55 protein-coding genes and 2 tRNA genes (1 of these 57 running past the window's edge) are annotated in these 57671 nt (G+C 42.6%); 46 read left to right on the plus strand and 11 right to left on the minus strand.

Features of this window, described 5'->3' with window-relative positions:
• Positions 1-148 precede the first annotated feature (148 nt).
• From H8B17_RS06385 to H8B17_RS06435, 11 genes are all read left to right on the plus strand, one after another.
• Positions 149-967 carry a hypothetical protein gene (locus H8B17_RS06385; protein ID WP_190308384.1) on the plus strand — a complete coding sequence of 273 codons (819 nt, stop codon included), beginning with the start codon at positions 149-151 and terminating at the stop codon, positions 965-967.
• A 60-nt stretch (positions 968-1027) separates the two neighbouring features.
• Positions 1028-2134 carry a LytS family sensor histidine kinase gene (locus H8B17_RS06390; RefSeq protein ID WP_190308385.1) on the plus strand — a complete coding sequence of 369 codons (1107 nt, stop codon included), beginning with the start codon at positions 1028-1030 and terminating at the stop codon, positions 2132-2134.
• Positions 2106-2834: a LytR/AlgR family response regulator transcription factor gene (locus H8B17_RS06395; protein ID WP_190308386.1), complete on the plus strand. Its 729-nt coding sequence runs from the start codon at positions 2106-2108 to the stop codon at positions 2832-2834. Before H8B17_RS06390 ends, H8B17_RS06395 begins: the two co-directional genes overlap by 29 nt.
• A gap of 48 nt (positions 2835-2882) precedes the next feature.
• Positions 2883-3233: a MerR family transcriptional regulator gene (locus tag H8B17_RS06400; protein WP_190308387.1), complete on the plus strand. Its 351-nt coding sequence runs from the start codon at positions 2883-2885 to the stop codon at positions 3231-3233.
• A 402-nt stretch (positions 3234-3635) separates the two neighbouring features.
• Positions 3636-4280 (plus strand): DUF6266 family protein, encoded by a 645-nt coding sequence (locus H8B17_RS06405; protein WP_190308388.1) that lies wholly within the window; start codon positions 3636-3638, stop codon positions 4278-4280.
• Positions 4281-4352: 72 nt separating this feature from the next.
• The gene (locus tag H8B17_RS06410; RefSeq protein WP_190308389.1) at positions 4353-4907 is read left to right on the plus strand and encodes a DUF6266 family protein; all 555 of its coding nucleotides are present in this window, start codon (positions 4353-4355) and stop codon (positions 4905-4907) included.
• 19 nt (positions 4908-4926) lie between these two features.
• Positions 4927-5313: a hypothetical protein gene (locus tag H8B17_RS06415; RefSeq protein ID WP_190308390.1), complete on the plus strand. Its 387-nt coding sequence runs from the start codon at positions 4927-4929 to the stop codon at positions 5311-5313.
• Entirely contained in the window at positions 5232-5771 is a 540-nt protein-coding gene (locus H8B17_RS06420) for a CHAP domain-containing protein (RefSeq protein WP_190308391.1), read from the plus strand. Before H8B17_RS06415 ends, H8B17_RS06420 begins: the two co-directional genes overlap by 82 nt.
• A complete protein-coding gene (locus H8B17_RS06425; RefSeq protein WP_190308392.1) occupies positions 5768-6175 on the plus strand; it encodes a hypothetical protein in 408 nt (135 codons plus the stop codon). Before H8B17_RS06420 ends, H8B17_RS06425 begins: the two co-directional genes overlap by 4 nt.
• Position 6176: 1 nt before the next feature.
• Positions 6177-6338, plus strand: coding sequence for a hypothetical protein (locus H8B17_RS06430; RefSeq protein ID WP_190308393.1), 162 nt, complete (start codon positions 6177-6179; stop codon positions 6336-6338).
• 34 nt (positions 6339-6372) lie between these two features.
• Positions 6373-6741 (plus strand): nuclear transport factor 2 family protein, encoded by a 369-nt coding sequence (locus H8B17_RS06435; protein WP_190308394.1) that lies wholly within the window; start codon positions 6373-6375, stop codon positions 6739-6741.
• 3 nt (positions 6742-6744) lie between these two features.
• Here the strand turns inward: H8B17_RS06435 and H8B17_RS06440 are convergent, their stop codons facing one another.
• Positions 6745-8004 carry an RNA polymerase sigma factor gene (locus H8B17_RS06440; protein WP_317170995.1) on the minus strand — a complete coding sequence of 420 codons (1260 nt, stop codon included), beginning with the start codon at positions 8002-8004 and terminating at the stop codon, positions 6745-6747.
• Entirely contained in the window at positions 7997-8341 is a 345-nt protein-coding gene (locus H8B17_RS06445) for a YciI family protein (protein WP_105718358.1), read from the minus strand. Before H8B17_RS06445 ends, H8B17_RS06440 begins: the two co-directional genes overlap by 8 nt.
• 138 nt (positions 8342-8479) lie before the next feature.
• Between H8B17_RS06445 and H8B17_RS06450 the strand changes: the two genes are divergently transcribed.
• Together H8B17_RS06450 and H8B17_RS06455 are read left to right on the plus strand one after the other, a co-directional pair.
• Entirely contained in the window at positions 8480-9997 is a 1518-nt protein-coding gene (locus H8B17_RS06450) for a PAS domain S-box protein (protein ID WP_190308395.1), read from the plus strand.
• 133 nt (positions 9998-10130) lie between these two features.
• A complete protein-coding gene (locus H8B17_RS06455) occupies positions 10131-11645 on the plus strand; it encodes an NAD(P)H-dependent oxidoreductase (RefSeq protein WP_223816408.1) in 1515 nt (504 codons plus the stop codon).
• Positions 11646-11656: 11 nt separating this feature from the next.
• On the opposite strand, the gene H8B17_RS06460 is transcribed toward H8B17_RS06455, so the two are convergent.
• Positions 11657-12316: a Crp/Fnr family transcriptional regulator gene (locus tag H8B17_RS06460; RefSeq protein WP_190308397.1), complete on the minus strand. Its 660-nt coding sequence runs from the start codon at positions 12314-12316 to the stop codon at positions 11657-11659.
• A 131-nt stretch (positions 12317-12447) separates the two neighbouring features.
• Between H8B17_RS06460 and H8B17_RS06465 the strand changes: the two genes are divergently transcribed.
• The 15 genes from H8B17_RS06465 to H8B17_RS06535 all read left to right on the plus strand — a co-directional run bounded on the left by H8B17_RS06465 (position 12448) and on the right by H8B17_RS06535 (position 32466).
• On the plus strand, positions 12448-13470 hold the full coding sequence (locus tag H8B17_RS06465) for a c-type cytochrome (protein WP_190308398.1): 1023 nt from the start codon (positions 12448-12450) through the stop codon (positions 13468-13470).
• 30 nt (positions 13471-13500) lie between these two features.
• Positions 13501-13968, plus strand: a complete 468-nt coding sequence (locus tag H8B17_RS06470; RefSeq protein WP_190308399.1) for a DsrE family protein — start codon at positions 13501-13503, stop codon at positions 13966-13968.
• A gap of 13 nt (positions 13969-13981) precedes the next feature.
• Positions 13982-14908, plus strand: a complete 927-nt coding sequence (locus H8B17_RS06475; protein ID WP_190308400.1) for a substrate-binding domain-containing protein — start codon at positions 13982-13984, stop codon at positions 14906-14908.
• A 31-nt stretch (positions 14909-14939) separates the two neighbouring features.
• Positions 14940-15875, plus strand: coding sequence for a LysR family transcriptional regulator (locus tag H8B17_RS06480; protein WP_223816516.1), 936 nt, complete (start codon positions 14940-14942; stop codon positions 15873-15875).
• Between the two features lie 114 nt (positions 15876-15989).
• On the plus strand, positions 15990-16607 hold the full coding sequence (yihA, locus tag H8B17_RS06485) for a ribosome biogenesis GTP-binding protein YihA/YsxC (protein WP_190308402.1): 618 nt from the start codon (positions 15990-15992) through the stop codon (positions 16605-16607).
• A gap of 5 nt (positions 16608-16612) precedes the next feature.
• The gene (locus H8B17_RS06490) at positions 16613-17461 is read left to right on the plus strand and encodes a 4-hydroxybenzoate octaprenyltransferase (protein WP_190308403.1); all 849 of its coding nucleotides are present in this window, start codon (positions 16613-16615) and stop codon (positions 17459-17461) included.
• 68 nt (positions 17462-17529) lie between these two features.
• Positions 17530-18543, plus strand: coding sequence for a LacI family DNA-binding transcriptional regulator (locus H8B17_RS06495; RefSeq protein WP_190308404.1), 1014 nt, complete (start codon positions 17530-17532; stop codon positions 18541-18543).
• A gap of 207 nt (positions 18544-18750) precedes the next feature.
• Positions 18751-20637, plus strand: coding sequence for an alpha-amylase family glycosyl hydrolase (locus tag H8B17_RS06500; protein ID WP_190308405.1), 1887 nt, complete (start codon positions 18751-18753; stop codon positions 20635-20637).
• A gap of 16 nt (positions 20638-20653) precedes the next feature.
• The gene (locus H8B17_RS06505) at positions 20654-23635 is read left to right on the plus strand and encodes a SusC/RagA family TonB-linked outer membrane protein (protein ID WP_190308406.1); all 2982 of its coding nucleotides are present in this window, start codon (positions 20654-20656) and stop codon (positions 23633-23635) included.
• Between the two features lie 17 nt (positions 23636-23652).
• Positions 23653-25233, plus strand: a complete 1581-nt coding sequence (locus H8B17_RS06510; RefSeq protein ID WP_190308407.1) for a RagB/SusD family nutrient uptake outer membrane protein — start codon at positions 23653-23655, stop codon at positions 25231-25233.
• Between the two features lie 27 nt (positions 25234-25260).
• Positions 25261-26286 carry a SusE domain-containing protein gene (locus tag H8B17_RS06515; protein ID WP_190308408.1) on the plus strand — a complete coding sequence of 342 codons (1026 nt, stop codon included), beginning with the start codon at positions 25261-25263 and terminating at the stop codon, positions 26284-26286.
• A gap of 28 nt (positions 26287-26314) precedes the next feature.
• Complete coding sequence (locus H8B17_RS06520; protein ID WP_190308409.1) at positions 26315-28156, plus strand: glycoside hydrolase family 13 protein; 1842 nt, start codon at positions 26315-26317, stop codon at positions 28154-28156.
• A gap of 3 nt (positions 28157-28159) precedes the next feature.
• Complete coding sequence (gene pgmB / locus H8B17_RS06525) at positions 28160-28819, plus strand: beta-phosphoglucomutase (RefSeq protein WP_190308410.1); 660 nt, start codon at positions 28160-28162, stop codon at positions 28817-28819.
• Between the two features lie 8 nt (positions 28820-28827).
• The gene (locus H8B17_RS06530) at positions 28828-31116 is read left to right on the plus strand and encodes a family 65 glycosyl hydrolase domain-containing protein (protein WP_190308411.1); all 2289 of its coding nucleotides are present in this window, start codon (positions 28828-28830) and stop codon (positions 31114-31116) included.
• Between the two features lie 9 nt (positions 31117-31125).
• Complete coding sequence (locus H8B17_RS06535; RefSeq protein WP_190308412.1) at positions 31126-32466, plus strand: MFS transporter; 1341 nt, start codon at positions 31126-31128, stop codon at positions 32464-32466.
• A gap of 10 nt (positions 32467-32476) precedes the next feature.
• On the opposite strand, the gene clpB is transcribed toward H8B17_RS06535, so the two are convergent.
• Positions 32477-35083 (minus strand): ATP-dependent chaperone ClpB, encoded by a 2607-nt coding sequence (gene clpB / locus H8B17_RS06540; RefSeq protein ID WP_190308413.1) that lies wholly within the window; start codon positions 35081-35083, stop codon positions 32477-32479.
• 364 nt (positions 35084-35447) lie between these two features.
• Here clpB and H8B17_RS06545 point away from each other — a divergent pair.
• From H8B17_RS06545 to obgE, 4 genes are all read left to right on the plus strand, one after another.
• A tRNA-Thr gene (locus H8B17_RS06545) sits at positions 35448-35520 on the plus strand.
• Between the two features lie 48 nt (positions 35521-35568).
• A tRNA-Arg gene (locus H8B17_RS06550) sits at positions 35569-35642 on the plus strand.
• A gap of 59 nt (positions 35643-35701) precedes the next feature.
• The gene (locus H8B17_RS06555; RefSeq protein WP_190308414.1) at positions 35702-36271 is read left to right on the plus strand and encodes an adenylate kinase; all 570 of its coding nucleotides are present in this window, start codon (positions 35702-35704) and stop codon (positions 36269-36271) included.
• A gap of 33 nt (positions 36272-36304) precedes the next feature.
• Entirely contained in the window at positions 36305-37303 is a 999-nt protein-coding gene (obgE, locus tag H8B17_RS06560; protein ID WP_190308415.1) for a GTPase ObgE, read from the plus strand.
• A gap of 12 nt (positions 37304-37315) precedes the next feature.
• Here obgE and H8B17_RS06565 read toward each other — a convergent pair whose 3' ends face one another.
• Together H8B17_RS06565 and panB are read right to left on the minus strand one after the other, a co-directional pair.
• The gene (locus H8B17_RS06565) at positions 37316-37930 is read right to left on the minus strand and encodes a hypothetical protein (RefSeq protein WP_190308416.1); all 615 of its coding nucleotides are present in this window, start codon (positions 37928-37930) and stop codon (positions 37316-37318) included.
• A 36-nt stretch (positions 37931-37966) separates the two neighbouring features.
• Positions 37967-38782: a 3-methyl-2-oxobutanoate hydroxymethyltransferase gene (gene panB, locus H8B17_RS06570; RefSeq protein ID WP_190308417.1), complete on the minus strand. Its 816-nt coding sequence runs from the start codon at positions 38780-38782 to the stop codon at positions 37967-37969.
• Positions 38783-38863: 81 nt separating this feature from the next.
• Here panB and H8B17_RS06575 point away from each other — a divergent pair, with 81 nt between their 5' ends.
• The 5 genes from H8B17_RS06575 (at position 38864) to H8B17_RS06595 (ending at position 42552) form a co-directional block, all read left to right on the plus strand.
• Complete coding sequence (locus tag H8B17_RS06575) at positions 38864-39607, plus strand: RluA family pseudouridine synthase (protein ID WP_190308418.1); 744 nt, start codon at positions 38864-38866, stop codon at positions 39605-39607.
• 86 nt (positions 39608-39693) lie between these two features.
• Complete coding sequence (locus H8B17_RS06580; RefSeq protein ID WP_190308419.1) at positions 39694-40299, plus strand: TlpA family protein disulfide reductase; 606 nt, start codon at positions 39694-39696, stop codon at positions 40297-40299.
• Between the two features lie 2 nt (positions 40300-40301).
• Positions 40302-41144: an orotidine-5'-phosphate decarboxylase gene (pyrF, locus tag H8B17_RS06585; protein ID WP_190308420.1), complete on the plus strand. Its 843-nt coding sequence runs from the start codon at positions 40302-40304 to the stop codon at positions 41142-41144.
• A 33-nt stretch (positions 41145-41177) separates the two neighbouring features.
• Entirely contained in the window at positions 41178-41942 is a 765-nt protein-coding gene (locus H8B17_RS06590; protein WP_190308421.1) for a hypothetical protein, read from the plus strand.
• Between the two features lie 10 nt (positions 41943-41952).
• On the plus strand, positions 41953-42552 hold the full coding sequence (locus H8B17_RS06595; RefSeq protein ID WP_190308422.1) for a hypothetical protein: 600 nt from the start codon (positions 41953-41955) through the stop codon (positions 42550-42552).
• Between the two features lie 182 nt (positions 42553-42734).
• Here H8B17_RS06595 and H8B17_RS06600 read toward each other — a convergent pair whose 3' ends face one another.
• Positions 42735-43871, minus strand: a complete 1137-nt coding sequence (locus H8B17_RS06600) for an acyloxyacyl hydrolase (protein ID WP_223816409.1) — start codon at positions 43869-43871, stop codon at positions 42735-42737.
• A gap of 215 nt (positions 43872-44086) precedes the next feature.
• On the opposite strand from H8B17_RS06600, the gene H8B17_RS06605 reads away from it, so the two are divergent.
• The 9 genes from H8B17_RS06605 (at position 44087) to H8B17_RS06645 (ending at position 53949) form a co-directional block, all read left to right on the plus strand.
• A complete protein-coding gene (locus H8B17_RS06605; RefSeq protein WP_190308424.1) occupies positions 44087-45070 on the plus strand; it encodes a formylglycine-generating enzyme family protein in 984 nt (327 codons plus the stop codon).
• A 28-nt stretch (positions 45071-45098) separates the two neighbouring features.
• The gene (locus tag H8B17_RS06610) at positions 45099-46412 is read left to right on the plus strand and encodes a Gfo/Idh/MocA family oxidoreductase (RefSeq protein WP_190308425.1); all 1314 of its coding nucleotides are present in this window, start codon (positions 45099-45101) and stop codon (positions 46410-46412) included.
• A gap of 2 nt (positions 46413-46414) precedes the next feature.
• Positions 46415-47404: an FAD:protein FMN transferase gene (locus tag H8B17_RS06615; RefSeq protein WP_190308426.1), complete on the plus strand. Its 990-nt coding sequence runs from the start codon at positions 46415-46417 to the stop codon at positions 47402-47404.
• An 18-nt stretch (positions 47405-47422) separates the two neighbouring features.
• A complete protein-coding gene (locus tag H8B17_RS06620) occupies positions 47423-48334 on the plus strand; it encodes a hydroxypyruvate isomerase family protein (protein WP_190308427.1) in 912 nt (303 codons plus the stop codon).
• A gap of 60 nt (positions 48335-48394) precedes the next feature.
• Complete coding sequence (locus tag H8B17_RS06625; protein ID WP_190308428.1) at positions 48395-49639, plus strand: MFS transporter; 1245 nt, start codon at positions 48395-48397, stop codon at positions 49637-49639.
• 25 nt (positions 49640-49664) lie between these two features.
• Positions 49665-51347, plus strand: coding sequence for a GMC oxidoreductase (locus H8B17_RS06630; RefSeq protein ID WP_190308429.1), 1683 nt, complete (start codon positions 49665-49667; stop codon positions 51345-51347).
• A gap of 30 nt (positions 51348-51377) precedes the next feature.
• The gene (locus tag H8B17_RS06635; protein ID WP_190308430.1) at positions 51378-52805 is read left to right on the plus strand and encodes a Gfo/Idh/MocA family protein; all 1428 of its coding nucleotides are present in this window, start codon (positions 51378-51380) and stop codon (positions 52803-52805) included.
• Between the two features lie 16 nt (positions 52806-52821).
• On the plus strand, positions 52822-53448 hold the full coding sequence (locus H8B17_RS06640; protein ID WP_190308431.1) for a gluconate 2-dehydrogenase subunit 3 family protein: 627 nt from the start codon (positions 52822-52824) through the stop codon (positions 53446-53448).
• A gap of 234 nt (positions 53449-53682) precedes the next feature.
• Positions 53683-53949, plus strand: a complete 267-nt coding sequence (locus tag H8B17_RS06645) for a hypothetical protein (protein ID WP_190308432.1) — start codon at positions 53683-53685, stop codon at positions 53947-53949.
• Positions 53950-54221: 272 nt separating this feature from the next.
• On the opposite strand, the gene H8B17_RS06650 is transcribed toward H8B17_RS06645, so the two are convergent.
• From H8B17_RS06650 to cysD, 4 genes are all read right to left on the minus strand, one after another.
• Positions 54222-54467: a hypothetical protein gene (locus H8B17_RS06650; RefSeq protein ID WP_190308433.1), complete on the minus strand. Its 246-nt coding sequence runs from the start codon at positions 54465-54467 to the stop codon at positions 54222-54224.
• Between the two features lie 73 nt (positions 54468-54540).
• Entirely contained in the window at positions 54541-55875 is a 1335-nt protein-coding gene (gdhA, locus tag H8B17_RS06655) for an NADP-specific glutamate dehydrogenase (protein WP_190308434.1), read from the minus strand.
• Positions 55876-56142: 267 nt separating this feature from the next.
• A complete protein-coding gene (locus tag H8B17_RS06660; protein ID WP_190308435.1) occupies positions 56143-57387 on the minus strand; it encodes a sulfate adenylyltransferase subunit 1 in 1245 nt (414 codons plus the stop codon).
• A 19-nt stretch (positions 57388-57406) separates the two neighbouring features.
• Positions 57407-57671: the end of a sulfate adenylyltransferase subunit CysD gene (cysD, locus tag H8B17_RS06665; protein ID WP_190308436.1), read on the minus strand. Its footprint extends 626 nt past the window's final position; only the last 265 of its 891 coding nucleotides appear in the window; the start codon falls outside the window, past its right edge; its stop codon occupies positions 57407-57409.

Below are 57671 nucleotides of genomic sequence, written 5' to 3' on the forward strand. Positions count from 1 at the left end.
GAATGTCTTTTACAAATGATTCCGTGCTCTTCTTCTTTGATGTTCCCATAATTAAATCTAACGTTTTTGATGAAAACACTCCTTAAGTTTTTAAATTATCGTGTCCACTTTTTGCTGACGATTTACAAGTGCGAACCTGCACCGCTATTTGCCCAAGCTTGGCTGGCAAGAGCATAAGACCGTTTATATCAACTGGAAAGATCATCACCAAAAGAAGCCGCTGGCTGAGTTATTAAATCGGAGAGAGGTCGATGCGCAGGTTCTTGAATCTTTTCAGGAACCATCCGTTATTACCTTGTTTCATTTAGGGGATCATTTGGTCTGGCCGGTAATGTTGGCGCAGAAAGACCTCCATTTTAATGTCGTCCTGGATCGAGCGGTTTACTTGGAGGCTAAAGGGCTGTTGGATCAGCTGTTGATAAAGTTAGCAGCATACGGGCACACGCCGGAACTGCTCTTTAGCGATGATCGCGCGTTACTGCTTAAGATAAGATCTAGGATAGCAGACGGCCAACACCTGCTGTGTTTTGCCGATGGAGCATCCGGTTCGGGGGCGATCATAAAAGATGAACGATTACCGATTCGTTTCTTGGATGGAACGCTGTGGCTTAAGAAGGGGATTCCGTTTATCAGCCATTTATTTAGGATGCCGGTGATCTCGCTCATACCAAATAAGATCGGCTCCATCGAACAGTTGCAACTCTATAAAACCATTTTGCCAGCTGAGCACGAGGATCGGGAACGCTATCTGCTTCGATGTCTACAACAACTATATGGAAGCTTGGAAAAAAAAATAAAAAATCATCCGTACCTGTGGGAATGCTGGGCATACATGCACCAGAATGGGATGTTAGATAAACCAATTGATAATCAGAATATTAATTGTAAGGTCGCCACAATTCCGGTATTATGGCAAGATAAAATGGTAGTTTTTGATCGGCTGAATTACACAGTGGGGATGGAATAGTATATTTGTTGTTTTGACATTTATACTGTAAATTGGATTTTAAATCACCTAAATCGGCTAATGAATCCAATTTTCATTACTATATATCGTTCCAACGTGTGGGCTTTTCCGATTTTTGCCATTGTCTTATTCGTGGCTAATTGGCTGATGGGAGCCGAGCCGATTCCGATGAAGCAACTGTTGCTGGTCAGTGCCTTGTTTTTATTGTATTATAGTTGGGTGTATTATATTATTTCGAATTTCTGGGTTAAAAATCTAAAGAAGAGAATGGCTGCTACAGCTGCCACACTGTTGCTCGTATTTACGATTGAACCTACGTTAATATTTTTAATATACCATTATTTTCCGTCACTGGGTGTGCATATGGATCGCTATATGGACGATCCGGGCTATGAACCCGATACGACAGAGCTTAGGCAACGGTATGGATCAGCCATAATATTTCTTTGCGTTTTGGTAGTCATAAGGCTTAGCCATAGAGGCTCAAGGGAGAAAAGTGCAGAAGTAAAAAGATCAAACCAGCGGACGAACGGATTGGAGAAGGAAATTTCGAATCTAAACAGCTTGTTGAAAGCCCGTAATTTGAATCCACATTTTATGGGGAATTTTGCAGCCCTAGCGTTGGGTAGGGAAAGGAAGAAACATAATGAGGAAAATATAAAGATGCTCACGATGTTGATCGCGCTCATGAATTACCAATTGCGCATGGATGGCAACCAACAAACGACCCGCTGGCAAGACGAGTGGGAGCAGATCGAAAGCCTACTGGAAATGGCGTACTATAGGGATCCAAAGTTTGTTTACGAATGGAGTGATAACGATTGCCTGGCAGATTTGGAGATGATTATCCCGCACGGCCTATTGCTTATGCCGCTGGAAAACGCCTTGAAGTATGGTGAAAACACGGCAGAATGGCCGTTACGGATGGGATTTAGTAGAAAGGATGATCGGATACACATTCGTTATACTAATTATTTTGACCCGCTGAAGCGAGACAAAATAGAGTCTACCGGTCAGGGATTTCCCCTCATGGAGGCACGCTTGGCAGGTGGTTCATGGCCTATTGCAATGCGCCGGCAGGAAGAGGGCGACTGTTTCTGTGTGGATATCGAAATAATAGACAGTATCTCAAAAACCTATGATGATGAAAAAAAAGCAAAAGTATAACATTCTAATAGTCGACGATGAGTTGGAATCTGTCGGTCATGTGGAGACAACGTTGGCACAGATACCCTACGTGGAGGTGAAGAAGGAGAGTAATCTTGCTAAGGCTCGGTCGATGCTGGACAACGGTGGTGTGGATATCCTTTTTCTGGATCTGATGATGCCAGAAGCGGACGGCTTTACTTTTTTAGGGTTTTTGAATGACCTTCCAGCTACGGTGATGTGCTCCGGCCGGGAAATACCGGGCACAACAGCTTTTGACAACGATGTGGTCGATTGTATCAGCAAACTCGCCTCCATAAAAAGGGTGCAACGCGCAGTGGATAAGGCGATAAAGAAATTCCACGAGCAGGAAGCTGAAAGGGAATATGTCAAAGCAGTCATCACGCTCAGGCGGGTGCGCGGCAACAAAAGAGTGGAAGTCAACTGGCAAATGATCGAACATGTTTCGATTACGGCTGATATATTGACCGTATATAATATGGACAAAAAGAAAGAACAGTACTATTGTACGCTATTAGCTTTTCTGGAAAAGGTGCCGTCACACGAATTTCTACAGATTCACCGGAATGCTGCCGTGAAGATATCGGCTATACGTAGCAAACGCTGGAAAACTTTAACACTCACTAGCTTCGCTAAAGTATCGATAGGGGGCAACTACGAAAAAGAGGTAAAAAAGATTGTAGAGCAATTGGAGTGTTAACACCTAATTTATAAAATTAGCTAATTTAAACCATGCTGCCGATCTACTATGAGAAGAACCTTAATGGCTATATGCCGTTATCTGATACGTATTATCCGTTTGTTGCATGAATTAAAGTTTCAGATTACCCATCAGGAAACAGAGAACAGGCGCGTGCTGTCCGCTCTCCGAGAGGAATACGCTGACCTAAAACAACAGCTATCGAATCAAGTGGAGCAGGAAACCGTATACCGTGATGCGGAGTATGCCATCGAATTCATCGGTATCAGCGAAAGCACACTTGCCCGCCACCAGCGTAAAGGGCAGCTTGTTGTGGCGAAGATTGACAGAGGGAAGCGCTATTTCAGGCAGCAGGATCTAGAACGTTTCAAAAAAGACTATTGGAACTTGCCCGATTAACCGCTCTTTCTATACCTGCTTCACACCTCCTTTATACCTGCTTCGCCTTTTTACCGTGTTTTTTACGAGAATTTACCGTGAATTTACCGGGGAAACCTCGGTAAATCCCCGTTGGCTACACGGTAAATTCCCGGTACATGGGCGAATAGTGTCCGAATAGAGGATGAGGGCGATCCGAACCGGAAACGAAGCCAATACCGATACTTTTTAATTCCCTTGCAAAACACATCCTGTCAGTATCCGGTCAATCCAACGGAATCCTCCTGTCAATACCCTGTCAACCGTGTTCCAGCGCTTGTTTTGTGCCCAGTGTACACTGTATGTTTGTTGCTGTAAGCCCCATATACCGGTATGCGAAAAGGCGTTACATATGGTTTAACATTTTAATTTTTTTTTTCAATTATGGGAACGATTAGAAGAGGAGCAAATGGAGGATTCAGCGGCAAAGCTGGATCGGTAATCGGCAGCAGCTGGAAAAGTATCGACTACATCAAAGGGCTGCCAAAGAAACGGACGAAACCGATGTCTGAAGATCAACGCATTCAACAGGCGCGCTTTGGGGTGTTGACCCGTTTCTTGATGCCGTTGACACCGATGGTACGCATTGGATATAGTCAGATTCAATCGGATCGGGCCACCCCGATGAATGTGGCCGTCCAGCAAAACATGGATCGGGCCATTATCGGAACCTATCCGGATTTTTCGCTCGACTATGCCGCTATTCGTATCAGCGAAGGTCGTTTATTAGGCGGAGGTACGGTATCGGCCGTGGTCGAGACCGGTGTACTCACCGTGAATTGGAGCACGGAGGTTAACGACTTGATGGATTCCAATGCGGACGATCTGGTGTACATCGTGCTGTTTCAGCCGGAGATTGACGAGTTCATGTCCACACCGACACGCCCCACGAGAGGAGATGGGGAAGTAGACATCATGATCCCCGATCACTTTTTGGGCGGGAATGGCCATGTCTGGATTTTTTTCTCCGACCGAAAGGCTAAGCGTGTATCGCGGAGTTCATACTTAGGTGAATTCGATCTGCAATAGACCTGCAGGTGAAGGGGCAGTGAGATGCTGCCTCTTCCTTTAAAGAATTTAAAACTTAAAAGATAATACAATATGATTGTACATAATGGAATATCCTCATTAATGGATGGACGGACAGTAGCCAGGCTACGGTTCCGATATGCTTCGAAATTTTTGGCTCCTTTGGCGGCACTGATAAAACAGGGGCTTGCCTCCTCGAGGAAGGGCGAGACACCTATGGGAAGAGCGATGTCGCATATATTGACCAGCTGTTTTGCTGGCGAATTCCCCGGTTTGGAAATTGATCCCGGCAAGGTAAAGCTAAGTGATGGCAACTTAGCAAATCCCACGGATGTGGAGATGTCCCGTCAGGGGGATACGATAATCATTTCTTGGCCCACGGAGATTTTGAATCATTTCAATGCCTATGATGACGATCTTATCATCGTCTGTGCATATGGCATCGCAATCCGTTCGGCTGTGCTCCAAAAGGGTGAAGTGATGCGGAAAGATGGCCGTGCCGTGGTTGTCTTGACAGACGACCTGGGGGCCGAAACGGTACACCTCTATTTGATGGCACACACCCGGGATAAAAAGCGGTTTTCGCGCAATATGTATCTCGGCGCATCGACGGCAAATAAGGAATAGGGTACAACAGAATAATGACATGAAAACATTAGAAACAAATATCACCTGGCTTATCGAGGATATGGCAGGAGAACTATCAGGAAAACACAAACTGGGCATTGCGGTGATTTTATTGTGTGCACTTTTTCTCTTCATCGGAACGATCTTACAGATTATCGACCCCACGGCAGGTGTGCTGGATATCGGTATTTTATCGATAGGCATTTTCGGTTTGCTAATGGGGTTGTCTGCTATTTTTTGCAGCCTCTGGTTGCAGGAAATCCTCTGGCAGCCGTTTAAAACCTTCCGCAAAGAGTTTAATTACCATTTTAATCAATTGACATCATGGCAACAATGTATTATCTATTTCTCTGTCTTGTTCTTATCGCTATATGCGATACTGTGGACGCTGTCCATCATCCTGTAGGCATCAGGCAAAAAATAATCCATATCGCCTCGGGTGAAATTGGTGTGCGAGAGGCTACTGGCAGGAATGATGGGAAAAGGGTAGCGGAGTACCTTCGGTACACTGGCTTGGGCAAAGGCTACGCCTGGTGTAGCGCATTCGTATCGTGGTGCTATGGGCAGGCCGGTCTTGATGAACCACGAAACCCATGGAGCCCGGCGCTGTTTCCGAATGCCCGGACGTATTGTAGGAGCGACGCTTGCCGTCGTTCCCCTACGTTGATGCGGATAAACCCTGCTGATATCTTTGGCATTTATGGGCAAAGTGTCCGGCGGATCAACCACGTCGGTCTGGTAAAAGAGGTACAGGGCAAATACCTCATCACAATCGAAGGCAACAGCAATAATCGGGTGGAATCTAAACGACGGCATCTAGCTACGATATACGCTTTGGCAGATTGGGTTGGAGGTGGGAGATGAAAAAGCTGGCGACTGTACACGCGATAGCGTCCTTGACGTTATTATTAACATCATCGTGCTATACGATGCGTAAACGAATGGACAGCGCGGAGCAACATGGATTGGCCTATACACATACGGCTTTCGCCTCGGATAGTACGTTTCGGTACTGGTACTTCGCTTCCGATTCCGCTTTTTCTTATCATCCCGATAGCGGGCTGCGCACGCTTTCCGGCCGTTTATTGGGTTGGGAGCTGAGCGTTAATCATCAATCAGAGGAGCATACCGTAGATAGCACCAGCAATTTCCAATATAGCGAAAAGAAGTTAATTCGAGATAGTCCCGGCATCTGGCCAATAATTCGTTTTATCGCCGTTTTGCTTGCCGTTGCACTTATTTTAGCGCGCTATTTCTGGGGAAAATGATGTGTACGAGAAAAGTAACAACTTTGGTATCGGTACTTTCGGACGTTACTATTTTCTAGAAGTAGGTTCACGTTTCAAAACTTATGCTGAACTAGGTGCAGGTTACAACCAAATAATTGGTAAAGTGGCGACACTCCGTTGGGTTTTGGAAAGGTATTTGTGACCAAAAGTTTATTTTAAAGATAAAATAAGGGAATATGGAAGTTTTGGAATTTGAAAAACGGTATTGGAAAGCCATGGAACAGCGCGATATCGACACGGTTAAAAATCTTACCCGCTTTCCTTGTATTATTACCGGGAAAACGGGCGTACGAAAAGTGGATGAAACTGAATTTCACAAGAATTTCGAATCTAGCAAAGACATGCAGATGAAGGTTCTTGATATTTCGGATATCACGTCGCAAGCAATCAATGAAACGACGACTATTATTGCTTACATCGTTCAATTGGAATATGTCGTCGACGGACAGGCATCAACATTTCGCTGCGCATGTGCATCAACATGGGTAAAGGAAAATGATCAGTGGCTTTGCGCCATGCATACAGAATCCGATTTAGAGAAGTAAAATTTATTTGAATGGGGGCAGTGAAATTTGTAGCAATCTATTGATTTCTTGCTGGAGTGTCTCCTGTTCTACTTTGGATTTTGTCAAATTAATTGCCCTTGTATAGTGTTGAATTGAAGTAGGAACGTCTATGCTAGAATATAAATAGCCCAGTAGTTCATGGTAGTAGTTGCTCTCCGAAAGATTTAGCATTTCCACCTCCTTGATGGCTTTTTCATTACCATAGACTTTAGAGAAAGCAAATGCTCTATTCAAGGCCGTAACGGGTGAATATTCAACAAGTATAAGTTTGTTATACAATTGTAGGATGTGTTCCCATTTGTTATTATCGGTGAAGGTGGTATGCCAATAGGCTATACCTGCTTCCAAGTGATACGTTGAAATTTCTCCACCATGGCAGGCTTCGACCAAATAGTAATTTCCTCTGTCGATAAGTGATCTGTCCCAGAGGCTTTTGTCCTGTTTGTCAAACAGGATAGCTTCCCCGTTAACACCTGTTCTTGCCTCCAATCTCGAGCTCTGAAAGCACATCAAAGCAAGCAAAGCATTTACTTGGGGTGTATTGGTCAATGAGTTTTCAGTTAAGACCAACGTTAATCTAATGGCTTCGAAACATAGTTCCTTTCTGATTAACTGATTGTTGGTAGTAGAAAAGTACCCCTCGTTGAAAAGCAAGTACAACGTTTTTAGCACCGTTTCCAGCCTTGTTTTGATATCGGCTGCGGTTAAGTAATCGATTTGAAACTTGTCATTCCGTAGTTTGGTTCGAGCTCTTTGCAGCCGCTTTTTGATGGTCTCTCGATTTGTTAAAAAGGCATTGGCTATTTCTTCTACGCTAAAACCACATAAGATTTGAAGTGCCAAAGAAATTTGGGCTTCTATTGGGTTTGCAGGATTACATACAGCAAAAATCATCGCTAACTGGCTGTCTGCAATGATTTGATGATTAATTTCAAAATCCTTTTCTAGTTCAATTTCGACGGGTTTTGCGGCGGACTTTATTTTGTTCTCAAAAACAGACTTATGTTTGAAATAGTCTCTGATCTTGTTTCGCGCTACTGTGTATAGCCATGCGGTCGGGTTATCGGGTACGCCATTGATAGCCCAGTGTTCAGATGCTTTCAAAAATGTATCGCTGGCAATATCTTCTGCAATTTCAATATGGGCCAAGCCAAAATGACGGCAAAGCACAGCCGTCATTTTAGCATATTCCTGTCGGAATAAGTGTGGTAAAAGTTCCTTATGCGATTTTGAATTAATCACGTTGTAAAACTTCTCGCACTTCAATGCTTCCACCTACTTGGTCGAAAATTGGATTACCTTTTGCCATTTCTACCGCTTCGTCAATGGTGTCAGCTTTTACGACGATATAACCACTGATAAATTCTTTGATTTCGGTATAAGCACCGTCCGTTATGACATTGTTGGGTTTTACGGTTTTTGCACTTGCTGCGAAGGGTAGAAGCGTATTGCCTTTATCTGCTAATTTGTTTTGCGAGGCGATACCTGCCAACCAATTCATCCTCTCTTGCATCTGTTCGGGAGATGGTTTGAAATCGGAAATGTCTTTCAGTCTGAAAATTAATGCAAATTCTTTCATTGTAATAAAATTTAAATTAAATGTACCCTAATAACGACTGAGTTCATGGGATGGGGACAAATATAACGAATGAAGGGAATTTCAAACCCGAAAATAATAATTAACTTTATGTCGATAATTGGTAAATTTCGGTTATAGATGGAGAACGAAAATATAGAAAAGCACACCCATAACGAAGAAAACCAGAACTATAAACTTCACCGTGCCGAAGTATTGTTGTCAAAGTTGCAGGAAAGTGAATCAAGATTGCAGCTTGCAATCGATTCCACAAAGTTGGGAACTTGGGACTGGAATCGGGAACGGGGCAAAGTCTACTGGTCTGCCGAATGTAAAAGAATTCTCGGCCTCCGAGCAGAAGATCATATTTCTTTTCAGGAGTTCCTGCAACGGATAGGTATAGCGGACCGTTCGGACGTCAAGGCTAGGGTGCGGGAAATCGCCAATGGTTCCAATGAGGGGAATATCGATGTACGATATAAGATTAGAAGGTTCGACGATGACCGACCGCGTTGGATCAGAATTCAAGGTACCGTTTTTGTTGAAAATAAGACATTGATTCGGTTTATCGGCACGATGCTGGATATTACCGATTCGGTTCAGGCGGGCGAGCGAAACGCAATGCTTGCTGCAATCATCGCTTCGTCTAACGACGCCATAGTGGCCAAAACCACCGAAGGAATAATCACGAGCTGGAATAACGCTGCACAGATAATGTTTGGATATACGCCGGAAGAGATCATCGGAGAATCCATCATGAAGATTATACCCCAGGACCGCAAGGAGGAAGAAAAATATATCTTATCTAAATTGCGGAATGGCGAAAGTGTCGAGCATTACGAAACAAAGCGACTCACAAAGGCCGGGCGACTAATAGACGTATCGCTGACTATATCGCCTATAAAAGATGACTCGGACAAAATTATCGGTATCTCCAAGATAGCGCGTGATATCACCGAACGAAAGCAGGAAGAAAAGCGGAAGAATGACTTTGTTGCGATGGTAAGCCACGAACTCAAAACACCGCTAACATCGATACTACTGTATGTCCAGCTGTTGGTTAAAAAGTCCACGAACATAGACGATCCTTCCTTTCTGAGTATGAGTACCAAAATCGAAGCGTATGTGAAAAGAATGGTCTCGATGATAACGGATTACCTCGGGCTCTCGCGCATTGAAGAGGGGAAGATTGACATAAGGAAGACGCATTTTGAGCTGAAACCGTTAGCTGATGAAGTGATGGAAGAAGCACGTCTAATGAGTTCCAAGCATGAGCTTAGAATTGAGGGATGTACGACAGTAGAGGTTTGTGCAGACCGTGAGAAAATGAGGCAAATACTGATAAACTTGGTCAGCAACGCCGTGAAATATTCGCCTTCAGGCGGTCTCGTAACACTGGGTTGGGAAAGTACGTCGGACAAGCTGCGGATTTATGTAAAGGATGAGGGTTTAGGTATCGCGCCTGACGACCAAACCAGTTTATTCAAGCGGTTCTACCGTGTTCATGATGACGACCGGCGAAATATTGCAGGCTTTGGTATCGGACTATATCTGGTTTCGGAACTTGTACGCTTGCACGGTAGCAGGATCGAGGTAGATAGTAAGCTTGGCGAGGGATCCGTTTTTTATTTTCATCTAGATCCAAAAACGCCGCTATGAAAAGAGAATTTATCTGGTATTTTATAAGGAAAAAGAATTAATTATAAACCGACGATACCTAAAAAAAGAAATACATCATGCCAAGTTCGAAACACTTTTATTTACATGTCTGTTGTTAGATAAAGGCAACGATATGAATGTTTTGGTGATATGGGGACATCCCCGCAAAGATAGTTATTGTGCTGCGTTGGCAAAAGAGTATATACGTGGGGCGAAGGAAGCTGGTGTAAACATAGAGAGTCTTGTACTCGCTGATATGCGATTTGAAATGAGCGTCGTGGTGCCTTCGCCGGAAGATCAACATATGGAGGATGATATTTTAAAGGCACAAGAATGGATAAAATGGGCCGATCACCTCGTATTTGTATTTCCGACATGGTGGGGCAATATGCCTGCATTGTTAAAGGCATTTCTCGATCGTGTCCTAACTCCTGGTTTTGCCTTTAGGGAAATACAGCCGGATGCTTTCAATAAGCTACTGAGCCCCCGGACAGCACAATTGATTGCCACCATGGATACGCCGGTGTTAATAGACAGGCTATTTAATGGCGCTCCCGCAACAAAATCACTCACGAACGCGACCCTTAAATTTTGCGGCGTGAAGCCCGTGCGTAAAATGCTGCTGAGTCCGATAAAGCATTCGACCGATGAGAAAAAGCAACAATGGCTACGTGAGGTGTATCAAAAAGGGAGGAACCTCGAACGTGGTGTATTGACTCCGTGGGAAAAATTCAAGAAAAAAATAACGCCTTGGATACAGGCAGTTCGGCTACAGTTTTATCCGATGACTTTTTTTGCCTATGGTATAGGTGCATTTGCCTTCTCCAAGCTAAACGGAGATTTTAATATACTGGTTTTTGTATTGGGGTATATATTGCTATTTCTCATGGAAGTCATCGTGGTTTTTAGTAATGACTATTATGATAGGGAGACGGATAGGTTAAATCGCTTTTATAGTCCTTTTTCGGGAGGGTCTAGGGTATTGATAAACGGACTGATTTCGGAGTCTGCTCTCAAAAAAGCAATGAAAATTCTTTTCTTTATAAGCTGTGTATTGACGGCTGTGGTCGCTTTTTTATCTGCAGCAGTTTTCCACCAAGTCGTGTTGATGGTAGCCGTTTTATTTTTAATAGCGATTTCTTATACGGCTCCTCCGTTAAAATTTTCATACAGAGGATGGGGAGAAGTCGTTGTGGGGTTTACCCATAGTTTTGCGGTAATTCTTTGTGGGTTCGTGTTTCAGGGAGGAAGTATGGGCGTTATTCTACCTTGGTTATTGGGTATACCGTTATTTCTATCCATTATTCCTGCGATAATTATGGGGGGTGTTCCGGATTTTGCCGCGGATAAGCAAGCAGGAAAAGGTACATTAGCTGTTCGGCTTGGAAAAAATAGAGCGGCTTACTTCGCTGTTTTTTTTGTACTGTTGTCTGTTATATCAATCTTTTTTTTGAAAGAATCAGATTATTTGGATGAAGTGTACGGAAATATTATATATCTCGCTATAATACACGCTTTTTGGCTTTTAAGTATGCTGTATAAGTTTATACGTACAGAGAAAAAGCCGAATCGAATCGATGGTATCATGGCCGTATCTCTATCGTATATTATGTGGTTTGCACTGGTGCCGTTTATTAAATTGGCGTAAGTATTTGATCTTTATTTATCCGAGGCTAAAAGTTCGATATTGTTTCTGCTCAGTTTAACCTTGCCTTCGTTTTCGAGTGCTTTCAAAAGGCGGGAAACGACCACGCGTGAGCTGTTCAATTCATAGGCAATCTCTTGGTGTGTTTTGTTGATCGTATTGGACGAATTGATCTTAGCTGTTTCTAATAGATAGTTGTAAAGTCGTTGATCCATTTTTGTAAATGCAATATTATCGATAGCCGATAGCATTTCGTTGAGCCGTCCGTTGTAGCTTGAGAACACAAAAGCGCGCCAGCTATGGTATTTCGCCATCCATGTTTCCATGTACTTTATCGGAATCATAGCAACGAGTCCATCGGTTTCTGCGATTGCCCGGATTTCGCTTTTTGTTTCGCCCATGCAACAGGCCAGCGTCATGGCGCAGGTATCTCCCCGTTCTATAAAGTATAATAACAGTTCGCCTTCATCGAAGTCTTCCCGCATAATCTTGATGGCCCCGTGGATCAATAAAGGCATGGTTTTAACGTATTTGCCAATTTCGATCAGTACGTCGCCTTCCTTAAATTCGGTGAGCTTTGCGACCGACGTTATTTCGGCAATTAACGCCGGCTCGAATACAGCGCCATATGCGTCGTTAATTGGTTCCTGGTCTTTTATATCTCGTGTATCCATCTTTTCTTTCCGCTTTGTTATAAAAATAATGTTTCTAACCCAGAAGACGGGCAACAACGTCATAACTTTTTGTTATAGCCAATAAATAAGTATCATTTTAATGTCATTGCCGTTTTGTGGAAGTTTGTACCATGAAACAAAACGATGTGGATGAAAAAACGTTGTCGGATGTTGGGGTGATATTGAGAAATCTAAACCGTTTGGTGGCACTCTGTATTATCCTCTTGATTTTGATAGCCGTTTGGGTTCAGAGGAATGCAGACAGCGCGAACGGAAATACGTCGGAAGATAGGGATCGGGAAACGGAAGTAACACTCATTTCGGATGATTTTGAAATTTCACCGTTTGACGATACCGAAGAGGGTAGAATGGCTGAATATGGTCACCGCCTGATTACCGAGACCTTTGCTTTGTTAGGGCCCGGGACAGAGCTTGCTATAACGGGGAATAAGCTCTCTTGTTCAAGTTGCCACCTGAACGGCGGAACAAAACCGTATGCGGCACCCTATGTCGGACTTAGCGGGGTGTTTCCTATCTATATCGGACGCGAAGATAAAGTGGTATCGCTGGAAGAACGCATCAATGGTTGCTTTGAAAGAAGCATGAATGGAAAAGCAATTGCGGTGGACAGTAAGGAAATGCGTGCGATGATCAGTTATATCAAACACATCAGCAAAGAGGCTCCCATTGGTAAAAGGATAGCGGGCCAGGGTTTTGTAGATTTTGACGTGCCCGATAGAGCTGCGGACCGGAAGAGGGGGGCATTGATCTATAGGAGTACCTGTTCGTCCTGCCATGGTGTTAATGGTGAAGGTATGAACGGTACAGTAGGTAATCGAGAGGATGGGTACATTTACCCGCCGTTATGGGGAGACGACACCTATAACGATGGAGCTGGAATGGCCAGACTGATTACGGCAGCCAAGTTTATAAAGGGAAATATGCCGCTTGGTGTAACACATAAAGCACCATTATTGAGTGATGAGGAGGCGTATGATGTAGCAGCTTATATCAATAGCCACAGTAGGCCAATGAAAGCAAACAAAGAGCTGGACTATCCCGACCTATCGAAAAAACCGAAGGATAGCCCGTATCCGCCCTACAACGATAATATACCGCAAGAACAGCATCGGGTTGGACCCTTTAATTTTTAAGATGAATTATTTAAATAAAATACTAGTGATATGAAAAAACACACATTGATTTTACTCACTTTTCTCGCGATTTCAGGTATAATGGCCCGTGCTAACGCCCAGCAGACATTGGACCAGAACAAATTGTATCAGGGTGCCGTGGCTAAAGAACAGATCTATAAGGTTATCTATCAAATGGACAATGCTTCTCCAGAAATCATCAAGAAAACGATAAGAAATATCAACAACCTGCTCAAAGACCCCAGGCTTAAAGGAAAATTACAGGTCGAACTCGTCGCTTTTTCCGGAGGTACGGACGCTTATCGAAAGGGGAGTGAATACGAGGCTGCTATTAAAGGATTGATTTCGCAAGGCGTTATTGTGGCACAATGCCTGAATACGCTGGAGGAACGGAAAATAGACAAAAGCGAACTGTATGATTTTCTAGCGTATGTGCCTACTGGAAACGGCGAGCTTGTTATTAGAGCAAATGATGGATGGACGATTATTAAACCATAAAACACCAAAAGAAATGAAAATAGGCTATCATTTTATTTACTATCTCTTCTTTCTGGTTTTTACCGCATCAGTCCATGTCAGCGCGCAGGATCTTCATAGGTTTGACCCGCCTTGGAATACGCCTCCATCATCGGCTGTCGAATTTACGATACGGGGAATAAATAATGTTCCCGATCTGTACGGGGATATTGTGGATCCGCAATTGGTTGTTTTTTTTGCAGGAAACCAATTCATGTGTATAGACGATCTGTTGGCGGGTTTCAAAAAAAAGCATCCGCATATTGAACGTATATTCGCAGAAACATTGCCTCCCGGCATATTGGCCAAACAGATTGAAGGGGGCTCATTGACGATCGGGAATCTACGGATTACCCATAAGCCCGATGTGTATACCGCAGGAAAGTCAAGGATAGCATTGATGGAAGAACACTTCAGCACAATCGAAACGTATGCCTACAATAAATTGAGCCTCATGGTACCACAGGGTAATCCTAAAGGGGTACAGAAATTGGCAGACCTAAGAAATACAAGTATAAGGGTAAGTATGCCCAACCCGGCATGGGAAGGTATTGGCCGGCAGATAGAAGCTGCCTATCGAAAAGTGGGTGGGGAAGAACTACACACGGCTGTGATGGAAAACAAAGTAAAGGATGGGTCGACTTTCCTGACCCGCATACACCACAGGGAAAGTCCGTTAAGGATACTTCTTGGAAACAGTGATGTAGCTCCGGTTTGGACTTCCGAGGTGGTTTATCAAAAAATGATCGGACATCCGGTAGAAGAGGTGGAAATTCCGCAGGAAGAAAATATACGGTCAACTTATCGTGCGGGCAGACTCAAAAATGCTCCACGGCCCGAGGCGGCGGATCTGTTTATGGAATACCTTATTTCCGACGAGGCAAAGAAAATTTATATCAAGTATGGATTTGAAGTAGATTAGGCTTTCGGAAGGATTTTTTGTAAAATTGGTGATGATAAACGTTGATTTCAAGATACTGGTTTTTATCTCGGCAGCTAAACACCTCAATTTTACAAGGGCTGCGAAGGAAATGAATATTTCCCAGCCTGCCGTAAGTAAAAATATCAAGGAGCTGGAGGCACAGGCAGGTCGTAGCCTTTTTGAACGAACGGGGCAACGTATTAGGCTGAACGAAGCTGGTCGGCTTTTCTTTGAATATGCTATGCGTCTGGTTAATGTCTACGAGACCCTCAACGGTGAATTAGGTTTACTGGACGGCATTTTGTTAGGGGAATTGCGTTTGGGTGCGAGTAACACGTTATCGCATTACATCTTGCCCAACATCTTGGCCGATTTCCATATCGCGTTTTCAACGATCAGTTTGAAAGTTCTTCACGGCAATTCACGGATGATAGAAGAACTGCTGCTGGATAGAACGATCGACCTTGGGGTAACAGAAGGGTTGTCTGACAACCCTTCCATGAAATATGAAACTTTTATTAAGGACGAAGTGGTACTCGTTACACGTTCGGGAAACCCTAAATTAGAGCAGGTAGATTCATTGCATCCCCAAAAGCTTTTGGAGTTGGAGTATGTTTTGCGTGAAGATGGTTCTGGTACGAATGAGATTATCCGCAAAGCACTGACAACCGTAGATATAGATTGGCACGCGCTTTACGTGAAAGTGTATCTGGCAAGCACGGAAAGTATTAAAAGTTTTCTTTCGAAGACGGATTGCTTTTCGTTCCTTTCGATCCATGCGATCACAGCAGAGCTGCAAAACGGAACACTTCAAATTGTAGAAGTAGACGGGCTTACTATCGATCGCAATTTTTACTTTGTACGACCGCACGGTGTCATCGGTCATCTTCCCGAGACTTTCCGAAAATTTGCGTACGAACGATTTGTGAAAAATGGCCTTTTCCATTCCGAGGGAAATGTTTTATAAGGCAATACATGCTTAACGATATAAAATTTCTACAAACAATTATCGTATGTGTGCCGGAAAAGAACCTTTAAAATCTACGGCGAACCGAATGGGAAAAAATATTACCTTTGTTCTATGGTTGTAAAAACTGCAGAATTTATCACGAGTAATACGGATGTGCGGAAGCTCCCGGAGCCATCATTGCCGGAATACGCATTCATCGGTCGCTCGAATGTGGGAAAATCATCGTTGATCAACGCGATGGTGAATAAAAAAGGGTTGGCAAAAACATCACAGAAGCCCGGTAAAACGCAACTTATCAATCATTTTATAATCAATAAGGAGTGGTACCTTGTCGATCTTCCGGGCTATGGGTTTGCACAAACGTCCAAGAAGAACCGTGCTGAATGGGAACGTTTTATCCGAAAGTACTTAACGCAGCGCAAAAATCTGCAGTGTATTTTTGTGCTTATTGACAGCCGGCTCGAACCGCAAAAGATCGATTTGGAATTTTGTACATGGTTGGGGGAACAGGGACTGCCTTTTTTGTTGGTGTTTACCAAGGCCGACAAGCAGTCGAGTTTGAAATCGGATCAAAATATTGCGAAATTTAGGAAATCGCTCCTAACTTGGTTTGAAGAAGTGCCACCTATTTTCCTGACTTCTGCCGAGAAAAAGCAAGGTATGGAAGAGATTTTGGCGATGATAGACGATATTAATAAAAATTTTGTTTTGCCTACTGTGGAGCAGTAATAATTATGAAGAAGTATATGTCTCTTGTGCTGTTCGCACACAGCGTCTTTGCTTTGCCTTTTGCTATTATCGGTTTTTTTCTGGCTATACAAACCACCGAACACGGTTTTGATTGGAAGAAGCTTTTGCTGATGTTGGTGTGTATGGTAGCGGCCCGGAATGCAGCTATGGCATTTAATCGCTTTTTAGATCGTGATATTGATGCTAAAAACCCGCGAACGGCGATGCGCGATATTCCTGCGGGAATAATTTCAGCCAATAACGCGCTGATGTTTACCATCGTGAATTGCCTCCTTTTTATAGCGGCAACCTATTTTATTAATACACTGTGTTTTTATTTATCGCCCATTGCCTTATTTGTCGTCCTGTTTTACAGTTACACAAAACGGTTTACGCCGTTGTGTCATATCGTATTGGGCGTGGGACTGGGATTGTCGCCTATAGGCGCCTATTTGGTTGTGACAAACCAATTTGATATCGTGCCGATATTCTATGGTATCGCCGTGATGTGTTGGTCTGGCGGGTTTGATATTATCTATGCCCTGCAAGATGAAGAATTTGATAAAGAAAACGGTTTAAGCTCCATTCCAGCTTACTTTGGAGCAACAAGAGCGTTGCGTATTTCGGAAATTTTGCACGTGATCTCGTTTGTATTCGTCTTACTACCGGCCTTCTATATGCCTGTAGGATGGTTTTATTATCTGGGCGTTGTGTTTTACGGTGTTCTATTGATATATCAACATCGTATTGTCAGCCCAACAGATCTAACACGTGTAAACCGTGCATTTATGACGACCAATGGTGTGGCTTCGGTGATATTTGCTGCGTGCTATTTATTGGATATCGTGTTCTAAGATACAAGCCGGTACGAATGCGGTTATAAATCCTGATTTTAATGTACATTTGAAAGAAGAATAAAGATATGTCACAGATAACGATAGTTGATTTGGCGGAGAAATTGGGGCTGTCTAAGTCTACGGTATCCCGGGCATTTCGGGATAGCAGCGACATTAGTCAGAAAACAAAAGAACGTATTTTGGCGAAAGCGGAAGAACTGGGCTTTTCGCCTAACTTGTATGCCAGTAGTTTGCGCGGAAACCGTAGCCAAACGATTGCCATTATTATTCCTGAATTTGGAAACAAGTTTTTCAGCCAGGCGATAAAGGGAATCGAGTTGGTAGCCCGTTCAAAAAAATACCATACGTTAATATATGTTACAGATAGTAGCGTGCAGAATGAAGCCTCTATTGTACGTTCGCTGGTGAATGGTCGGGTAGATGGGGTGCTTATTTCTGCTTCGGGAGAGGGGAAAGATCATAGCCATTTACAAACGCTGGCTGATCATGGCATACCCACGGTGTTCTTCGATAGAAGCTATGATGACTTTCAAGGACATTTCGTTACGGGTAACGATTTTGAATCTAGCCGGCTTGCCACGCAGCATCTGATTGATAGCGGATGCAAAAATATTGCCTATCTTGTAATCAATCAGAAGGTGTCTATTGGTAAAATCCGGATGGATGGCTATAAAAAGGCGATAGAAGATAATGGGATACCATTTCGGCAGGAATTGATATTGGATACCGAAAACGACGAAGCCAAGAACAGGGCGGCAATTAAAAATTTAATTAAGCAGCATAAACCCGATGGTATTTTTGCTTCGGTTGAGAGACTGGCGATATCGACAATTCGAGTCGCAGGGGAGGAGGGGGTGCGGATTCCAGAAGATTTGAAATTGATATGTTTCTCATGTCTGGACATTGCCGATTTATTAAATCCATCGCTAAGTGTGGTGAAACAACCGGCGTTTGCTATGGGAAAACAGGCGGCCAATTTCCTTATCCAGACGTTAGATCAGCCTTCCGAGCGCCACCGGCAACAAACAACCTTACTGCAATCCAGCCTTATTTTCCAAGATTCCAGTCGTCGTGTTTAAATTTTCGAAAAAAAAATATCTTTTACTTTGTATTCTTCCCGAAACATTTTATCTTTGATATGTTTCGGGAACATTCCCGAAATGCTAACAGTTATAGAGGAGTCACAAGAGTAAGTTTAATATAGGATGCTCTGTTCTTCCATAATGTGGTTAAATGGAGTTATTTTCGGGAACATTCCCGCTGTTTTTTCGCTAGCCGTTTTGAGGATGAAAACGTATAAGAGTTTAGGTTATCTGTTAATTATGCTGTGCTGGACTGTATCCTGTAAAAAGGATGTAAAACCCGCGGTAGATCCTATGGATGACAACACCGAGCAGGGGCTTAAAAACGGCGTGGCAATAGATCGGGATAAGCAAGAGGTAACTTTCGCACTTACGGCTCCGGATAAATCTTCTGCCTTTTTAATAGGGGATTTCAACGATTATAAGGCAACGGAAGATTATGCGATGAAACGTACACCCGACGGCAATACGTGGTGGATTACGCTAAAACAGCTGGATTTTCAAAAGAATTATACATACCAATTTCTGATAGACGGACAGCTTAAGATTGCCGATCCATACGCGAGATTGGTACTAGATCCGCTTCATGATGCCGAAGTGGCGCCCAATGTGCATCTACCGGACTATCCGCAGGGTGCTACAGAAGGTATGGTGTCGGTATTGTCGTTAAACAATACGACATATACTTGGCAAACCTCGACATTCCATCGTCCGGATGTATTCGATTTGGTGATCTATGAATTGCATGTGCGGGATTTCTTGGACCAACGAAATTATGCAACATTAAGAGATTCTATTGCTTATCTGAAGCGATTGGGGGTGAATGCGGTCGAGCTGATGCCTGTACAGGAATTTGAGGCAAATTCCAGCTGGGGATATAACCCTTCTTTTCACTTTGCTTTAGATAAATATTACGGTACTACCAATGAATTGAAAGCATTTATTGATGCATGCCACCGGGAGGGAATTGCCGTGATACTGGATATGGTATTAAACCATGCGTTCGGACAATCACCTATGGTACGGTTATACCAGCAATCGGGTTCGCTCTCCACTAATCCTTGGTTTAACAGCACACCTACCCATCCGTACAACGTGGGTTACGACTTTAATCATGAAAGCCTGCTTACACAGCAGTTTGCCAAAGATGTTATTGCATTCTGGATGGAAGAGTTTAAGGTGGATGGTTTCCGTTTTGACCTTTCCAAGGGCTTCACGCAGAAAAATTCGGGTAGCGATCAGAGCGATGGGGCGGTACAACAATGGTCTGCCTATGATGCAAGTCGTATCGCGATATGGAAAAAATACAACAATTTTATTCGGGAACGGGATCCGAACTTCTATGTCATTTTAGAACATTTTGCAGAAGATCGGGAAGAAAGGGAATTGGCAAATGAAGGCATGTTCTTATGGAACAATTTGAATTATGTATTTAATGAAGCCACCATGGGATGGAACGATAACTCCGATCTTAAACGCCTTTTCGCTAATGCGCATGGTTTCGAAAAACCGCAATTCGTGTCGTATATGGAATCGCATGATGAACAGCGATTATTGTATAAAAACCTGCAATATGGTAACGCGCAGGGTAGTTATTCGACCAGGGACTTGGTAACGGCGCTGGAGCGTATGAAACAGGCAGCGGCATTTTTCCTTTGTGCGCCCGGCCCAAAGATGATATGGCAATTTGGAGAACTGGGCTATGATATCTCGATTGATGAAAATGGTAGAACGGGAGAGAAACCTTTGAAATGGGATTATTTGAAGGATCCGAATCGCTATAACTTGTTTACACATTACGCTAAGCTGATCGGTTGGAAACAGCACAATACGATTTTTAGAGAGGGGCTGGTCGACCACAAAGTAAACGGCGCTGTGAAGTATTATCGGTTAAAGGATGGTGGGCAGGAGGTACTTTTGGTTGGGAACTTTGACGTGGTGGTACATGATTTTGCTGTTCCGGCAGAATTGCGGAACAACTGGTATGATAACTTGGCGGAATCAGTGCTCGATTGGCATTCGACAAGTTCGATTACATTGGCAGCGGGACAATATTACCTATTAAGCATAAATAAACTGAACAATAAATAATAATTAAACTAATCACATGATGAATAATTTTACATTACGCAGCGTAATGGCCATGAGTTTCCTGATGTTGCTTAGTACACTTGGATTCGCACAGACGGCTCGTTTACAGGGTCGCGTCGTAGATAGCGAAGGTGTGGGTGTAGCTGGAGCGACAGTCTATCTTCTTGGCCAACAAACTTCTACATCAACGGGGGCGGATGGCGCATACGCGCTCGGGAATATTACGCCTGGTACGTATACGGTGATCGTCAATATGATCGGATACGACCAGACTGATCGTAGGACGGATATCGTCGTGGGCGACAACACGTTGGATATGACCTTAACATCGTCTATGAGTAGTCTGGACGAGGTGGTGGTTATTGGTTATGGTACCCAAAGGAAGGGAGACCTAACGGGATCGGTAACAACGGTATCTTCAAAAGATTTTCAAAAAGGTTTGATTACCTCGCCGGAGCAGCTTATTGCCGGTAAGGCAGCGGGCGTGCAGATTACGACCAGTGGTGGTCAGCCTGGCGGTGGAGCAACCATTCGGGTTCGTGCGGGTGCATCACTGAATGCGAGTAATGATCCTTTAATCGTTGTCGATGGTGTTCCTTTATCGACCGGGGAAATATCGGGCGTCGGGAATCCGTTGAGTCTGATTAACCCAAATGATATTGAAACCTTCACCGTGTTAAAGGATGCGAATGCAACGGCCATTTATGGTTCGCGTGCATCTAATGGGGTTATCTTGATTACAACGAAAAAGGGTACCAGCGGTAAGCCATCTTTTAATTTCAGCTCGCAAAATTCGTTGGCACAGGTGGGGAGAAAGGTAGATTTACTCTCGGCTGATCAAATCCGAGAATATGTGCATGCAAATGGAAATGACGCCCAACGTGCTTCGCTGGGGGAAGCGAATACGGATTGGCAGGATGAAATCTACCGGGAAGCATTTGCATCGGATAATAATCTGAGCGTCGCGGGGGCTATTCAGCCTAATTTACCGTATCGTGTATCATTGGGTTATCTTAACCAACAGGGTATACTCAAGCGGGATCATATGAAACGTACCACAGGGGGTATCAATTTTGCACCTAAGTTTTTTGATAATAGCCTGCAAATTGATATCAATCTGAAAGGGTCGCTTTCTAAGTCGCAATTTGGCAATCAAGATGCGATCGGGGCCGCGATACAATTTGACCCCACCAAGCCTGTATATACGGAAAACCGCTTTGGTAATTATTATGAATGGACGCAATTTAACAACGATACGGGTTTAGATGATCCAAACCCGAATGCTCCACGAAACCCCGTGGGACTCATCGACCTGAAAGATGATAACGGCGAGGTGGCTAGAAGTTTTGGTAACATTCAATTCGATTATGCATTGCCTTTTCTTCCCGAGTTACATGCCAATTTGAATCTCGGATACGATGTGTCTAGAGGGCAGGGTGGTGTATTTATTCCTGAATATGCAGCTTCAAATATCAATACGAGGGGAGAAGTTAGCCGCTATAAAAAAGAAATTACCAATACAGTAGGTGAGTTTTATTTAAATTATACGAAGGACTTAACCGCTATCCAGAGCAATATTAACGCTACTGCGGGTTATGGTTATTATGATAATAGATCAAAGGAGTATAATTTTGACCGTACAAGTGCTGATGGCACGGTATTGAGTACACCGATCTTTCCTTTCGACATTCCGCATAGCCGACTTATTTCTTATTATGGTCGTTTAATTTATACGTATTCGGACAAGTATATCTTTTCGGGTACGTTGCGTACGGATGGGTCTTCGCGTTTTAGTGAAGAAAACCGATGGGGGGTATTTCCGTCGGTGGGTGCCACTTGGCGCATTAAAGAAGAAAGCTTCTTAAAAGACAACAATACGGTTTCTGACTTGAAATTGCGGTTAAGCTACGGTGTGACCGGCCAGCAGGATGGTATTGCAAACTATGCTTATCTACCGAATTATGTTCGTAGCATGAACGAGTCGTTGTATCAATTTGGTAACCAGTTTTATAATATGTACACACCGGTAGCCTACGATAAAAACATACGGTGGGAAAGTACGACAACATACAACGGTGGTATCGACTATGGCTTCCTAAACGGACGCCTATCGGGTAGTGTGGATGTGTATTTCAAAAAGACCAAAGATTTATTAAGTACGATACCTATTCCTGTGGGAACAAACTTCAGCAACCTACTCTTGACCAATGTCGGCAATATGGAGAACAAGGGTGTCGAGTTTAGTTTAAATGGTGCGGCCATCCGTAAAGATGATCTCAACTTGGATTTAGGTTTTAATTTTACGTATAACCACAGTAAGGTAACCAACCTAACGGCTGTGGACGATCCAAATTATCTCGTCGAGCAGGGAGGGATATCGGGTAGTACGGGGAATAACATACAAGCACATGTGGTGAACCATGTGCCCTACAGCTACCGCGTCTATAAACAAGTGTATGCCGAAGATGGTAGCCCGCTGGAAGGGATCTATGAGGACTTGAACGGTGATGGCATCATCAACGATAATGACCGCTATTTCTATAAATCGCCGCTTCCGGTATATATGTTGGGTTTTACGGCGCAACTGAATTATAAGAAGTGGACTTTGAATACGGTTTTACGTTCTAATATTGGGAATTATGTTTACGATAACGTGTCATCCAATTTTGCGAGCCGCTATAATGTGCTGGATCCGAACGGACCGATAAATAATGCACCGACAAGCTTTTTAGGCGCACAATTCGAGCAAAAGCAATACAACAGCGATTTCTATATTCACAACGCATCATTCCTAAAAATGGATAACCTTTCGGTAAGCTATGCTGTGGGAAATTTTTTCCGGAATGGTAACGGTAGGCTTACCCTATCTGCCAATATGCAAAATGTATTTACGGTAAGTAAGTACAAAGGGGTGGATCCGGAAATAGACGGGGGTATCGATAACCGTTTTTATCCAAGACCAAGAACGTATGTATTAGGTGTAAACTTAGATTTTTAACCGTTAACTGAAGAAAAATGAAACGTACTATATTTTTAGGGATAAGTGTAGCGCTAATCTGGACAAGTTGTAGTCAGAATCTAGACTTGGCGCCAACAAATGATATTACGGCGGATGTCGCTTATGGCTCGCCGGAGGGATATAAAAATGCGTTAGCAAAGGTGTATGGTAGCTTTGCCCTAACCAGTGGAACGGGCCCAGGAGATAGTGATTTAGGAGGAATTGATGCGGGAACATCTGATTTTTTGCGTCTTTATTGGAATGCACAGGAACTGACCACGGATGAAGGTATTTGTGCATGGCTAGGCGATCCTGGGGTAGCTGATCTCAATTACCAGACTTGGAATTCGAGCAATATTATGCTCCGAGGGCTTTATACCAGAAGTATTTACCATATCACGGTGATTAATGAGTTTTTACGTGAAAGCACAGACGAAAAGCTGGCTGGGAGAGGTATTACGGGAAATGATGCGACAGCTATTGCGCAATATCGTGCAGAGGCTAGGTTTCTACGGGCTTATCAATATTGGGTGCTTATGGATCTGTTTGGCAATCCTCCTTTTATAACGGAAGAGAATGAAATAGGTGTCACGCCACCTAATCAGATTACAAGACCTCAACTCTTTGCTTACGTGGAGAGCGAGTTGCTTGCTATTGAAGCGTTATTGGCGGCTCCTCGGCAGAACGAGTACGCGCGTGTTGACCAAGGGGCGGCTTGGGCGTTATTAGCGCGTTTATATTTAAATGCCGAAGTGTATCTTGGACAAGGAAATGGGAAGTTTACCGAAGCGGTAACTTACTCTTCTAAAGTGATCGATGCAGGCTATAGTTTAATGGAACAGTATCAACATCTTTTCTTGGCTGACAACGATCAGAATAACCCCGAGATAATTCTTCCGATTGCCTATGATGGTATACAGACGCAAAATAACGGTGGGACAACATTCATCATCAACTCGTCTGTACATGGTTCTATGACACCGGCAAACTTCGGTATCCCGGGTGGGGGATGGGGCGGTAATCGTAGTCGCAGCACGCTACCCGGCACCTTTGACGATGTAAGCGGAGAGACCGATACGCGGGCGATGTTTTTTGGTTCGAATCCGAATATTGAAGATCCGGCTGTATTCACGGAGGGATTGGCGGTGACGAAGTTCAGCAACAAAACGTCTACAAATCAGGATGGTAAATCGATCAACGGTACGTTCGTTTCGACCGATTTTCCATTGTTCCGTTTGGCTGAACAATATTTGATATATGCGGAAGCGGTGTTGCGTGGCGGATCTGGCGGTAGCAATACGCAGGCCTTGGCTTACCTTAATCTCCTTAGAGCGCGTGCCTATGGCAACGCTTCGGGTAATTTGAGTACCATCTCGTTAGATCTGGTGTTGGACGAGCGCAGTAGAGAATTGTATTGGGAGGCTTTCCGCCGGACGGATTTGATTCGTTATGGACGGTATACGGGTGGAAGTTATCTATGGCCTTTTAAAGGTGGGCAAGCATCCGGAAGGGCAGTGGAGTCGTTTCGCACGCTTTTCCCTATACCTGCGGCGGATCTAATCGCGAATCCAAATCTGGAACAAAATACAGGGTATTAATACAGTATATATTCAAATAAGAAAATAATGAGAACGTTTAATATAATGGCATGTATTGCTGTACTTTTTGGATTACTGGGTGTATCCTGCAGCAAAGATGAAACCAAACTGGTGGCGGTGCCGGGTGATGGTGCTTCGTTACAGGCTTCGGTATCTTCGGTGGTACTTACGAGAGAGAATGCGGATGAGGAAGCATTAGCAATACAATGGGAACCTGCTGATTTCGGGTTTAATGCCGCTATTAGCAATGCGCTGCAAATTGGATTGAAAGGACAGAATTTTGAAGGTGCGAAAGAGATCGCTTTTTCCGCTGGCGATGATCGTTACAGTTTTAATACGCTTGAACTAAATGCATTGTTGCTCGCTATGGAGTTGCCTGTAGACGTAGCGACAGATCTGGAACTGCGGTTAAAGTCTAGTATCTCCACGTCGTTTACGCCTCTTTATTCCAATACGTTGCCGTTGGCGGTTACGCCTTATGCAGCGATTAGCTATCTCTATGTGCCGGGGGCCTACCAAAAGGCTATCCCGCCAGGAGCCGAATGGGCGGTCGAAACGGCCGAAAGTTTGATCTCACCAACGAGTAATGGCATCTACACGGGTATTATTTATTTTCCAGAAGCGGATTCGGAGTTTAAGGTGACACCTGCACGCAGTTGGGATGCTTCATATGGTGATGATGGTGCCGGAAGAATATCATTAACGGCGTCTGGAAATATCAAGGCACCTCGAGCGGGAAATCTGGAGCTTACGGTAAATACCAATGAAAATACGATTTCTTTTAAGGATCATAGTTGGGGAATTGTCGGCGACGCAGCTGTTAGTTGGGATGACGATACGGATATGCGTTACGAAAACAGTACGCAGCTGTGGAAGATAACCGTAGAGCTGACGGCTGGCGAGATGAAATTCCGGAAAAACCACGATTGGGGTACAAGCTACGGTGGTGCAAACGGTACGTTAAATGATAAAAACATTGCTATAACAGCAGCAGGTACATATGATATTACTTTAGACCTCGTCAACTTGACATACACCCTAGTGAAGAAATAATAGGTAATTAGATAAATAAATAATAATAATGAACAACATCAAGATAGCGATCACTCTATTATGCTCGATGTTATGGGTTGCCTTTGCACAAGGGCAATCCATACAACGGGCGGAACCCCTGCATTGGTGGGTTGGTATGCATAACCCGGAACTGCAAATCGTGTTATACGGTTCGGATATCGGAGATTGTGAAGTGAAATTGCCGAAGGCCGGCATGCAGTTAAAAAAGGTTCAGCAGGTAGAAAATTCAAATTACCTTTTTCTGGATGTCGAAATTCTGGGGAATGCGCAAGCAGGAACTTATCCCATTGAGCTATACAAAAAAGGTAAGAAAGTGTTAACCCGAGATTATGTGTTGAAGGATCGGGACAAAAATCTCGTGAAAGCACAAGGTGTGACAGCTGCTGATCTTATTTATTTGATCATGCCTGATCGGTTTGCCAACGGCGATCCCAGTAATGATTCGGTAAAAGGTCTGCGTGAAACTATGGTGAACCGAGACTCGATGTATTATCGACACGGTGGTGATCTTCAGGGGATTATCAATAACTTGGATTACCTCGAGGATTTAGGTGTTACAACGCTTTGGATGACACCTGTTGTGACCAACGATATGCCACAGGCTTCTTACCATGGCTATGCCAATACAGAAAACTATGAAATCGATCCGCGTTTTGGAACAGTGGATACTTACCGCGAGCTCGGAAAGGAACTCCATAAGCGTGATATGAAATTGGTACACGATGTGGTACCCAACCATGTGGGGCTTTATCATTGGACGGTGATCGATCGTCCGTCTTCGGATTGGCTACATGAATGGGATACGTTTACACAAACAACCTATAAAGACCAGACGATGTTTGATCCTTATGGAACGCAGGCAGACAAGGATCTGATGGAAAAAGGATGGTTTGTGAGAACGATGCCGGATCTAAACCACCAAAATGAAAAAATGCAGAGGTATATTACGCAAAGCCATATTTGGTGGATTGAAGAGGCGGGCGTTGATGGGTTTCGCATCGATACGTATCCCTACAATGATTTGGCTTTTATGGGACAGTGGACGGATGCGATCCGCTCGGAATATCCCAATTTTTCCTTTTTTGGAGAAACATGGGTAAACTCCGTCCCTAACCAGGCGTATTTCTTAGGTGGGCAAAAGGTAGGACAAGATGTGGATACGAAATTGGAGGGGGTAACGGATTTCCAATTAACATACGCCATAGGTGATGCTCTTAACTTGGAAAAAGATGGGGCTAATAGATTGTACAGTACGCTAAGTGGTGATTACTTGTATCCAAATCCTTTAGCGAACGTGATTTTCTTGGACAATCACGATAAAGACCGTTTCTTTTCAACGGTAGGAGAAGATCTGGAAAAATATAAAAGTGCGTTTAGCTGGTTATTGACCTATCGTGGTATTCCACAGATGTATTATGGTGCAGAAATATTAATGAAAAACTTCAGTAGACCGGATGGCTTGGTGCGGGATGATTTTAAGGGTGGTTTTCCGGGGGATGAAGTGAATAAGTTTACGGCTGAGGGGCGTACGGAAGCTGAAAATGACATGTTTAATCATGTGCGTACATTGGCGCAATATAGAAAGCAGACGGCTGCACTACAGAATGGAAAATTGTTGCATTATGTGCCGCAAAATGATGTATATGTGTATTTCCGGTATAACGAAAAGGAAAAAGTAATGGTGCTGATGAACTGTGGTGATGAACAACAGGATGTAGCATTAGCTCGTTTTGACGAGGGTATCGGGCAGTCTAATCAGCTCAAAAATATTTTAACGGGTCAATCTTCGGATTTACCAAAAAGCATTGTAGTGAAGGGGAAACAAACGTTGGTATTTGAACTAAAATAACGAATGAAGGCAAGGGAAATAGTAGACGGAGTAGCTGCTGTCATATTTGATTTGGATGGGGTTTTGGTGGACACGGCTGTGTTTCATTATCGGGCTTGGAAGCGACTGGCAAAACAATTTGATTTTGATTTTACGGAGGTAGAAAATGAACAATTAAAAGGAGTGAGCCGGGTGGATTCGCTGAATCTTATCTTAAAGTGGGCAGATAAGGATGTGCCTGCTGCAGAAAGGGAACAATTGGCGTCGTTAAAAAATACCTGGTATTTGGAACTAGTGGAAAACATGAAGGAGGGGGATGTGCTGCCTGGCACGATAGACTTATTGACTTATTTGAAAGCGACAGATAAAAAGATAGCACTGGGTTCGGCGAGTAAAAATGCGGTACGAATTTTAGAGAAAACCGGTATTCGACATTATTTTGATGCTATTCTTGACGGGAATGCTGTCAAAAATTCTAAACCTGATCCGGAAGTTTTCTTGAAAGCCGCTACGGCAGTTGGTGTAGCGCCTTCGGGTTGTGTTGTGCTGGAAGATGCGCAGGCAGGAATTGACGCGGCAAGGGCCGCCAATATGCAGGTGATAGCGGTAGACAAGTCTTATACGCTGGCGAACTACGATGTGCGTGTCGACGATTTATCGGAAATATTGATAAGTGACTATTAACGAAGAACATGAAGAATTATATCATACACGATCCTTGGCATATTATTGAAGACCAATTTAGAGCAGAGCACAATGAATTTTCGGAAAGTATTTTTTCCATTGGTAATGGCCGGATGGGGCAGCGGGCGAATTTTGAGGAAGCGTATTCTGGAAAAACGATGCAAGGCTCGTATCTAGCCGGTATCTATTATCCTGATAAAACAAGAGTGGGTTGGTGGAAGAATGGCTATCCCGAATATTTTGCGAAAGTAATCAATGCCGTGCAATGGATTGGGGTTGACGTGCAAATAGACGGTATAGCACTGGATTTGGCAGAGTGTGAAATCACCAGTTTTGAGCGCCGTCTGGATATGAAAGGGGGTGTCCTTTATCGTACGTTTAAGGCAAAAATGCCTCATGGTAGGGAAGTGGAAGTGACCGCTAAACGGATGTATCATCTGTTTCAATCGGATACAGCCTCCTTGCAGTATACGCTACGTGTTTTAAATTCGGATGCAAACGTGTCTATTCGTTCTTATTTAAATGGCGATGTTGTTAATCGGGACAGCAATTACGATGAACGCTTCTGGGTGCCTATTGCAGAAGATATGCAGGACGACCTGGTACTGGTAACGGAAACCAAGAAGACACAGTTTCGTGTAGAAGCGCGTTTGCGAAACGTGTTTTATGTTGGCGGAGCGGTACAGCCGTCGGGTATAAAGAGAAAAGAACAGTTCTACGTAGAAGAGGACCTCCGTACGCATTTGAAAGCTGGTGAGTCGGTACGTATAGAGAAATATGTGGCGATGGTGAGCAACCTGAACCACCCTTTGGATAAGCTAACGGAGGCTGCACGGCGCAGTCTGGAAAAAATCGCGTCCAAAACCTTTGGTGAATTAATACAATTGCAAACAGATGCTTGGGCGCGCATTTGGGAGGAAAGTGATATTCAGATTGAAGGGGATGTGGCGGCACAGCAGGCTATTCGATTTAATATTTTCCAGCTAAACCAAACGTATACAGGCGAAGATGCGAGGTTAAATATCGGGCCGAAGGGTTTTACGGGAGAGAAATATGGGGGGGTAACTTATTGGGATACCGAAGCGTACTGTTTGCCGTTTTATATGGCAACACAGGAGCCTAGGATAGCCCGTAATCTGTTACTCTACCGCTATCAGCATCTGGAGAAAGCGATTGAAAATGCAGGCAAGTTAGGGTTTGGTAATGGGGCGGCATTATATCCGATGGTTACGGTCAACGGGGAGGAATGCCATAACGAATGGGAAATTACGTTTGAGGAAATCCACCGGAACGGTGCTATTGCTTTTGCCATATACAACTACGTTCGGTATACGGACGATCGCGAATATTTGGCAACCCACGGTTTGGAGGTGTTAATTGGGATCAGTCGTTTTTGGGCGCAACGTGTTAATTGGAGCGAGGAGAAACAACAATATGTGATGTTGGGTGTAACGGGTCCGAATGAGTACGAGAATAACGTGAATAACAATTGGTATACGAACAAAATAGCGGTATGGTGTTTACGATATACCTTAAAAATCATTTCGCAGGAACAGGTACAACAAGAGGACCGTTTATACGATTTACTGTCGAGACTGGATTATAAAGTGGAGGAAGGTAAACAATGGCAGCATATTGTCGATAATATGTTCCTTCCGGAAGATAGCGACCGTGGTGTATTTCTGCAGCAGGATGGTTTCTTGGACAAGGAGTTGGTTCCGGCGGCGGAACTCCCCGCGGAAGTACGGCCTTTAAATCAACATTGGAGTTGGGACCGAATTTTACGTTCTTGCTATATTAAACAGGCGGATGTGTTGCAGGGTATTTATTTCTTTGAAGATGAATTTGATGAGGGTACCATTCGCCGTAACTATGACTTCTACGAACCGCTAACGGTTCATGAAAGTTCGCTGTCGCCTTGTGTGCATGCGATTATCGCGGCTAAATTAGGCAAGGAAGATAAGGCATATGAATTCTATCTCCGCACGGCACGACTGGATTTAGATGATTATAACAACGATACGGAAGATGGTTTACACATCACGTCGATGGCGGGGACTTGGTTGGCTATTGTAGAAGGGTTTGCGGGAATGCGGGTGCGGGAGGGACAATTACATTTCCAGACTTTTATTCCTAAAAACTGGCAAAGCTATGCTTTTCATGTACAGTATCGAGGAACGAAGTTGTACATCCGCGTAAACCAGGATGATTTTGAAATCAAAAATCTATCGGATACGGAAATTAGTATTATATTTAACGGTGAACAGCTTTTGATAGAACCTGAATGGAAATCTTAAATCCCTTTCATGAACAATATACGCGTTAAACCTGCTTTGACTGTAGCTCAGATCATCAATATGAGTATGGGCTTTTTAGGGATCCAAATGGGATTCGCTTTGCAGAATAGCAATGCTTCCCGCATTCTGCAAACATTTGGTGCTGATGTGGAGCATTTGTCTTTGTTTTGGCTAGCAGCTCCGATTACAGGAATGATTGTACAACCGATTATTGGTCATTATAGTGATCGTACATGGACAAAGATGGGCCGCCGCCGGCCTTTCTTTTTGGTGGGTGCCTTATTAACGGCAATAGCATTGGTCTTGATGCCCAATATTGCTTTGTTCACGGCAATACTTCCGCCCTTGTTGATCGGTGCTGGTATGCTCATGCTGATGGATGCGTCTATCAATGTAACCATGGAACCTTTTCGAGCACTTGTAGGGGATAACCTTCCCAGTGCTCAACGAAGTTTGGGCTTTTCGGTTCAGACTGTTTTAATAGGTATGGGGGCGGTGGTAGGTTCCTGGCTGCCTTATGTATTTGCGGAATACTTACATATACCTGCAGATGGGGGCGACGGCATCGTGCCGCAAAATGTAATTTATTCTTTTTACTTCGGTGCGTTCGTATTGATTGCAACTATTCTGTGGACTGTTTTCACGACAAAAGAATATACGCCGAAAGAACTGGAGTCTTTTGTGGGGGAGGAAGAGGTCGAAGCGGAAGCTCAATCGTCAACGAGTCATCATTTGGGTGCTATCGTTCAGGATTTCAAACGGATGCCTTTAACCATGAAAAAGCTTGGATGGGTGCAGTTTTTCTCCTGGTTTGCGCTGTTCATGATGTGGGTGTACATGACACCGGCTATTGCGGAACATGTATTTTATAGGATGGATGGAGAACGCAATCGACTTTATGCGGAAGCGGGCAACTGGGTGGGTGTACTTTTTGGTGTATACAACGGTATATCCGCCATATACGCTATTTTCTTACCGCGGCTTGCGAATCGATTTGGACGAACAAAGGTACATGCAGTCGGGTTGGTAATAGGTGGCGTTTCGTTGATTTCGATACTTTTTATTTCTTCGCCGAATATTTTGTTGTTAACGATGTTGGGAGTCGGGATAGCGTGGGGTAGCATTCTTTCTATGCCTTATGCTATTCTAAGCGATAGCTTACCTGCTCGAAAAATGGGGGTATATATGGGAATTTTTAATTTCTTCATCACTTTTCCGCAAATAGTATGTGGCTTTTTCGGTGGCATGATTATTAAATATGCTTTTGGTAGCCAGCCGATATATGGGATTATGCTAGGAGGGGTGTTTATGTTGCTAGGTGCTATTTCGGTATGGCGGATTAAAGAATAAAAAACGGGGATCAATCATCCCCGTTTTTTTTATTCATAAACACAAACTTACCGTCGAATACATCCAGTTGGATAACAGCATCTTTCGTTATTTTGCCGGAAAGGATCTCTTTAGAAAGTTCGTTGAGTACGCGTTTTTGGATAACCCGTTTTAACGGTCTTGCACCGTATACCGGATCGTAGCCCAATTGACCTAACCAATCAAGGGCGTCTTCGCTTGCGGATAAGAATATATGTTGCTCAGCAAGCTGTCTCTCTATGTTTTGAAACTGCATGCGTACAATATCGCCAATTTCATCCCGGCTCAACGGTGTAAACATGATCACTTCATCGATCCGGTTCAGGAACTCCGGTCTGATAGATTTCTGTAAGAGTTCAAACACGTCATCTTTGGTTTTTGCAATTACTTCATCCCGGTTATTGTCATCCAATTTCGAGAAATTCTCTTGAATAATATGCGATCCGGTGTTGGACGTCATGATGATGATCGTATTCTTGAAGTTGACGACACGTCCTTTATTGTCTGTGAGGTGTCCGTCGTCCAATACTTGTAATAAAATATTAAATACATCGGGATGTGCTTTTTCTATTTCGTCTAAAAGAACGACGGAATATGGCCGACGACGGACGGCTTCGGTTAACTGTCCACCTTCTTCGTAACCAACGTAGCCGGGAGGCGCTCCAATTAATCTGGATACGGCGTGGCGCTCTTGATATTCTGACATATCAATCCGTACCATGGCTTGTTCGTCGTCAAATAGAAACTCAGCGAGCGCTTTGGCAAGTTCCGTTTTACCTACCCCGGTTGTACCGAGGAAGATGAAAGAACCGATAGGGCGTTTCGCATCACTCAGTCCGGCTCTGGAACGACGTATGGCGTCAGAAATGGCTTCGATGGCCTCGTGTTGGCCCGCAACACGCTTGTGCAGTTCTTCTTCGAGGTTAAGCAGCTTCTCGCGCTCCGATTGTATCATCTTATTGACGGGGATACCGGTCCAGCGGGATACGACATCGGCGATATCTTCCGAGGTGACTTCTTCTTTCAGCATACGGCTGTCCTGCTGCTTCTCCGCCAGTTCAACCTTTAGTTTCTCGACTTTATCTTGTGCTTCCTTGATTTTTCCGTAGCGCAATTCAGCTACTTTACCGTAATCGCCGGCACGCTCCGCCTGTTCGGCTTCCAGTTTATAGTCTTCAATATATTGAATTTCTTGGTTCACTTGATCCACCAAGCTTTTCTCCGATTGCCAAGCGGCTTTTAGCGAATCACGCTCGTTGGAAAGGTTGGCAATGGTCTCCGAAAGCTCACTGACTTTCTTCTTATCATGTTCCCGTTTAATGGCTTCTCGCTCAATTTCCAATTGCATAATGCGTCTTTCGAGTTCATCGACCTCTTCTGGAACGGAGTCCATCTCCAGCCGTAGCTTAGAGGCGGCTTCGTCTATCAGGTCTATCGCTTTGTCTGGCAGAAATCTATCGGTAATATAACGCTGCGATAGCTCTACGGCGGCTATGATAGATTCGTCGAGTATACGGACTTTATGGTGTGTTTCATATCGTTCTTTTAAACCGCGGAGGATAGAAATAGCATCTTGTGTATCTGGCTCCTCGACCATAACCTTCTGGAAGCGACGTTCCAAGGCTTTATCTTTTTCAAAGTATTTTTGATATTCATTTAGCGTGGTTGCACCAATTGCGCGGAGTTCGCCACGGGCTAATGCTGGTTTTAGGATGTTTGCGGCGTCCATAGCACCTTCACCACCACCGGCACCTACCAAGGTGTGGATTTCGTCGATAAATAAGATAATTTCTCCATCGCTATCTGATACCTCTTTTACCACGGCTTTTAGACGTTCTTCAAACTCGCCCTTGTATTTCGCCCCCGCGATGAGTGCACCCATATCTAAGGAGAACACCGTTTTTGATTTTAAATTTTCTGGCGCGTCTCCTTTGATGATCCGATGTGCGATACCTTCGGCAATGGCTGTTTTACCCACACCGGGCTCACCAACTAGAATCGGATTATTCTTGGTACGGCGTGATAGTATTTGCATCACGCGACGAATTTCTTCGTCGCGACCGATTACGGGGTCCAACTTTCCGGACTCTGCAAACTCATTGAGATTACGGGCGTATTTGCCGAGGGCATTGTAAGTTGCTTCTGCATTCTGATCGGTAACCCGATTATTTCCCCGGAGTTCTTTGATCGCAAGCTTCAGGTCTTTCTCATTTACGCCTTGATCTTTCAATAGGGAAGCTGTTTTATCGCTCGAGGAAAGTAAACCTAAGAGAATGTGTTCGATGGAAACAAATTCATCATGAAACTCTTTGAGGTAACTTTGTGCCTTTTGCAATACCGAAGCCGATGTATTACTGAGGTATACGTTGCTTCCACTTACTTTAGGTAAGGAAGCTATTTGTTTGTCTGTCTCTGTTTCCAGGTAGGGGGTGTTCACGTTTAGCTTCTTTAGTAGATGGCCGATAACGTGCTCGTCCACGGTGAGGAGTGCTTTTAATATATGTGCGGGCTCGATGGCTTGCTGCTGATTACCCGACGCAATTTCAGATGCCTTTTGTATGGCTTCCTGTGCTTTGATTGTATAGTTGTTAAAGTTCATGTGTTATAATTATTTATAAGTCTTTAAAAGGCCATATGGTATATTCAGATTATCTTCGATGAGCTTGCTATGCTCCGTTATATTCCATTTGTATAGGTAATCTTGGATATAATCATATCTATTTAAAAACTGTGTAATATCTTAATTTGATGTCCTTTTATTGCTAAACAATTTAAGTGCCTTTTTGATTTTAGATTTTTATTCGGAAATTATGTCATTTTAAAATAGGGGATGAATGCCAAAATGTCTTGTGTTTATTTTTGACTTTGCTGAGTGTAAGGCGGATAGCGAGTTTTTTAAAAAAGTACTTGCATAATAGAAATAGAACTATGATATTTGCATCACCAAATCGGAAACGATTTAAGCCTCCTTAGCTCAGCTGGTAGAGCAACTGACTTGTAATCAGTAGGTCATTGGTTCGATCCCGATAGGAGGCTCAAAAATACCAAAACAATATGGCGATATGCCAAGATGTGATGGTTACCGCGCTCATAGCTTAACTGGATAGAGCACCTGACTACGAATCAGGAGGTTAGGGGTTCGACTCCCTTTGAGCGCACAAGCGAAGCCTAATTCGTTATCGGATTAGGCTTTTTTTTGAACATAAAATAACAACTTATGCTAAACCTCGTCTTATTCGGTCCTCCCGGTGCAGGGAAAGGTACTCAATCAGAAAAACTCATTGAAAAATACCAATTGGTTCATATTTCTACGGGCGATATTTTTCGTGCGCATATCAAAGGCCAAACAACATTAGGACAGCAAGTTAGTCAGATCATTGCCGATGGTAATCTTGTCCCTGATGCGATCACCATTGCGATGCTTGAAGAGGAAATTAATAAAAATCCGCATGCTAAGGGATTTATTTTTGATGGATTTCCTCGTACAGTGGCGCAGGCAGAGGCTTTGGACGAATTTATGGAATCGATCAATGAACGCATCACGGGTGTCTTGGCATTGGATGTAACCGAAGAAGAATTAAAGCAGCGTATTGCTAAACGACAGGCGATCTCTGGCCGTGCAGATGATGCTGCTGATAAGTTGACAAAACGTATCGAAGAGTATTTTAATAAAACTATACACGTATTACCATATTATGAAGGACAGGGCAAATTGTCGAAAGTAAATGGTATTGGTGACATTGATACCATTTTCCAATCGTTGACAACGATTATTGATCAGTATTAATTCTCCAGCAAAAAAGGAATAGCATTCTAGAATATGGCTCAGGGCTCAAATTTCGTGGATTATGTGAAGGTGTGCTGTCGCTCTGGACATGGAGGAGCCGGTTCGGCCCACCTACACCGCGATAAGTTCACCGCCAAAGGTGGACCGGACGGTGGTGATGGGGGGCGCGGTGGTCATATCATCCTAAAAGGTTCTTCGAATCATTGGACTTTACTTCATTTAAAATACCGTAAGCATATCATTGCGGAAAATGGGGGGCCTGGATTAAGTGCACTGCGTACCGGGGCTAACGGCAAAGATGATATATTGGAAGTACCTTTAGGAACCGTAGCTAAGGATGCTGAGACGGGCGAGATTCTGTTTGATATTACGGAAGACGGAGAGACGAAAATACTGACTCCTGGTGGAAAGGGGGGATTGGGCAATTGGCACTTCAAGTCTGCCACGCAACAGACGCCCCGCTTTGCACAACCGGGTCTTCCTGGCAAGGAACAATGGGTTATACTGGAGCTGAAAGTACTGGCCGACGTTGGATTGGTCGGTTTTCCGAACGCGGGTAAGTCTACACTGTTATCTGTCGTGTCTGCCGCGAAACCCGAAATTGCTGACTATCCTTTTACTACGTTGGTGCCAAACCTTGGTATTGTTGGATATCGGGATAATAGATCGTTTGTGATGGCGGATATCCCGGGGATTATTGAGGGGGCTTCGCAAGGGAAAGGTTTAGGTCATCGATTCTTACGCCATATTGAGCGCAATGCTGTCTTATTATTTATGATTCCAGCGGATACAGATCGCAGCATCGCAGAGGAATACGATATTTTATTAAACGAGCTAACGGCTTATAACCCGGAGCTTATGGATAAACCGCGCTTGTTGGCAATTACAAAAGCAGATATGCTTGATGATGAACTCGAAACGGAGATGGCCGAAACATTGCCTAAAGGAATATCTTCGATATTCATATCTTCTGTATCGGGTAAAAATATCCAACAGCTGAAGGATGCTATCTGGCGAGCGATTAACGACTGATAGCTGATACGCTTAAATAATAGGAAACAATTTACTTTCTACCTCGATCTTATAGTTTTCATTGAGATAAGTGAAAAAGAGCTTATTTGTGCTATTGTCGTTTTGCTCGATGAGATAAGGGATAACGACCATGCCTTGCTTTAAATGAAGTTTGTAATACCCAAACAATGTGTCGCGGTTTTTCTGAACTGATTTTATTTCGGATACGCTTACGATATCTCGCATTAAATTAAAAGACAAGGGTTGATCTTTTATATAGTCAACCAAAACTTCATACGTCTCTGGATTAAAGTAAATGCGTTGATTCTTAATGGACTTAATGTGGTTTGTATAAACAAAAAATTGACCTATAAGGTACAGACTTAATGGTATAAGTATCCAAAGGATCTTTATTTTCATTCCTAAAACCAACGTGAGCAATAGAAGTAAGAAGCCTATTCCAACGGTTCGCAATGTACTTCTTGTAACGCGGTTTATCAATGGAGATGAAGTGTCTATAACGACAAAACGTTGCCGTTGGCTGGCTTTAACGATAGACGTATTGCTTCCACTTGTCGTCAACATAAACTTTCTGGCGATAAGGTATACCAAAAGTCCGATTAAAGCGATAATAATAAAGATCTTCATCTCCTTGTTTGGAAAAAATATGTAATCTCTTGGGATTTAGTATTGTTCAGATTCATTGGGATAATTTCCGGACTTCACATCTTCGGCGTATTTTGTTGCTGCCTCTACGATACCGGTGTACATTTCCATATAGCGTCTTAAAAATTTCGGTTTGAAGTCTTTGGTGAACCCAAGCATATCGTTTACCACGAGTACTTGCCCGTCACACCCGTTTCCGGCACCGATGCCAATGGTAGGGATCGAAAGTGATTCACTGACTTCTTTCGCTAGTTTTGCGGGTATTTTTTCTAGCACAATTGCGAAGCATCCGACTTCTTGCAGTGCCAACGCATCTGACTTCAGTTTCTCCGCCTCTGCTTCTTCTTGTGCACGGACACCGAAGGTACCAAATTTATTAATGGATTGCGGTGTAAGCCCCAGGTGTCCGCAGACAGGAATACCCGCATCAATGATTTTTTTTATATTATCCAATATCTCCACACCACCTTCGAGTTTCAATGCGTGAACGCCAGATTCTTTCATCATTCGAACAGCCGATTTGAAGGCATCTTCAGCGGTACCTTGGTATTCACCAAAGGGAAGGTCTACTAATACCAGCGCTCGTTTTGCACCTCTCGCTACGGCACTGGCATGATATATCATGTTGTCTAATGTGATAGGCAAGGTGGTTTCATATCCTGCAAAGACATTCGCGGCAGAATCGCCTACTAATAAAACGTCGATACCTGCTTCGTCTAATGCACGCGCAGTAGAGTAATCATATGCGGTGAGCATACTCACTTTTTCACCATTCGCTTTCATGGCTAAAATGGTGTTCGTTGTTACTCGTTTGATTATTTTATTTACTGACATTGCTTATAGTTTGAACAGACAAAGCTAATAAAAAGTTATAGAAGTCGAGGATGTTAAAGGTATTTCTGTATTTTTGCGTTTATGCAAAAAAGCGACAATCGTTTATTTAAATTGCCGAAATTTCAAGATCTGATCCTTTTTGAGGATGATAATCTCATTGTTATCAATAAGCCTCCATTTGTAGCGTCGTTAGATAATAGGAGCGGAGATGAGGTGAATATCTTGCGCCTTGCAAAAAAATACTATCCGGATGCTCAGGTATGTCATCGCTTGGACAAAGATACCTCGGGTTTACTCTTGTTGGCTAAAAATCCAGAAACGTATCGTTTGGTGTCTATCGAATTCGAACGTCGGCGTGTAGATAAAATTTATCATGCTGTTATCGGCGGCACACATGTGTTTACTGATCTATCGGTGGATTTACCTATTTTGAATCAAGGGAATAAAAATGTTTCTATCGATCGTGCCAATGGGAAACCGGCCGAAACGATCTTTAATTCTATACAGTATTTTAGACATTTCACACTTGTGGAGTGCAAACCGATTACGGGTCGTATGCACCAGATCCGTATTCATTTGGCTACTCAACGAGCTGCTATTGTGGGGGATGAAATGTATCGCGGCAAGCCAGTTTATCTATCTCAGATTAAGAAAAGGGGGTTCACGCTGGCAAAGGGAGAGGAGGAACAACCTATTATGAAACGTTTTGCTTTGCATGCGCACCAGATTCGCTTTTCTATTGAAGGAAAGGAATATAATTTTGAAGCGCCTTATCCGAAAGATTTTGCTACCTTATTAAGGTTGTTGGAAAAGTTTGATAGTTAATAGGATGATCTTTTAAGTGTACGCTACGGGCTTTGTGATATAGAAATCTTTATAACGGAAACTTGAAGATCAAAAATCTAAATAAAATGAATAAAAAGAAAATTTGGAAAATAGTTAGCAACATCCTATTCGTAGGATTGATCATTTTCCTGATCCTACCGAGTGGTCGTACATGGATACAGCAGGGACTGATGAAGATTGGTCTATTTAAGCCCAAATTGGAAGCGCCTCGAGAGGAACCGGTGCGGGCTACGGAAGATGAAACATCATCGGGCAGTAATTATGCTGGCGTTGCTTTTTCGGATGATAATGGAAACGTGGTAAACGTGCCGGATTTAAAAGGGAAAGTTGTTTTCTTGAATTTCTGGGCTACTTGGTGCCCGCCTTGCAAAGCGGAGATGCCCTCCATCCAAGTGTTGAAAGATAAATTTAAGGGCAACGAACAAGTGGCTTTCCTTATTGTCGAGATTGAAGGAGAAAAGGACAAAGCGCGCGATTTTATGAAAAAAGGTAATATGGATTTACCTATTTATTACCCGGAGAGTCAGATTCCGGGGGAATGGTTAGGGGGTGCTATTCCAACGACCGTTATTCTGGATAAAACAGGAAAAATCGCGGCAAAACACGAAGGTATGGCGGATTATTCCCGTGCAGATGTGTCGGACTTTATTACAGAATTAATCCATCAATAAGAATGAATAGAGCAGCGTTAGTTCAACAAATTAAGACGAAAAAAAGCTTTTTGTGTGTGGGTTTGGATACCGATCTCACTAAAATACCCCCACATCTGCTGGACGATGAAGACCCTATATTTTCTTTTAACAAGGCAATTATTGAAGCGACTGAAGACCTTTGTGTGGCCTATAAACCTAACATTGCTTTTTACGAATGTTATGGTGCAAAAGGATGGCGGTCGTTACAAAAGACGTGGGAAATCCTTCCAAAAAACTGTTTGAGCATAGCTGATGCCAAACGGGGTGATATCGGCAATACATCTACAAGATATGCGAAGGCTTTCTTTGATCAGGAGGTATCAGGTTTGGGATTTGATGCGCTTACTATAGCTCCTTATATGGGGCATGATTCTGTAATCCCGTTTTTGGAGATTCCGGATAAGTGGTCTATCGTGCTGGCATTGACATCTAATCCGGGTAGTAAGGATTTCCAGAATTTTACCGCCTCATCTGGCTTAGAATTATTTGAACAGGTGTTGATAAGGGTAAGGGAATGGGGTACACCGGAAAATACGATGTTTGTTGTGGGTGCTACCCGTGGGGAAGGTTTTTTGAAGGTGCGACAGCATGTCCCGGATCATTTTCTGCTGGTGCCGGGTGTAGGAGCGCAGGGAGGTTCGCTACAGGAGGTGTGTCAATATGGTATGAATAAAGAGTGTGGTTTATTGGTAAATAGTACCCGCGGCATTATTTATGCATCTGATGGAAGGGACTTTGCGGAACGGGCACGAGAAGAAGCCTTAAAACTACAAATGGAGATGCAGATAGAGCTGGAAAGAGCTGAAATAATTTTGGCACAATAATTACTTATTGCTAGAGCATAAGAACAGCAACTTATGTATATCCGATTTATATATTTTATCGTCTTTTCTCTAGCATTGTTTTTTGCTTCTTGTAGTTCGATATATATGCCCAATGTGCCGGCAACGCCTATGTTTCAGGGAAAAGGCGAGGTGCATGCGGCTGCTCATGCCAATGTCAAAGGAAACTTAAGTGGAAGTGTGGGGGTGGCAGTGGGAAACCATGTCGCCGTCATAGCGAACGGATCTTATATTGATCAGGGTGATAATAATAATAGAAATGAGCTTTTTAAACAACATCTGATTGAAGGTGGTATAGGATATTTCACTCGAATTGGCAAGGAAAAGAGACAGGTACTGGAGTTATATGCGGGTTATGGTATAGGATCTTCAACAGAGATAGATCGTCGGGCTTCTACAACGGGTATGATGCCGGTAGAAACGAGAGTAGCGGATTTCGATAAGATTTTTGTTCAGGTGAATTACTCCTCCACTCGTAAACGGAAATTAAATTTATTCGGCAAGCCACGCGCGTTGAACTATGGTACCGCAATCCGCGCAAGTCGGGTGGCGATGCAAGAGTTTACAATTAACGGTCTAAATAGTCCAATGGAAGAGGCTTTGTTTATCGAGCCACTATTTTATACGCGTATGGAGTTGAATAGGGGCTTTCAGATTCAATACACGAATGGCTTTAATTTTAATGTGGTTGATAATACTTATTTAAAAGCTGGAAATGCCGTATTTACGTTAGGTTTGACGTATCACTTTGGTGGAAAAAACAATAAAAAGGGAAAATAATAAATTAGATATGAAAAGAAAGAATATGAATATCCTATGTATAATGTTTATAGGATTACTAGTGAGTGGTTGTGCAATTAATAAAAAACAAATTGACGCACTTGCGAATTGCGACTATACGGTTGAGTCTCTTCAAGATATTCGTTTGGCGGGTCGGGATATGGGTAGCTATACAGGTAAAGAGGGGGTGAATTTGGCGTCTCTTCCAGGGATAGCTGTGGCTATGTTGCGCCAGGATTTACCTTTGGAGGCGCGCATAAATATGAAAGTTAGTAACCCTACGACGACGACGACTAAAATTAATTCCTTTAAGTACTTAATTGAAATTCAGGGGAAACCGCTTTTTGAAGGAACCGTAAATGAAAATCTGCATTTAGCAACCGGTGAAAGTACCGTTGTCCCCTTGACCTTCAAAGCGAATATCTTCGGTACAGCGAAAGAAAACGGTATAGAAAGTGTATTAAATGAGCTTTTTACCAGAAAAGGAGAGGGTTTTCTAGTTCTTAAAATAAAGCCGTCTATTAAGATCGGAAATAGTAATATTTATTACCCAGGCTATATTACGGTAGATAGGAATCTGGCGAAAAGCATTGGGAAATTAGTTATGTAATTTTGTCTGTTCTTTTTTCTAAAAAAGAACGAAAACCGAACGAAGTGAGCTCATGAACGCTAAAAATAAACACGTGTTCATAAAAGCGTCGCTTCGGATATTTGAGAAGGATGGTTCGTCCTAAGGATGAGTTTCTACATGCCTCAAACATCCGTATGCGACATTTAATGTTAAAGGAGAAGTTAATCCCTATTAAACGTATATCCCACGGTCCATTCAATGAAATCAGCCTTCCCTTTATGGGCTTTGATGGAAATGCCGGCATTATAGTTTTTGTAAACATAATATCGGGCTCCCGCTCTTAAAAAGACAGGGTTTATTTCTCCGTTGAAATTTCGTTTGTGAATATAATATCCCACGTTCCCATTCAATACGAGGTTGCGATTTAATACGTGTACTAAATAAAAAGAGGGACCACCGGATAACTTAGCACTTAGTTTGCCACTATCGTCTCCCGCGATTTCATCGTAGTTCCCCGAAGCCGAGTAAAATATATCGAAACCACCGCCCATTCGCCACTTATGTGACACGTGCTTACTGGCGTAAGCACTTATCGTCGTCTTAAAAAAACGCTCGTCCTTGTCTTTATCTAATTGTTTCCAACCTGCCCCGTAGTTAATGTGGTATAGTATTTTATTGCTATAGGGTTCTACCTTGCTTTTGTCAGGAAGAACGGTCTGCCCATTGGGTTGATAGGTAATCGAGGCTGTAAGCGGAATCAAATTAACGCCTTTGTTGGGTAACCGAAGAGCGCCGTTTGAAAAATGATGATAGGCTAAGCCCAGACCTACACGCCAGTTGGGGTTGATTTTATATTGACTGCGTATACCGAAATCAATAAAAACATTATTCTTGGCGCCGATGACAACATTCAAAGGGTTAGTTTCTGGATTGTATGGTTTAAAGTTACCTGAAATACCGAGTCCGATGCGGTAATCGAATCCCCAGCGTTTGTTCCTTAGGTTTCCAAATGGGGATTGCATAAAACCATATATTGCATAAGGGCTGCCAATAATATCGGTATTAAATGTACTACTATAAAAGCCTATTCCGTATATTGGGTTATTGTATAATGCAAAATAAGGGTCGTCTGACTTCTGGATTTTCCAGCCTATTTTTAAATTGACGCCATTATAGTAAGCGCTTTCAAAAGTAGTACGCCGTATGTCTTTCGCAGCTAGTATGCCACCGTTTTCCATCTCCAACTCTATAATAAATGCATTCTTTACAGTTGGATTCGCGGGTGCGACAGTGTCTGTCTGTGCGGATAGACGTAAAATCGTGGTCAACAACAAGGATGTTAAAACTATTTTTTTCAATATTTTCTCTTCAATAGTCATAAATTGGTGCCAAAGATATTATTTTTTTTTACGTTATGCTGCTTGGTTTCGCGTGTAATCGGCGATATTTCAGTCATTTTATGAGATTATTTACACATATTCTTTTTTGTAACTTGATTGTTGTAAAAAAGACTTAGTGTATTTTTTACAATATTATTCCTATATTTAATTCCGATTTGTAAAAATCTAGATTAATGATGGTACAAAAAGTAAAGAACGGTGTAATTATTTTTACATTAGTGACGGCTGGTTTACTTTCAAAGGCGCAGCAGAAGCACGAACGTTACATTCAGAAAATTGAGGGAACTCATTTGGAATTTTCTATGGAAGCCATTCCTGGAGGAATATTTCTTATGGGCAGCGATAAAGGGGGGAAAGCGGATGAAAAACCGGTCCATAAAGTAGAACTTGACCCGTTTTGGATGGGCACCTATGAGGTAACTTGGGATCTATATGAGCCTTTTGTCTACAAGGATTTAGAACAGACAATCGCTGTCGATGGTAAAGTGGCGGCTGAGGTAGATGCTATTACGCGCCCCACAAAACCTTATTTAGACATGACTTTCGGTATGGGGAAAGAGGGGCATCCGGCGTTGGCGATGACACATTATAATGCTATTCAATTCTGTAAATGGATTTATATGCGTACAGGTGTATTTTACAGGTTACCAACGGAAGCTGAGTGGGAGTATGCTTGTCGTGCCGGCTCTACATCGGAATATTTTTTTGGGGACGACGCTTCGCAGTTAAGCGAGTATGCGTGGTTCGCATTGAACAGCAATGAAAAAACTGCTCCTGTAGGAACAAAAAAACCGAATGCTTGGGGTTTATTCGATATGGCGGGAAATGTGGCGGAATGGACTTTCGATCAATATGTTGCGGATTATTATATGCAATTCGAGGGCCAGACAACTAAAAGCCCTGTTGCTGTACCGACGGAACTATACCCGCATAGTGTAAGAGGTGGTTCTTTCGAAAGTCAAGCAGATGAGCTTCGATCGGCTGCCCGTATGGCATCTGATCCTATATGGAAGCAGTTGGATCCACAAATACCGAAATCGAATTGGTGGTTTCCAGAAGCTCCATTCGTGGGACTACGTCTTGTTCGTCCGGTGAATACGCCATCGCAAGAAGAGATAATGGCTTATTACAATCAAGAGCCTATAAAAGATTTTTAATAAATAATAGATTATAATACCTGAACTAATGCAACATTTTAAAAGGAGAGATTTTATCAAAGCTGGATCCGCACTAACCGGAGCTGCCGCATTGTCTTCCATGCCGGTATCTGGTGTGTTCGCTGCTGGAAGCGATGTTATCAAGATCGCATTAATTGGTTGTGGCGGACGTGGTACCGGTGCGACATTTGATGCTTTTGCTTCTGGACAAAACATTAAATTGGTCGCGATGGCGGACGCTTTCGAAGATAATTTGGAAAAGACGTATCAAACTATAAAGGAGAAGTTTGGTGACAAGGTTGATGTGCCTGATAGTCGTAAATATGTCGGATTCGATGCTTACAAGGAAGCGATTAAAGATGCCGACGTGGTATTGCTAACGACACCTCCGGGGTTTCGTCCTATCCATTTTGAGGAAGCGGTAAAGGCGGGTAAGCATATTTTTATGGAGAAACCCGTTGCTGTGGATATTCCCGGTATAAGAAAGGTGCTTGCGGCAGCGGAAGAAGCCAAAAAGAAAAAATTAAATGTTGTGGTAGGGTTACAGCGACGCTACCAGACGAATTATCGGGAAGCCATCAAACGTATACAGGACGGTGCCATCGGCGATGTGGTCTCTGGACAGGTTTATTGGAATAGTGGTGGGGTATGGGTTCGACCACGCAAACCAGAGCAATCCGAAATGGAATATCAGATGCGCAATTGGTTTTATTTTAACTGGCTTTGTGGTGATCATATTGTGGAACAACATGTGCATAATATTGATATAGCCAATTGGGTAAAAGGAAAATATCCTATTTCTATTCAAGGGACGGGCAGTAGAGCTCATCGAACAGGAAAGGATTATGGTGAAATCTACGATAACTTCGCTATTGAACTCACCTATGATGATGGCGCTGTGGTGTATAGCCAATGCAGACATTTTGAAGGTGTGTCCAATCGCGTAGATGAAACATTTCAAGCAACCGGAGGAAGGGCTTATCTCTCGGCGGGCAATCAAGCGGTGTTGTGGGATGCAAAAGGGAATGAAATATACCGTCATGATCCGAAAGGGAATCCCAATGCTTATCGACAGGAGCACAAAGAGCTTTTTGCGGCCATAGCAAAAAATGAATATGCTTTTGACGATACGCAACATGGAGCCTATAGTACACTTACAGGTATCATCGGCCGTATAGCTTGTTACACGGGTAAGGTAATTAAATGGGATGAGGCGATATCCTCAACAGTTGATTTATCTCCTAGTGTGTATGCTTGGGACGCGCTCCCTAGTATCGTTCCGAACGAAAATGGGGAATACCCTTATGCTATACCTGGAAAGAACACGGAACTTTATATCTAAAGGTGTTTAAAGGTGTATTTATATTATATTTAATAAACATAGGTTGTTTTGTTTATGCGCAACAACCTAAGTTTATTATTGACGGTCAGGCACAGGGTACTTCTTACGGTGTCCAATACTATGCGCCAAATTCTGTCGTTTCTAAAAGAGAAATAGATAGTGTGCTGAGCGTTATTGACAAGTCAATGTCTCTATATGATAACCAATCGCTTATAACGGCTTTTAATAAAGCAGATCAAAGTATAGCGTTGGATGAGCATATGAGTAATGTGGTAAGGCGTTCGTTCGAGATAAACCGTATATCGAAAGGGATTTTTGATATTACCGTAATGCCCCTAGTGAACTTGTGGGGATTTGGACCAAATCGTGTCAAGGAATTTCCGCAACCACAGATAATTGATAGCATATTACAATTCGTAGGAATGGATAAACTCGCATTAAATAATAACAATACGTTAACCAAGAAAGACAAGAGAGTACAGGTGGATTTAAATGGAATAGCACAGGGGTATTCCGTGGATGTTGTTTCTCAATTATTGGACAGTAAAGGTATTGAAAATTATTTGGTGGAATTAGGTGGGGAAATAAAGGTAAAAGGTTACAAGGATGTTCATGTTCCTTTTGAGATTGCTATCGAAAGCCCTAAAAACGGAAAGTATTCGGATGTTATATTGCAATTGACAGATAGGGCGGTAACTACGTCTGGAAACTATCGACGGGCTTTTGATGTTGATGGTCGCCGTATTCATCACCATATCAATCCCAGCGATGGTTATCCTGTGCAAAACAACGTTACGAGTGTTACGGTTATTGCACGTACAGCGATGGATGCAGATGGTTATGATAATGTTTTTATGGCAATGACGCCAGAAGAAGGTGTAAATTTAGCCAATAGCTTAAAGGATATTGAGGTCTATATTATTTATGAGGATAATGGTCAATTTAAAGAAGCTTTTTCGGCAGGATTTCATCAATATATAAGGAATAATTAACCGATTAAATTTAATATAATGAAACGAGGAGATTTTATAAAAAGTGGAGCGGCACTTATTGGAAGTGCAACGCTTTTAGGAAATGAAACGATGGCAACAACAACACAAAATAAAGAGGGAAATACCTTCCAATTAGATTATGCTCCACATCAAGGCATGTTTTCGACGACAGCGGGTAAAGACTTTGTGGATGAAATCAAGTACATGCACGAACTCGGGTTCCGCAGTATCGAAGACAATGGCTTACCAACCCGGCCGGTAGAAGAGCAAGTGAAAGTGGGAGAGACCTTGGCAAAATTGGGGATGCGCATGGGCGTATTTGTTGTACCTAAAGGCGGAAACGGTGCGAATACATTAGCTGCAGGGAAACAGGAACATATCGACATCTTCTTGAAAGGATGTAGAGAATCGGTGGAAGTTGCAAAACGTGTTAACGCCAAATGGGTAACGGTTGTTCCTGGCAATTATCAGCGTAACTTACCTATAGGTGTGCAAACGGCTAATGTGATTGATGGATTAAAACGCGGTGCTGAAATTTTTGAACCACATGGTATCACGATGGTATTGGAACCATTAAGCGATACGCCGGACTTATTTCTTCGTTTCACCGATCAAACATATGAGATCTGTAAGGCAGTAGGAAGTCCATCTTGTAAGATTCTATATGATGCGTACCATCAACAAAAAAATGAGGGAAATCTTATCAACCTTATGGACATGTGCTGGAGCGAAATTGCTTATATCCAAGTAGGAGATAATCCAGGCAGAAAGGAGCCTACGACTGGAGAGATCAATTATAAAAATGTATTCAAATGGTTGAAAGAAAAGGGGTATACCGGTATTGTTGGAATGGAACACGGCATGTCAAAATCGGGTGTAGAGGGAGAAAAATCCTTGGTCGCCGCTTACCGAGAGGTCGACAATTTTTAAGTGCATTATAGAATATAAAGGAGAAGTAATATATTTATACAGAAATAAACCTATTAGCAGATGTCAACATCCATAAGATTTAAATTGTCGTTTATGATGTTCCTCGAATTTTTTATTTGGGGAGCATGGTTCGTAACATTGGGAACTTTCCTGATTCAAAATTTACAAGCGGAACCCTTTCAAATTTCCAACGTATTTTCGACGCAATCACTCGGCGCTATTATTGCGCCTTTCATTATTGGTATGATTGCCGACCGATATTTTAATGCGGAAAGGATTCTGGCTATACTACATTTAGTTGGTGCGGTTCTGATGTTCCAAATGTATAAGGCGACCGATATCGCTACTTTTTATCCTTATGTTTTGGTGTATATGATTCTTTATATGCCTACATTGGCATTGGTGAATTCGGTTTCTTTCCGACAGCTAACCAATCCGGAAACTCAATTTTCAAGTATTCGTGTATGGGGTACAATTGGTTGGATTATAGCTGGTTTGGCCATTAGTTTCTTATTTCGATGGGATTCACCCGAAGGTGCACAAGAGGGTGCTTTACGGAACACTTTTTTGATGGCAGGTGTCGCTTCTGCAATATTGGGGCTATTCTCGTTCACCTTACCTAAAACGCCTCCGATAAAAGTAGATTCTGGGGATAAACCATCATTTGCTTCTATCATTGGTTTAGACGCTATAAAGCTGTTGAAAGATAGAAACTTTTTGATTTTCTTTATTTCATCTATCTTGATATGTATACCCTTAGCTTTTTATTATTCTAATGCCAATCCTTTTTTGGTGGAAATTGGTTTATCAAATGCAACGGGAAAAATGGCTATTGGACAGGTTTCTGAAGCTGTATTTTTATTATTGCTTCCTGTATTGTTTGTCCGGTTTGGTTTTAAAAAGACTATTCTAATCGGCATGCTGGCATGGGTGGTGCGTTATCTTTTGTTTGCATATGGAAATGCGGGAGATTTATCGTTCATGTTAATTATCGGTATTGCTCTACATGGTATTTGCTACGATTTCTTCTTTGTTTCGGGACAGATTTATACAGATAGCAAAGCGGGAGTAAAATATAAAAGTGCGGCTCAAGGGCTGATTACCTTAGCAACCTACGGTGTGGGGCAGTTAATAGGTTTTTGGGTTGCTGGTTTTATTGGAGACAAATATCAAAGTATTAAAGAAACAGATGTAGCTGCGTTTTGGCAACAAACATGGATTGTGCCAGCGGGTATTGCATTTGTCGTCATGATATTGTTCATGATTTTATTTAAAAATGAGAAAATAGAGAGTAAAACAGTATAAACAACAAAACTAAAAATAGAAAAGTATGGCAGATAATGTATACGATGCAATTGTCATCGGATCAGGCATCAGCGGTGGTTGGGCAGCGAAAGAGTTGACGGAGAAAGGGCTGAAAACCATTATGCTAGAGCGTGGGAGAAACGTTGAGCATATAAAAGACTATCACGCGAATAAAGATACATGGGAATATCCGCATAGAGGGGGGCGGACCAAACAAATGGAGAAAGATTATCCTGTGTTGAAGCGAGATTATCCATTGAATGAGAAGAATTTAGATTTTTGGGTAAACGAAAAAGAAAGTCCCTATACAGAAAAAAAACGGTTTGACTGGTATCGCGGCTACCATGTGGGGGGGCGTTCACTTATGTGGGGACGTCAGAGTTATCGTTTTTCTGATTTAGATTTTGAAGCAAATATAAAAGATGGCCATGGTACAGATTGGCCGATTCGGTACGCTGATATAGCACCGTGGTACAGCTATGCGGAGAAATGGGCGGGTATTTCTGGTAACCGTGACGGTTTAGATGTGTTACCAGATGGTGATTTCCTGCCAGCAATGGATTTTAATGTGGTGGAGAAAGATCTAGCTGCTCGCTTACAAAAAGAATACAGTGGAAAACGCCACTTTATTATGGGACGAACAGCCAACATCACCAAACCTCATCACGGACGTGTTAACTGTCAATATCAAAACCAATGTTGGTTGGGATGTAACTTCGGCGCTTATTTCAGTACGCAGTCTTCGACATTGCCTCCGGCTATGGCAACGGGAAACTTAACGCTTCGTCCGTTTTCTATTGTAACACGTATCCTATACGATAAGGATACGCAAAAGGCAACAGGAGTGGAGATTGTTGATGCAGAAACCAACAAAACATATGAATTTCATGCGAAAGTTATCTTTGTATGTGCTTCGGCATTTAATTCGACATGGGTATTGATGAATTCGGCTACCGATGTTTGGGAAGATGGCTTAGGAAGTAGTTCTGGCGAGCTTGGTCATAATGCTATGGATCACCATTTCCGCTGTGGGGCCGGTGGCACGATAGAAGGTTATGAGGATAAATATATTTTTGGAAGACGGCCAACGGGCTTATATGTGCCTCGCTTTGTAAATATACCGAGCGATGATAAAAAGCGTGATTATGTTCGTGGATTTGGTTACCAAGGTGCTGCAAGCCGTGGCAGATGGCAGGGTGAAGTTGCTGAAATGAGCGTTGGTGGCGATTGGAAAGATGCGATGTTGGAACCAGGTAACTGGAGTGTCGGCTTTGGCGCATTTGGCGAAATATTGCCTTACCATGAAAATAGGATTTATCTCGATAAGGATAAAAAAGATAAGTGGGGCTTACCGGTATTGGCGATGGACATGGAAATTAAGGATAACGAATGGAAAATGCGTCCGGATATGATGAATGAGATGAAAGAGATGTTGGAGAAAATCGGCGTTAAAAACGTTCATACCTACGATAATACGTATGGATTTGGCCAAGGAATTCACGAAATGGGAACGGCTCGAATGGGAACTGATCCAAAAAATTCAGTTTTGAATAAACATAATCAGGTTTGGGATGCAAAAAATGTGTTCGTGACTGACGGTGCTGCCATGACATCGGCAGCTTGTGTCAACCCGTCATTAACTTATATGGCGTTAACGGCACGTGCGGTCGATTTTGCAGTGAGCGAGCTTAAGAAAGGAAATCTATAAATCAGCTTATCTACGATAAAGTATCAAATCATGAAAGAAACAAATAGTTCAAGAAGGAATTTTATAAAGGGCGCAGCTTTAGCGGCGGCAGGTTTTATGATCGTCCCGCGGCATGTCCTTGGCGGAAATGGATTTACTGCACCAAGTGATAGATTATCTATCGCTGGAATAGGTGTGGGAGGCAAGGGGCATGGGGATATTATGTCTTTTCACAAAAGTGGGAAAGCAGAGATCGCATTCTTATGCGATGTTGATGACCGTCGTGCTGCGGGAACCGTTAAAAATTTTCCGAAAGCGAAATATTACAAAGATTATCGGGAAATGCTGGACAAGGAACATAAGCATATAGATGCTGTTTCGATCTCTACTCCTGACCATGGTCATGCGATTCAAACCTTAGCTGCTATGGAATTGGGTAAGCACGTATATGTGCAAAAACCGTTAACACATGATGTTTGGGAAGCGCGTGTATTGACAGAAGCAGCAAAAAAATATAAAGTCGTAACACAAATGGGGAACCAAGGTGCTTCCAACGATGGTCCCAGAGAGATTAGGGAATGGTATGAGGCTGGTTTAATTGGCGATGTACACACCATTTACTGTTGGACGGATAGACCCGTATGGCCGTCGGGAATTCCATGGCCGACGCAAACAGCACCTGTACCAAATGAGTTGGATTGGGATCTTTGGCTGGGAACAGCTCCGTACAAAGACTATATTGAAAAATTGGTGCCATTCAACTGGCGAGGTTGGTGGGATTATGGAACTGGTGCGTTAGGAGATATGGGGTGCCACCTTTTGGAAGTACCTTTTAGTACCTTAGGCCTTCAATATGTAAAGGATGTGCAGGCTACGGTAGGTACGATCTATGTGGATGAATTCAAACGAGGCTATTTTCCGGAAAGCTGTCCACCGTCAAGTCATGTTACCATGACCTTCCCTAAAACCGAGAAGACCAGTGGGCCAATTACATTACATTGGATGGATGGAGGGATACAGCCCGCACGTCCAGATGAATTAGAACCTAATGAAGTTTTCGGTGATGGTGGTAACGGTATCTTGATTGTTGGAACAAAAGGAAAGCTGTTAGCAGATACTTATGGTGATAATGCCCGATTGCTTCCAACTAGCCGTAAAGAAACTGTAGCGCAGAAATATGCTCGTGTTCCAGGTAAAGCAAGTGGTCACTACGCGCAATGGGTAGAAGCTTGTATCGCAGGCTATGGAAATATGGAAGTAAGTGCGCCATTTGAGATTTCGGGCCCGCTTACCGAAGCAATCCTTATGGCTAACTTAGCGATTCGTGGTGCGGATCTTAAGGTAGACAATAAATTTCCTGGAAGGAACCTTAAATTACTATGGGATAAGGATCAAATGAAAGTAACTAACTTTGACCTGGTAAATCAGTTTGTGAAAAGGGAATACCGTCAGGGATGGGATATAAATTATAATATTTAATTTTAAGCAGATTGAAATGAATAGAAGAGAAGCAATTCAACGTGTGGCCATGCTTATTGGAGGCTCTGTTATCGGAGCTAACTTATTCTTAGAAGGGTGTACAAGACCGGCTTCTAAGGATGTCGCCGTATTGTTTGAAAAAGATAAAATGAATTTTCTAGGAGATCTTGCAGAGGCAATTTTGCCAAAGACATCTACACCCGGCGCAAAAGAAGCTGGTGTGGGCGAGTTTATCCCTGTCATGATCCGAGATTGTTATGATCCACAAGATCAAAAGGCTTTCTTAGAAGGGTTAGATGGAGTCGATGCGAAAGCAAACACGGAATTTGGAAAAAAATTCCAGGAACTGTCAAAAGATGAGCAGTTACAGTTTGTCAATATGTTGGACAAAGAAGCCAAAGAATTCCAAAAAGAAAGAGGGCAGAAACAACGTGAACTCAATGAAGAAGCAGAAAAAAATGGGAAGAAAGCAGAAGACGTGGAGCAACTTCCAAATCATTTCTTTCACATGTTAAAACAATTAACATTGACCGGATTTTTCACTTCAGAGGTTGGTATGACCAAAGCGTTACGCTATGTTAAGATTCCAGGAAAATACGATGGTAACTATCCGTATAAAAAAGGCGACAGAGCATTTGCATAATAGCGGAAGTAAGCACTAGACAGTGAATGTCAATTTGGGAAACATCCAAGCGAGATATATCTTGTTTGGATGTTTTTTTATTGAGTGGCCTCAGGTGCAAATAAATGTTAAAAATCAAGCAATATTGTAAAGAAATTGTTGTTATGTATAAAACATTAACGTCAAATATTTATATTTAATAGACGCTTTTATGCGAGATTAATTTAGTGAATTACATAAATAAGCCCTTACTATATGACAGCGCAAATTATCGAAAAAGAACGTATTGGTGAATATAAAATCATTCCGGCCGAGGTAGACAACACAGCTGTATTGTATGATAAGTTACGGTCAGCACAGCGATTGGGAAATGAGTTTAAATCCAAAACAACTATTGTCTTCCAAACGGAGGATGGGCCTAAACGAATCGAGACTACTGTTTGGTCATTGACGGACCGGTATATCCAGATTAAAAATGGTGTCCTTATCCCTTTAAAATCAATTATCAAAGTTAGTCTTTAAATACCAGGCCGATCAATGGAATTCGGACGATCGGCCTCGTTTGTATCTATGTTTCTTATCTTTGTTCGCATCCTACCGCCAAATATTATTTTGTTAATAAGTTATATATTCTGAAAACCAATCTATTATAATTGTAATATAAAGTAATAGTTTAAATAATTCGAAAAAAGGATGTGCAGTCATCGAATTTCCGCCAAATTATATTTTGTTTTTACTTTTTTATTTACATAATTAATTCTTTATCAGTAATTTATATTACATAAATAAACCAATTATTCATATCTTTCATAGGCAGATATAAACGTTTTACGCATTTGTTTAAACTGCTCGATTACATGGGCGATAAATTCTTCATCTATTAATTCAAATACACCATTCACACCGCCAACAATATCGGTCTCCGCTAGTTTATAAGATTGCTCAAGCACACCCTGTTCAAATTTAATGATGAACTTTTGGTTTATCGAAAAAATAGATATTTTACAATCGGGATGGGGGAGTTCTGCTACTATTCTCATATATTAAAAATTAGATAAAAATAAAGCTCCACAATGAAATTGTGGAGCTTTCGAATTTACGATGAATTCTGGATTAAACCAATCCTTGTGCCTTCATCGCGGCACCAACTTTAATGAAGCCTCCGATGTTTGCACCTTTTAAATAATTGATATATCCATCTTCTTCCTTGCCGTATTTCAAACAAGTTTTATGGATGTTATCCATAATACCTTTCAAACGGGCATCTACTTTTTCCGACGACCATTGCTGTCCAATCGAATTCTGCGACATTTCTAAGCCAGAAACTGCTACGCCACCCGCATTTGCCGCCTTACCCGGGGCAAAGTGGATCTTTGCTTTATGGAACACTTTAATAGCCTCTGCAGTGGAGGGCATGTTAGCACCCTCAGCAACACATACACAACCGTGTTTAACAAGTTGCTTCGCATCTTCCTGATCTAATTCATTTTGTGTAGCACAAGGAAGGGCAATATCACACTTGATGTGCCAAGGGGTTTTGCCTGCATGAAAAGATGCTGCTTTAAATTTCTGTGGATATCGCGATAATTCCCGTCCTAAAGTACTTACATAAGATAGTTTTTCTAACGTTAATCCCTCTGGGTCATGCAACGTTCCTGTACTATTCGATAATGAAATTACTTTAGCGCCTAAATGTATAGCCTTTTCTGCGGCATAGTAGGCCACATTACCTGCGCCTGATATCGCTATCGTTTTTCCTGTAATCTCTTCGTCTATATTCTCAAAAATACATTCGACAAAATAGAGTAGGCCGTATCCGGTAGCCTCTGGGCGAATAAATGAACCTCCCCAGTGTTTACCTTTTCCTGTCAATACGCCTGTAAAGTTATTCTGAATACGTTTATATTGACCGAACATGTATCCGACCTCACGTTCGCCTACGCCTATATCTCCAGCAGGAACATCGGTTTCTGCCCCGATATGGCGGTAGAGTTCTGTCATGAAACTTTGGCAAAAGCGCATAATTTCCATATTCGATTTGCCTTTAGGATCAAAGTCTGAACCACCTTTTCCTCCACCAAGAGGTATTCCAGTTAAGCTGTTTTTGAATACCTGCTCGAACGCCAAAAATTTTAAAATACTAAGGTTTACCGTGGGAGAGAAGCGAAGTCCTCCTTTATAAGGCCCGATAGCACTGTTCATTTGTACGCGATAACCGCGGTTTACCTGAACTTCATTTTTATCGTTTAGCCAGGCTACTCGGAAAGAAACAACGCGCTCTGGCTCGATAATGCGTTCTAATATTTTTAAATCACTCCAAGTTGGGTGACGCTCGTTAATATAAGGTATCAAATCTTCAGTAACCTCGGCAACAGCCTGTAAAAATTCTGGTTCGTTCGGATTTTTCTCCTCAACGTATTTAATAAACTTCTTAAAGTTAAGTGACATTTGTTATTAATTATAGTTGTTATTTTCCCTCAGATTGCTAATTTATTAAAAAAAATCGAAAAACTGCGAGCAGCTATTAAAATAATGCAGGTAGGAAAGCAAACGAATTCACTTGGATTGGTGTTGAAATTGGATAAAAAGGGGATGTATATAATTTACTATTTAACATAATGTCAATTATAGATCTTATAGAAATAGTGATGTATAAGAAAGGGCCACACTTACTTTATCAGTGTGGCCCTTTTTGTTTCGCTTGAAGGTGAAAGATTAAGCTACGTCTTCGATCATTAAAGCACCGACCGTTAAATTTGTTCTTGGGTCGATTAATATACCTTGCGAATTTTCAGGAAATTCGCGGTTTAAATCAAAGACAACTTCGCCAGCGGCTTTAAGTTCAACTTTCGCAATATCGTTGAGGCTGATATCAGCGTCGTATTGCTTGTCCTGTGTATTCACATCAAATTTATACAGGACGTCAGCCACTTTGACTTTCGTGACAGTAGTGTGGTTCTGAAGCAGATAAACTTGATCTTTATCTAAAGGTTTGTTATCAAACCAACAAATGTTAGCTTGAAAATTTCTTTCCGCTAGCGGTGGACAAGAAGCAGCCACCAAGATGTCCCCTCTCGAAATGTCGATATCATCGGTTAGATGCACGATAACGGACTGACCATGTTGTGCTTGATCTAACGATTGTTCAGCTAATTCGATACTTTTCACCGTACTTCTTACACCACTAGGAAGTACAACAACTTCGTCTCCCGTGGTTAGCCCATCTCCCAAAACACGACCGGCATACCCCCTATAATCGTGTAAATCTTCTGTCTGCGGACGTACTATCCATTGCACAGGAAAGCGCCAAGGTTGTGTTTTTTTGTCTTCTATACTAATTGTTTCCAGGTAATCTAATAACGAAGCTCCATCATACCAAGATATTCGTTCGGAACGGCTTACAATATTATCACCTTTTAATGCCGATACAGGTATAAAATCTACATTTTCGAGACCTAATCGGTTTGCTAATATCATGTAATCCGATTTTATTTTTTCATAAACAAACGGATCAAATCCAACCATATCCATTTTATTGACACAAACGAGAACTTTTTTCAATGACAGTAACTTCGCAAGGAACGAGTGACGCTTCGTTTGTTCGATAACGCCTTTGCGCGCATCGATGAGGATGATAATCAGTTCAGAGTTTGAAGCACCGGTTATCATATTACGCGTATATTGTATATGGCCAGGCGCATCCGCAATAATAAATTTTCTTTTTTCTGTTTGAAAATATTTATATGCGACGTCGATAGTAATTCCTTGTTCGCGCTCCGCTTTTAGACCATCTGTTAAAATTGCAAGGTCAACGGTTCCGTCATTATTTTTTCTGTTGGCCTTTTTTATAGCTTCTAACTGATCGTCTAAAATGGAATTTGTATCATATAACAATCTACCAATCAACGTACTTTTGCCGTCGTCTACAGAGCCTGCCGTTATAAATTTCAGTATGTTCATTTCTCTCTAGCTTACTTCCTTAAAAATATCCCTGTTTTTTACGTTCTTCCATTGCCGCTTCCGAAACCTTATCATCCATCCTTGCGCCTCTCTCACTTACCGTTGAAGCCTTTATTTCTTCGATGATATCATCAAGCTCCGTCGCTACCGAATCTACAGATGCGGTACAGGTCATGTCGCCTACTGTTCTGAAACGAACGGACTTATGCTCTACAATATCCTCTCCATCGATTTGAAGAAATGGTGCTGCCGCCATCCATTGTCCATTGCGCAACACGACATCT

Origin of the sequence: Sphingobacterium arenae (genome assembly GCF_014692505.1) — a bacterium.
Classification (GTDB): domain Bacteria; phylum Bacteroidota; class Bacteroidia; order Sphingobacteriales; family Sphingobacteriaceae; genus Sphingobacterium; species Sphingobacterium arenae.

Coding starts and splice junctions, on each gene's coding strand:
- H8B17_RS06390 (WP_190308385.1), top strand. CDS start 1,028: ATGAATCCAATTTTCATTACTATATATCGTTCCAACGTGTGGGCTTTT.
- H8B17_RS06395 (WP_190308386.1), top strand. CDS start 2,106: ATGATGATGAAAAAAAAGCAAAAGTATAACATTCTAATAGTCGACGAT.
- H8B17_RS06400 (WP_190308387.1), top strand. CDS start 2,883: ATGAGAAGAACCTTAATGGCTATATGCCGTTATCTGATACGTATTATC.
- H8B17_RS06405 (WP_190308388.1), top strand. CDS start 3,636: ATGGGAACGATTAGAAGAGGAGCAAATGGAGGATTCAGCGGCAAAGCT.
- H8B17_RS06410 (WP_190308389.1), top strand. CDS start 4,353: ATGATTGTACATAATGGAATATCCTCATTAATGGATGGACGGACAGTA.
- H8B17_RS06415 (WP_190308390.1), top strand. CDS start 4,927: ATGAAAACATTAGAAACAAATATCACCTGGCTTATCGAGGATATGGCA.
- H8B17_RS06420 (WP_190308391.1), top strand. CDS start 5,232: ATGGCAACAATGTATTATCTATTTCTCTGTCTTGTTCTTATCGCTATA.
- H8B17_RS06425 (WP_190308392.1), top strand. CDS start 5,768: ATGAAAAAGCTGGCGACTGTACACGCGATAGCGTCCTTGACGTTATTA.
- H8B17_RS06435 (WP_190308394.1), top strand. CDS start 6,373: ATGGAAGTTTTGGAATTTGAAAAACGGTATTGGAAAGCCATGGAACAG.
- H8B17_RS06445 (WP_105718358.1), bottom strand. CDS start 8,341: ATGAAAGAATTTGCATTAATTTTCAGACTGAAAGACATTTCCGATTTC.
- H8B17_RS06450 (WP_190308395.1), top strand. CDS start 8,480: ATGGAGAACGAAAATATAGAAAAGCACACCCATAACGAAGAAAACCAG.
- H8B17_RS06455 (WP_223816408.1), top strand. CDS start 10,131: ATGAATGTTTTGGTGATATGGGGACATCCCCGCAAAGATAGTTATTGT.
- H8B17_RS06460 (WP_190308397.1), bottom strand. CDS start 12,316: ATGGATACACGAGATATAAAAGACCAGGAACCAATTAACGACGCATAT.
- H8B17_RS06465 (WP_190308398.1), top strand. CDS start 12,448: ATGAAACAAAACGATGTGGATGAAAAAACGTTGTCGGATGTTGGGGTG.
- H8B17_RS06470 (WP_190308399.1), top strand. CDS start 13,501: ATGAAAAAACACACATTGATTTTACTCACTTTTCTCGCGATTTCAGGT.
- H8B17_RS06475 (WP_190308400.1), top strand. CDS start 13,982: ATGAAAATAGGCTATCATTTTATTTACTATCTCTTCTTTCTGGTTTTT.
- H8B17_RS06480 (WP_223816516.1), top strand. CDS start 14,940: ATGATAAACGTTGATTTCAAGATACTGGTTTTTATCTCGGCAGCTAAA.
- yihA (WP_190308402.1), top strand. CDS start 15,990: ATGGTTGTAAAAACTGCAGAATTTATCACGAGTAATACGGATGTGCGG.
- H8B17_RS06490 (WP_190308403.1), top strand. CDS start 16,613: ATGAAGAAGTATATGTCTCTTGTGCTGTTCGCACACAGCGTCTTTGCT.
- H8B17_RS06495 (WP_190308404.1), top strand. CDS start 17,530: ATGTCACAGATAACGATAGTTGATTTGGCGGAGAAATTGGGGCTGTCT.
- H8B17_RS06500 (WP_190308405.1), top strand. CDS start 18,751: ATGAAAACGTATAAGAGTTTAGGTTATCTGTTAATTATGCTGTGCTGG.
- H8B17_RS06505 (WP_190308406.1), top strand. CDS start 20,654: ATGATGAATAATTTTACATTACGCAGCGTAATGGCCATGAGTTTCCTG.
- H8B17_RS06510 (WP_190308407.1), top strand. CDS start 23,653: ATGAAACGTACTATATTTTTAGGGATAAGTGTAGCGCTAATCTGGACA.
- H8B17_RS06515 (WP_190308408.1), top strand. CDS start 25,261: ATGAGAACGTTTAATATAATGGCATGTATTGCTGTACTTTTTGGATTA.
- H8B17_RS06520 (WP_190308409.1), top strand. CDS start 26,315: ATGAACAACATCAAGATAGCGATCACTCTATTATGCTCGATGTTATGG.
- pgmB (WP_190308410.1), top strand. CDS start 28,160: ATGAAGGCAAGGGAAATAGTAGACGGAGTAGCTGCTGTCATATTTGAT.
- H8B17_RS06530 (WP_190308411.1), top strand. CDS start 28,828: ATGAAGAATTATATCATACACGATCCTTGGCATATTATTGAAGACCAA.
- H8B17_RS06535 (WP_190308412.1), top strand. CDS start 31,126: ATGAACAATATACGCGTTAAACCTGCTTTGACTGTAGCTCAGATCATC.
- clpB (WP_190308413.1), bottom strand. CDS start 35,083: ATGAACTTTAACAACTATACAATCAAAGCACAGGAAGCCATACAAAAG.
- H8B17_RS06555 (WP_190308414.1), top strand. CDS start 35,702: ATGCTAAACCTCGTCTTATTCGGTCCTCCCGGTGCAGGGAAAGGTACT.
- obgE (WP_190308415.1), top strand. CDS start 36,305: ATGGCTCAGGGCTCAAATTTCGTGGATTATGTGAAGGTGTGCTGTCGC.
- H8B17_RS06565 (WP_190308416.1), bottom strand. CDS start 37,930: ATGAAGATCTTTATTATTATCGCTTTAATCGGACTTTTGGTATACCTT.
- panB (WP_190308417.1), bottom strand. CDS start 38,782: ATGTCAGTAAATAAAATAATCAAACGAGTAACAACGAACACCATTTTA.
- H8B17_RS06575 (WP_190308418.1), top strand. CDS start 38,864: ATGCAAAAAAGCGACAATCGTTTATTTAAATTGCCGAAATTTCAAGAT.
- H8B17_RS06580 (WP_190308419.1), top strand. CDS start 39,694: ATGAATAAAAAGAAAATTTGGAAAATAGTTAGCAACATCCTATTCGTA.
- pyrF (WP_190308420.1), top strand. CDS start 40,302: ATGAATAGAGCAGCGTTAGTTCAACAAATTAAGACGAAAAAAAGCTTT.
- H8B17_RS06590 (WP_190308421.1), top strand. CDS start 41,178: ATGTATATCCGATTTATATATTTTATCGTCTTTTCTCTAGCATTGTTT.
- H8B17_RS06595 (WP_190308422.1), top strand. CDS start 41,953: ATGAAAAGAAAGAATATGAATATCCTATGTATAATGTTTATAGGATTA.
- H8B17_RS06605 (WP_190308424.1), top strand. CDS start 44,087: ATGATGGTACAAAAAGTAAAGAACGGTGTAATTATTTTTACATTAGTG.
- H8B17_RS06610 (WP_190308425.1), top strand. CDS start 45,099: ATGCAACATTTTAAAAGGAGAGATTTTATCAAAGCTGGATCCGCACTA.
- H8B17_RS06620 (WP_190308427.1), top strand. CDS start 47,423: ATGAAACGAGGAGATTTTATAAAAAGTGGAGCGGCACTTATTGGAAGT.
- H8B17_RS06625 (WP_190308428.1), top strand. CDS start 48,395: ATGTCAACATCCATAAGATTTAAATTGTCGTTTATGATGTTCCTCGAA.
- H8B17_RS06630 (WP_190308429.1), top strand. CDS start 49,665: ATGGCAGATAATGTATACGATGCAATTGTCATCGGATCAGGCATCAGC.
- H8B17_RS06635 (WP_190308430.1), top strand. CDS start 51,378: ATGAAAGAAACAAATAGTTCAAGAAGGAATTTTATAAAGGGCGCAGCT.
- H8B17_RS06640 (WP_190308431.1), top strand. CDS start 52,822: ATGAATAGAAGAGAAGCAATTCAACGTGTGGCCATGCTTATTGGAGGC.
- H8B17_RS06645 (WP_190308432.1), top strand. CDS start 53,683: ATGACAGCGCAAATTATCGAAAAAGAACGTATTGGTGAATATAAAATC.
- H8B17_RS06650 (WP_190308433.1), bottom strand. CDS start 54,467: ATGAGAATAGTAGCAGAACTCCCCCATCCCGATTGTAAAATATCTATT.
- gdhA (WP_190308434.1), bottom strand. CDS start 55,875: ATGTCACTTAACTTTAAGAAGTTTATTAAATACGTTGAGGAGAAAAAT.
- H8B17_RS06660 (WP_190308435.1), bottom strand. CDS start 57,387: ATGAACATACTGAAATTTATAACGGCAGGCTCTGTAGACGACGGCAAA.